This is a genomic window from Motilimonas sp. 1_MG-2023 (assembly GCF_030547455.1).
GTDB lineage: Bacteria > Pseudomonadota > Gammaproteobacteria > Enterobacterales > CBDFNC01 > Motilimonas.
Genome location: NZ_JAUOPX010000006.1, coordinates 115343 through 160818, shown reverse-complemented (window position 1 = coordinate 160818; position 45476 = coordinate 115343). Strand labels below are relative to the sequence as shown.

The following is a 45476-nucleotide window of genomic DNA, read 5'->3' as shown; positions in this document are numbered from 1 at the left end:
GTGGTGGGCGATACTGGGCTTGAACCAGTGACCCCCGCCTTGTAAGGGCGGTGCTCTCCCAACTGAGCTAATCGCCCTTTCCAAATCAACGTTTGCCTCGTTGCGACATCCGCTGTGTTTGTGAGGGCGTATTATAGGGAGCTAACTCTTATCGTCAACACCTTTTTTTTCAATTTTTATCGACTGCGCATTTTTTAAGTCATTTGAATAAAAACAAGGCTAGTTTTGCTAAAAAAAGCGCCAAGTGGTGTTTTAAGCTCAGACAAAAATTGAGCTTGAGCTGCTGGAAGGATAAAATGACACCAATTTTTCTATTCAAAATAAAGGACACAAGTCTGTTATGACTATAAAAACGCGTTTTGCCCCAAGTCCAACTGGCTACTTACACATTGGTGGTGCACGCACCGCACTATATTCTTGGTTATATGCCAAGGCCAACCAAGGTGAATTTGTACTAAGAATAGAAGATACTGACCTTGAACGTTCAACCCAACCGGCTGTTGACGCCATTTTAGAAGGCATGACATGGTTAGGTTTAACATGGGATGAAGGCCCGTATTATCAAACTAAGCGTTTTGATCGCTATAAAGAGTTAATCCAAAAATTAGTTGATGAAGGAAAAGCTTACCGCTGTTACTGCACACCGGAAGAACTAGAAGCCATGCGTGAAGCGCAAATGGCAAAAGGTGAAAACGCTAGGTATAACGGTGAATGGCGTGACCGCACTGATTACCCCGCTGATAAACCCTATGTTATACGGTTTAAAAACCCGCAAACAGGCAGCGTTATTTTTGACGACCAAGTGCGTGGTCCCATTGAGTTTCAAAACACTGAATTAGACGACCTAATCATTTTACGCAGCGATGGCGCACCTACTTACAACTTCTGTGTTGTTGTTGATGACTGGGACATGGGTATTACCCATGTTATTCGCGGTGAAGATCACATCAATAACACCCCTCGCCAAATTAACATATTGAAAGCATTAGGCGCACCCGTTCCTGTGTACGCACATGTATCGATGATCTTAGGCGATGACGGCGCTAAATTATCTAAGCGTCATGGTGCAGTGGGTGTGATGCAGTATCGCGATGACGGCTACCTGCCTGAAGCTATCCTAAACTACTTAGTGCGTTTGGGTTGGTCTCATGGCGATCAAGAAATATTCTCCATGCAAGAAATGCAAGACCTGTTTAAATTAACTGATATTAATAAAGCCGCTTCGGCGTTTAATACCGAAAAGCTAAATTGGTTAAACCAGCATTACATCAAAACCGGCGATCCGGCCCACGTCGCCAGCTTCCTAGAGTGGCACATGCAAGACCAAGGCATTGATGTTGCAAACGGCCCTGCCCTAAGCGATATCGTACCTGCGTTATCAGAGCGCGCTAAAACCTTAAAAGAGCTTGCTGCATCAAGCCGCTATTTCTATGAGGATTTCAGCGAGTTTGAGGCTGGCGCGGCAAAGAAACATTTACGCCCTGTCGCCGCAGAGCCACTGCAAAAAGTACAAGAAAAACTACAAGCCATCGAAGACTGGAATGATGAAAGTGTATTACATCAGGCTATTCAAGATGCCGCAGATGAACTCGAACTTGGCATGGGTAAAGTAGGTATGCCACTGCGCGTTGCTATCACTGGCGCAGGTCAGTCACCTTCATTAGACATTACTTTAAAGCTGATAGGTAAAACCCGCAGTGTCGAAAGAATAAGCAAAGCGCTGGAATTTATAGCAAACAGAGCGGCGAATTAATTTTAGCTGCTTTTTAGTGTTGACAGCACACAGTGAGGTGCATAAAATGCGCCTCACTTAATGCAAATCAGACGGCGTTAAGTAGTTAGTTTGTAACAAGTAAAAGTTAAGGGGCCATAGCTCAGCTGGGAGAGCGCAACGCTGGCAGCGTTGAGGTCTGCGGTTCGATCCCGCATGGCTCCACCACTTTTGCATGATTATAAAACTATTGGGGCCATAGCTCAGCTGGGAGAGCGCAACGCTGGCAGCGTTGAGGTCTGCGGTTCGATCCCGCATGGCTCCACCAATTCATTCCCCTCCTATATTTAAATTTAATCTTCAAAATTTGATTTAATTTCAAGAAAATCCGCCAGATTATCAACCAAAATAGTCACCAGGTTGGGATCAAATTGTTTACCTGATTGCGCCACAATATAACCAATAGCATCGTCAACAGGCCAAGCCGGTTTATAAGGACGCGCGGTGGTTAGGGCGTCAAACACATCGACCAAACAAACAATCCTGCCCTCAATCGGAATAGATTGCCCACTTAACCCTTCACTATAACCTGTACCATCCCACTTTTCATGGTGATGTTTCGCTATTGATTTTGCCATTTGAATCAATACCGAGGGATGATCGATAAGGATTTCATCCACCACATCCACGTGGGTTTTCATGATGGCAAATTCTTCATCGGTTAACTTGCCCGGTTTAAACAAAATTTTATCCGGAATATGTAGCTTACCAATGTCATGCATCGGCGCCGCTTTTTCTATTAAACGTACAACATGCTCAGGTAAACCACATGCTTTTGCTAACAGTCCAGAAAATTTACCCACTCGCATGATATGCTGACCAGTATTTTCATCGTGCAATTCTGCCATATTCGCTAAGTTCATAATCAGACATTCCGTTGCTTCTTCCAGCTCTTTAGTACGTTGTTGGATAATTTTTTCAAGCTGGACGTTAGATCGTTTTTGCTGCTTAAATGCATGTATCAGCTTTAATTGGTTCATCACGCGTAATTTCAGTTCATATTCATCGTAAGGCTTTTTAATAAAATCATTCGCCCCCACTTTTAACGCTTTTATATGACTGGCTTGCGCACTTGAGCCACTGACGACAATCACTGATACCTGCTCAGGAGTGAAACGTTGCCGCACTTGCATAAGAATATCGTAGCCCGTATAAAATGGCATCTCTATATCAAGGATCAACAAAGATGTTGATTCGTCAACATAAGACATAACCTTGCGGGAATCAGTCAAAGCAATTAACTCAAAAGGCGCCATTAACTGATTTAGCATTTCTGTCATGACGAGCACATTAGTGATTGAGTCATCACATATAATGACTTTCTCTTGATACATTACTGGGGCGCTAATCGCCATAGATAACCATTTTAATCGGAATTCAATTATTTAAATAATAGTAAAGAACCCCAATAAATTCACTTAAATCGATACAATCATTCAACTCAAGCAATAAAGTGATAAATCACAAGGTTTGTGAAAAAACAGGAAAAACAAATTGACATAATATGTCGCACACTCTAACGTTTACTCTAAACTTAAACTCAAAAGAAACTCAGATTGTATTAACTGGCTCAACCCGTTTACCGCGCGCACCTGTTACTATGATAACTGAAATTAAGGAGTCAACATGAATGCATTAACCCACCCTATTTACTGGGCTGCTGCTGGTGCGCTGTTAATGGCAGCAGAAGCTATTATTCCTGGCGGCATAGTCGTGTTCATCGGTATCGGTTCATTGGTTGTCGCCGCCAGCCTGCAATTTGGCTTGGTCACCACTTGGGTCGGTGCATTAACATTGTGGTTCATCTCTTCGTTAGTGCTGCTGTTAGCATTTCGTAATGTGGCACAAAATATGGTCGGTGGTGACAGCCATATTGATGACACCGATGAAGATGCTTACCTTTATGGCAAAGAAGCAACCGTTGTCGAAACCATTGGCCCTGCAACTCACGTTGGCCGCGTATCTTGTTTAGACTCCACTTGGCCGGCCATTGCCGATGGCTCAACCCTCCCCCCAGGCACCAAAGTACGGATCATATGCCGAGACAATATTTCACTCGTGGTTGAAAAAATTAACGACGATTTAAGATCCAAATTCAAACTATAGGAGAGTCAACATGCTAGCGTTTTTTACCATCGCGTTAATCGTCCTGCTATTTATCATTTATAAATTGATATTAATAGTAGAAATGCGCGAGATTTGTGTCATTGAGCGATTAGGAAAGTACCGTGCAGTATTACAACCCGGAGTCCACTTCTTAATCCCGTTTTTTGATAGTGTGGCCTATCGCCACGAAACCCGTGAGCAGGTATTAGACATTCCCGCACAAAACTGTATTTCACGGGATAACATCCAAATTCAAGTAGATGGCTTGGTTTACATCAAAGTGATGGACGCAAAGAAAGCGAGCTATGGCATTGAAGATTACCGCCGTGCCAGTGTTAACTTGGCGCAAACGACCATGCGCTCAGAGATTGGTAAATTAACCTTAGGGCAAACTTTTTCTGAACGGGATAGCTTAAACGAAATCATCGTACGTGAAATAGACAAAGCATCAGACTCTTGGGGCATTAAAGTATTACGCTACGAAATAAAAAATATCGTGCCATCAGCCAACGTGGTACACACCCTAGAAAAACAAATGGAAGCAGAGCGCAGTAAACGTGCTGAAATCACCTTAGCTGAGGCGGCCAAAGAGTCCACTATTAATCTATCAGAAGGTGAGCGCCAAGAGGCCATTAACATCTCTGAAGGTGACAAACAAAAACAAATTAACGAAGCAGAAGGTAAAGCGCAAGAAATTGAAATTATCGCTAACGCCCGCGCCCAAGGCGTCACTATGGTTACTCAGGCTTTAGCCAAACCCGGCGGCGATCAAGCAATGAAAATGCGCCTATTAGAAGACTTTATAAAACAAACGGGTGATATCCTTGAAACTGCGGAAATATCAGTTGTCCCCACAGAAGTAGCTAAACTAGAAGGCTTCTTTGAAGGAATGGATAAAGTCACTCACAACATTCAAGGAGTAACCAAGTAATGGAACAATTCTTTGGCTCAGAAATTTCCCTAATGGACATCTTTGTGATGCTGGTTTGGGGCGCGCTGTTTCTCGTTTTGATTGTTAAATTTTTTCAATCAATCCGCTTAGTACCGACACAAAAAGCCTACGTTGTCGAACGCCTTGGTCGCTATAGCAAAACCCTAGATGCAGGCTTTCATGCTCTTGTGCCCTTTATCGATCGCGTAGCCAGTATTCAAGATCTAAAAGAAGAAACCATCGATGTACCACCGCAAGAGTGTTTCTCAAAAGACGAAGTTAATGTTGAAGTAGATGGCGTAATTTATATCTCAGTGATGGATCCGGTGAAAGCCAGCTATGGCGTCACAGATTATCGCTATGCCGCCATGCAACTGGCGCAAACCACCACTCGCTCAGTGATCGGTACATTAGATTTAGACCGCACCTTTGAAGAGCGCGATTTAATTAGCACCAAAGTGGTCGAAGTGTTAGAAAAAGCTGGCGAAGGCTGGGGCATAAAAGTGCACCGCTATGAAATTAAAAACATTACCCCGCCACGCACCGTACGTGACGCAATGGAAATGCAAGTTAACGCAGAGCGTGAGCGCCGCGCTATCATGGCCCGCAGTGAAGGTGATAAACAAAGCCGCATCAATCGTTCACTCGGTCTAAAAACCGAGATGATCAACCGCTCTGAAGGTGAAAAGCAGCGCCGTATCAACGCCGCCGAAGGTAAAGCACAAGAAATCATTTCTATTGCTCGTGCTACTGCATCCTCGATAGAAACCATGGCTGACGTGCTGTCACTGCCAGGCGGTGAAAATGCAATGAAAATGCAGCTAAGTGAGCAATATATGAAGCAAATGCAAGGTTTGGCAGATCCATCACGTAAGATCATCCTGCCAGCCAACCTACTTGACTACGATGCTTGGATGAACACCGTTGGCCTAACGCCGAGTAAAGAATCTGGTAACTAACTTTTACTAAAACCCACAATAGGCTGCTTTAGCCCTTGTGGGCGTCTAGTTTAAATAAGGATAAACACGGTGAAGATTAGCGCGCCTAGATGAGGCGCTCCCTTCTCAGCACGCCTATTAAGCACTTTTTAGATGGTGGTCGCGGAGAATCAACCGCGGCCCCTCACTTCTAAATCAACTATTATAGCAAGTCAAAACGGCCACGTTGCCGCAATCAAAATTAATTTGTAATGTAAAAAGTTTAGTTTAATCATAAATATCCCATTTATTACATTATTAGCTGTTTATTTTGACAACTAAACTTTAAAGAAACTAATATAAATGAAAAATGAACTTACAAGCTATTTTTGACCAAGGCAGAGAGAACAACAATGAAACTATCCATCATCTGTACCCTAGTCGCAGCGGCGTTGTCTACTACGACTTATGCCGCAGGCACTGATCCTAAACCTGCAACCAGCTATACCATAGAACTTAACCAGCAGTTGCTAAAAGAGCTTCCCTTCTCTAATAAGGCCGACTTTGAAAACGCACAAAAAGGCTTCATCGCCGCGCAAAAACAAGTCACCATCAAAAATGATAAAGGTGATGTGGTTTGGGACTTAGAATCCTATAAAAAATACATCGGCTTAGATAAAGCTGCACCAGACTCAGTGAATCCAAGCTTATGGCGTAATGCACAGCTAAACATGCTAAACGGTTTGTTCCAGGTAACAGACGGCATTTACCAAGTACGTGGTTACGACTTATCAAACATCACCTTTGTTAAAGGCAAGACAGGCTGGATAGTATTTGATCCATTAATCTCAAAAGAAACTGCCAAAGCGGCGTTAGATTTTGTTAATGAGCAGTTGGGCGAGCGCCCCGTAGTCGCCGTGATCTACAGCCACAGCCATATTGACCATTTTGGTGGTGTTCGTGGACTTGTTGATGAAGCAGACGTTAAATCAGGCAAAGTAAAAATTATTGCTTCACACGGTTTCACTGAGCATGCAGTGTCAGAAAACGTCATTGCGGGTAACGCCATGGGCCGCCGCGCTATCTATATGTATGGCGCATTGTTGCCACGTAATGAATTCGGCGGTGTCAACGGTGGTTTAGGCCAAACCACCTCTACCGGTGAAGCGACCTTAATAAAACCGACCGATACGATTGAAAAAACCGGTGAAGAGCGCACCATTGATGGTGTAAAAATGGTTTTCCAATACACGCCTGGTACCGAAGCTCCAACGGAAATGAATACTTGGTTCCCTGAGAAAAAAGCCCTTTGGATGGCAGAAAACTCAACCAATACTATGCACAACATCTTAACTCTACGCGGCGCACAAGTACGTGATGCATTGAAATGGGCAAGTTACCTTAATGAAACCATTGAAATGTGGGGCGACCAAGCGACAGTTAAATTTCAAAGCCATCACTGGCCATTATGGGGCAGTGAATCCATTGTTGCTGAGTTTAAAAAGCAACGTGACATGTACAAGTACACCCATGACCAGACTGTGCGCTTGATGAACCAAGGCTACACCGGCGAAGAAATCTCAGAAATGATTAAATTCCCTGATGAGATTGAAAAAAATTGGTCAACTCGTGGTTACTATGGCACCTTGCGTCACAATAGCCGTGCCGTTTACCAACGCTATATGGGCTGGTACAACGGTAACCCATCTGATTTGAACAATTTGCCACCAGCAGAAGTAGCCAAACACTATGTGGAATACATGGGCGGTGAAAAAGCTATCCTAGCTAAAGCAAAAAAAGATTTTGCAGGAGGCCAGTACCGTTGGTTAGCTGAAGTGCTAAAACACGTAGTCTTTGCTAATCCTGAAAATAAAGATGCAAAAATGCTTCTGGCTGATACTTATGAGCAACTAGGATATCAAGCGGAATCAGGCCCATGGCGCTCTGTTTACCTACAAGGCGCATTTGAATTACGTAACGGCGTACCAAGCGCTGGCGGTGCCAATACCGCGTCACCAGACATCATCAAAAACATGCCTCCAAAAATGTTATTTGATTACTTGTCTGTACGTATCAATCCAGAGAAAGCCGCTGGTAAAAACTTCACCATCAACGTGGATTTCACAGATTTTGATGAGCAGTACACTTTATCAGTGGAAAACTCAGTGCTTAACTACACCCAGAAACAGGTTGAAAACCCAGATGTAACGCTAACCATCACAAAAGCAAAACTGGATGAAATTCAATTAGGCTTAACTAATATGGAAGAAGCGATTATCGCCGGAGATGTGAAGTTAGACGGTGAACAACAAGTATTTAAAGACTTTGTTGGCATGCTAGATAACTTTAATTTCTGGTTTAACATCGTTACACCATAACTAACACGTTATACCATCTAGCCTAGTCTTATTGCTATTTAGCTATAGGACTAGGTTTACCAGATAATTTAATCAACACTGATCACGCTATCAGTGTTGGTTCATAAACAAGGAACCTTACAGTGAAAATAAAGCCACTTATGTTGTTGATGGCCCTCACTGCCAGCCCCTTGAGTATGGCTTGCTCGTACGACGGCTTATTCGATAACCCCTTTACCGAGTCTTATCAAGGCTCATTTGCTCTTGCCCTAGCCACACAAGCGGCCATTAAACAGCAAAAACTACCGCTACCTGGACCTATTGATAACAAAGCTGGGCTCAATCGCGTGACATGGTGGCTAAAGCAAGTAAAGCCGGCACTTGCTGCTCAATATGGTCAAAACCTTGATGTACTAATTATCGATAAAAAACTGTGGTCGCAAATCAGAACAAAGGACAATGCACTCCAGATAGAAATACACACTGAGCCCAATACAGCACAGTCACCCACCATTTTATTAACAGAAGCCAGCCTAGGTGCATTAGCGCAAGCGGATTTGACCCTAGAGCAAGCGCAGCAGTTAGGGGTATTGAAAGCCCTTCATATGGAACCGTTATAAGGCAATTTATTTCCCTTTACCAGATAACGCTCGAAAAATCGAATGCGCAATATTATCTTGATGAGTGCGCATCTTTTCTTCCCCTTTGGTACACACTTACCTTTATACTCATGCCCTTTTGCAAGTGAGACTCATCAGATGTCTAAGGTTTTTATTATCGGTCTGCCACGCACCGGCACCACCAGCATCAGTGTGGCGCTATTAGAAATGGGCTTGTCGGTGGCGCACACGGCCTTTACTAAAAAAGCCTTTGAACTGGCAGATGCCGTATCCGACGCGCCTTGTTTCAGTGACTACAAGCAGTTAGATCAACTCTTCCCAAACTCAAAATTTATTTACTTAAGCCGCAAGATGGAGCGATGGTTACCATCTATTTCCATGCTACTCGATAAAATGGCTCCCCATTTAGCGCCGAAAACAGGCAAATTCAGCCCTATTTTAAAGCGCAGCTTTCACCATACCTTCTCGCCAACCTTGCCGCTTAGCGGCGATGAGCTTATGGCTTGCTACCGCCGCCATGAACTGGGCGTACAAGCCTATTTTAAAGGCCGTGATGACTTGCTAACCATTGATGTCAGTGAGCCGGGAAGCTTGCTACAAATCAAGCAGTTCCTAGGAATGCCAAGCGCGGGGGATGTTGATTTTCCCAAGTTAAATGCAGGACGCCAAGTGACGGCTTGGAAAGAATACAAACACCCGAATAAGATTAATTCCCATCAAGCGGGTGTTGAACATAAAAAGTATTTTGATTATGTATTAGCTGACGAACATAAATAAGTCAACCAAGGCAAGCTGCTCAGCGCCCAACTTACCATTGATAGAGGTTAACTTAGCTTTAGTTGTTGACCTAATTTCAACGTCATCGCAATGTTGCGACTGGTATTACTGATGTTAAGCGCACCACTAGCAAGGGCTTGGGCTAATGACATGGCCCTTGGCACAGCAGGAAAAACCGCCACTAAACCATGCTGATGCACCACGCCATAATCCTCACTGACACATCCTGCAATGCCAATCACCGGACAGCCATGTAAATTGGCAACACGAGTCACTCCCATTGGCGTTTTACCCTGAATCGTTTGACTGTCAATGCGACCTTCCCCGGTGATCACCAGATCCGCGCCTTCAACTTGCTGCGCTAGGCCAACCGTTTCCATTACAATATCGATACCAGGACGTAGCTTGGCATTAAAAAACGCCAACACTCCCGCGCCCATGCCACCCGCTGCGCCCGCGCCTTTAATGTCAGCGACATCTTTGCCTAAGGCTTGCTTGATACAATCAGCATAATGCGCCAAGTTGGCATCAAGCGCGGTCACCATGGCTGCATCCGCACCTTTTTGTGGGCCAAATACAGCGCTAGCACCTAACGGCCCGCACAATGGATTATCGACATCACAAGCCACTTCAATGTCTACGCTAGCTAATCGAGGATCTAATGCGCTTACATTAATCTGTTGTATTTCGCCTAAGCCTTGTCCACCGCGTGCCACAGGCTCATCAGCCTCATTTAAAAAACCCATGCCTAGCGCACAAAGCATGCCCATGCCGCCATCATTGGTGGCGCTGCCGCCAAGGCCGATAACAATTTTTTTCACGCCACGGTCAAGGGCGTCTAAGATCAACTCACCAGTGCCAAAGCTACACGTCTGCATCGGATCGCGCTGTTCAATCGGCACTAAGTGCAAGCCCGAAGCCGCCGCCATTTCAATCACCGCCACTTCACCGCCGCCTAATAAACCATATTGCGCGGTAACAATATTGCCTAATGGGGCGTGCACTTGGCAGCTGACGAGCTCACCTAGCGTGGCATCCACCATGGCTTGTACTGTGCCCTCACCACCATCGGCTACCGGCACTTTAATGTAACTGGCATTGGGAAACACTTGCTTGAAGCCTTGCTCAATTGCATTTGCCACCTCAAGAGCAGTCAGGCTTTCTTTAAAAGAGTCTGGGGCAATAACAATTTTCATTCTTTCTCTCCAGTCCTACGCCTTAGCTAAACGACGGGCAAATCTGCCCGTCAGCTAGGGTAAGTTAATTACAGTAAAATCAAGCTCAGGATGTAAACTAACGTCATAGCCGTAACACCTTGGATCAAGGTCGCCATGGTATGAGCCCGATAAGCCAGGGAAACACTCATTTTGCTAAATTGTGATACCACCCAGAAGAAACTATCGTTAGCATGAGATACCGTCATTGCGCCCGCACCAATGGCCATTACCGTTAACACGCGTCCCATTTCAGTGTCTAAACCCAATTCAGGCAGCAATGGTGCAACCAGTGCTGATGTTGTTACCAAAGCAACCGTTGACGAGCCTTGTGCTGATTTCAGCGCTGCCGCGACAATAAATGGCATAAAAATACCTACGCCTAAAGCCGATAACGTCGCGCCTAGATAATCACCAATCGGCGTTGCTTTAAGTACCGCACCAAACGCGCCGCCAGCACCAGTGATCAAAATAATAGGGGCGGCAGCGGTTAAGCCTTGGCCAATACGTTCGCTGAATTCAGCAATTTTATTCTCACCTTTTAACAAGCCAAGAGACAAACCTAACCCCACCAATAAGGCATTAAGCGGCTGCCCTAAAAAGTTGAACAGCTCAAACAAGCTACCATCACCCATAGGAGCGGAAGGGAATTTAGCAATAGAGCCAAAACAGATTAAAATAATCGGCACAAAAATCGGTGCAAATGCCTTCATTGGTGAAGGTAGCGTGCCGTAAGCCGCTTTCATCGCAGCAAAATCTTGCTCGGTTGGCTGCGCCGAAGATCCATCCACCACATCAGGTTGCACCTTGGCAAAACGGTTCGCCCATAGCATACCTGCAATCGCCGCCGCGGCTGCCACAAACACACCGACAAAAATAACTAAACCTAAGTTTGATTCTAAGCCTAAATTACCCGCAGCCGCAATCGGACCAGGAGTTGGCGGCACAAACGTATGCGTAGCGTATAAACCTGTTGCCAATGCCACACTCATGGCAACACTCGATACCGCCATCCGCTTAGCCATCGACTCTTTTAGCGAGTTTAGAATGACAAAACCAGAATCACAGAACACAGGCACCGATACCAAGTAACCAATAATCGACATGGTTAATGTAGGGAAGCGCTTCCCAAGCACCTTGATGATCACATCGGCCATGGTAATTGCCGCACCGCTTTTCTCTAAGATAATACCAATAATGGTGCCTAACACGATCACCAGGCCGATATAACCCAGTATGCCACCAAAACCAGAGCTGATGGTTTTAGCGATATCAGCAGCGGGTAAACCATAGGCAAAAGCCGCCAAAAAGGCCGCTAAAATAAGGGTTAAAAACGGATGGAGTTTAAATTTGGCGGTTGCTAGGACGATAAATCCTATGACAGCAACCAAGATAAAGATCATGAGCATGTTTGCCTCCTGCAATGGCGTGATGGAGTCTTTGCCACTGGCATTGAGCACAGGCATAGACCAAAGTTAACACAAAAAGGCATTCCTTTTTGCACAGCAAATTATCACCAAGTCGGTCTCAAATTGCTTTAGCCAAGCGCACCAATCGAATGTTACAAAATTGCTAATTTATGTGCATTTGCACAATCAACAACAAGCACAAAAACACACCACCAATACAACTGTTTGTATTTAAATAAAATTATTTAATGTGGAGACATTGATCACAATTATTTATGTTTAAGATCACAAACCTGTGTCACTGTGCTGGCAAGATATAATTGCACTAAACCATCTAGGCTTTGTAGATCAAGCCCAGTAATTTGGATAATTTTATCCAATCGATAGCGCAAAGTATTACGATGAACAAATAAGCTGGTGGCACAAGCATTTAAATCACCAAAATGAGTGAAATACGCCTTAAGGGTTTTTTCCAGCTGGCCTGATTTATCTTGCTGGCGCAACATTTGATAGGGCTTGATCAGTTCTTGACCGCGCCAATCTTCCGCTAGCGCTGAAACTAACACTGGCAGTGATAAATCGTGATATAAGTATTGCTGTTGATCGGGTTGCAGTTGCTTGCCAACCGCTAAGGTTTGTAAAGCACTTTGATAAGACAAAGGAATTCGACTAACGCCATTACTGGTATCGAAGAAGTGGCCTAAGCCGACATTAATTTGGATCGTTTGCTCTTGTTCAATGCGCTGTAGCAAAGCGCTAATACGCTGGCGCTCTAACTCAGGCTGCCATTGTTGCTCCGCTAAAAAAGCGGGTTTCAGTACCACTAGCTCAGACATAGAAAGCATTGCCACTAAGTTGTCTCGCGCGGGGTACTCCAATAACTCAATCACGCGACGAATAGTTTGGGTTGAAACTCCTTGCCCTTGGCTTGCATTCAGCTCTATCACCGCGGCCACCCGTGGCATATAAATATCGATCCCTAAACGCTGCGCCCAATCAAGGCACTGTTCATGGCTGAGTTGGCCTTTCACCCATTGCACAATAAACTCTTCTTTATGACGGCGATCCCATTGTAATTTCTCCAGCAAGGCCGCTTGCTCTACGATCATTTCGGCGGTCATCTTTACTAACTTACCGTAATTGCGAATAGCATCTGGCTCGCCAGTGATCCCAACCACCCCTATTACATCACCCGCAAATGACAAAGTCAGATTGATCCCAGGTTTTACGCCGACCAAATTATTGGCCGTTTCTAGATCTATTTCCACGGTGCGGCCGTTAGCAATCGCCAACAAAGCCCCTTCATGTACCGTGTTAATACGTTGAGTATCACCGCTAGCAAGGATCACCCCCTTGGCGTTCATGACATTGATGTTAAAACCAATGATGTCCATGGTGCGATCGACAATTTGCTGCGCTAAGCGGGGATCAAAAATATACATAAGCGGCCTTAGAGTGTTTTGACAAATGGCGTTTATACGCGCCCTAACAAACCTGATCTAATTGTATTAGTCGCCGCCATTGCTGCGCCAATAACTGATCACTCGCACTGGCTACGTTCTCAGGCTGCAGATACCACAACAGCTCTAATAAACGATAGCCTAAGCGATACAACGCCAGCTGCGACATATGACAGCCACAGCGCGCAATGAGTACAGCAGCTTGTGCATCCGATAGCTGTAAATCTTCAGCCAGAGCCGCAATATCAATTAAACGATTACCTATACTGGCATATTCCCAATCAAGTAATGCTAACCCCTGCTCAGAAAATAAAATATTATGCCGATGTAAATCGCCATGACAAAGGGTTAACTCAGTCGACGCAAAAGCTGGTAATAATTCAAGCTTGCCCACCATCGCATGTAAGCTTGCGCTACAAATATTTCCAGGAAAAACCAACACAGATTGATAAAGCTGCTGACAACGTTTAGCTAAGTTTAATTTAGGCAGCGCAGCATAAAGCGCAGGCGGCAAGCTGATGAGATTTAATTGCGCCAAGGCATCGGCAAGATGTTGCAGATAGCCAGCGCGGTTTGCTGACAAAGCAAAGTCCTGTGGGCTAAGGTGTATTCCAGCAAAAAATGCACTGATCAACACCCCGCCGTGACTGTAAATTAACTCAGGATAAAGTCCTCGCTGCGCCAGTTGCCGCAGTAGAGCTGCTTCGTTATCATCACTTAGCCAAGGTGTAACCTGGCTTTTAGGGGGCAAGCGCAGTACCCAATCGATCCCGTCACCCGCGCAGTTAATGCCGATTAAGCGCACACTTTGATGGCTAACACCTTGCGTTAACAGCAAGGCTTGACTGAGTTGAATATCCGCTAACGGCCCACCGACTTGCGACAAGCTATGGATTTGCTTAACACAAGCAAGGGGTAAGGCGTTTAGCGCAAGGCTTCCCTCACTCACAATAAATTAAGCCGCGGCCAAGCTTGCATCGCCTGACTGTAAACGATAGTGACGATACCAACGAATAAAACCAATGACCGCCATCACTTCATAACTGATAAACAACAATGCGGTTAAATACAGCTCACGATCCACATACAAATAAATGGCACACGCATTGATCACTAGCCAGTAAAGCCAGTTTTCCAGTACCTTCTTGGCAACCATATAAGTGGTTAACACACTGGCCCAAGTGGTAAACGAGTCTAAATAAGGCAATTGCGCACCAGTATTCGCCGTTAAGAAATAGCCTGAAGCGAACGTTAAAACTATCACAACGGCAAAAGCCTGCATGTGTTGCTGTAACTGCCAGCGTACAATGGGACGTCCCGACACTTGCTCGCCTCCGGCAGGGTTGCGCCACTGATACCAACCATAGATGGCCATAGCCATATAGTAGGCATTCAATAACGACTCCATTATTAAACTGACGTCCCAAAACAGCCAAGTATAAATCGCGGTGCTGACAAAAGCGGCATACCAACACCAACTACTTTCCTTAATCGCCAGTACTAAATAAGCGATCGCAAGCACCACTGCCACTATTTCAAAACCAGACATCGCCGCCCAAGCCGCTTGAATATTCTGACTAAAAGATTCCGCCACCCATCTCACTCCTGTAAATCAGTAAAGGGTTCGCGAACATCTCGGCCGAGAATTTTCGCCACAAACACCGCAAAACCATATTGTTCAAACGATTTTTTCAATTCAATTTTGACGCAATCCATCACTTCATCATAATCACCAAAAAGCTGAGTGCTGGTGGCCGTGGTGATCACATCAATATTAGAGTAAGCGTTAAAACCTGCGATAACACTTTTAATGGGCGGGATAAAATCTTGATTGAACGGGTACATGCTAATTTCGACAGTGGCTTTCATGCTAAACCTAGGAAGTGAATGAAAAGAGATATGTTAGCAGTATGAGAAATAAAGCCTAATGAAAATAACCTCAAATTCATTTTTTATTTTCGGCAAGGCACAGCAAAATCAACGTGATAATGTTCATCGTGCCTAACCCAAGAGCGGCGTTTAGAAAACTTAACATGTTGCTTAAGGTAGCCGCCGTATTGCGTTTTAAACAAACCTTTTTGCAACTCAGGGGCGAAAATAACCCGCCACAAACCAACGCCATGGGCGCGAGCTTGTTTATGTAGTGCAACAATATGAGCAGCCATCGCGGGATAATCAATACTTAAACCATCGTATTGATTGTTACTATCTAGCTCGATGTTGTAGCCAAATTTATTCCACGGATAAGTGGGTAAATGCACCGACTTACCCGTGTTATCTATCATTGGCGTCATAAAATCAACTGACAGACCATTTTGATGGGTTTTGTGGGGACGAAACTTGCCGCCAGCAGCAAGCCCCGTTTCGGCGTATTTGTACACCTTATCAGGATGACTCTTAGCCAAATCAGCGTACGCAGCAAGCAAAATATCATGCACCTTACTGTGCACATAAGTACGTCCAGCCAAGCGTGCTACGTCGCTATAAGTGACAAAGTTTTTACCACTTCTAGGCAATTCTACCGCGTTTTCTAAGCGTCCTTTGCTGGTAGTGCCATAGCAAATACTCTCGGCAATTACTGGCATACTTAAACAACATAAACTTAAAAAATTAAGCAAGCGGCCCATATTAACCCTCAGGTAAGTATAAGGTCAGCACTTGCCCTACACGAATATGGTTACCCTTTATCTGATTAACCAAACGTATATCGTCAAGCTCGACTTGATGGTTCGAAGCAATGCGCAGTAACGAATCGCCCGCTTGCACTTTATATTGCTTAATAGACACATTTGTAGCAGGTACTTTTATTTCACTGCCCGCGCGTAACCCTTTCTTTAAGCTTGGATTTAAAGCAACAAGCTCCGTTTCGGTGACATCAAACCAACGGTTAAGACGACTAAATGTCATACCAGGCTGGATCGCGACCTTAATGTAACTAGCATTGCTTTGAGTTTGGCTTACCTCTTTGCTACTAGTACGGTTTGGCGAACGTTTGATAGTCGGTTTAATTTTGCGCTTAGCTTTAGCCAGTAACGCCTTTCTCTCCAGTTCAGCACTGGCACGAGTTGCAATATTCAACTGACCACCAGCAATAAACTGTGGCTCAAATCCTGTTGCCGCGCTGATATGCAGTCCATCAACGGCGTTCACTGGATGGGCATTGGGATGAACAATAAAGTTATGCTGGTTTGTGAGAAACTCTTCGCCCACAAAATCAGGATTACGCGTTTCAAACTCTTTTTTATTCATGCCCAAGGCACTGGCTAGAGGCGCAATTTGATAATCCTTGTCGGTGATCAGAACCGACTCTGGCGCAGGCATCTTACCTTGACGCTTTATTTGATTAGCCAGCATGGTGGCAGCGATCCAACGCGGCACATAATGACGGGTTTCTTTAGGTAAATGAGAATAAACCGTAACGTAGTTGTAACGCTTAGAATCTACATGGACAAAACGCTTACTCACGCCATATTCACCTGCGTTATATGACGCAGCAATCAGCAGCGCATCATTACCAAATGCCGCTTCACGCGCTTGAATATATTTAATGGCCGCATCGGTGGCTTTCACCACATCTTTACGTTGCTCTGGCGTGATGCCTAACTCTTTTGCCGTTGCGGGCATTAATTGCCATACCCCATGAGCGCCTTTATTAGAAAGCGCGACCGTTCTAAATGCCGACTCGATCATTGCCAAATAGCTGTATTCAATTGGCAGGCCTGCTTGACGTAAACGGTATTGTAAGTAAGGAATATACCGATTACCGCGAACCAAAGAGCCGGTGACAAAATTAGTCTGATAAAAATAATCGTACTCTGCTTTAACCCACTCATAAAGCTGACGAATTTCGTCATTTTCAAGATCAACTTCAAGTGCTCTTAACACATCAAGGTAATCGAGCTGCTCAGCCGTTGGGCGCTTAAAAGGTGGCTCAACGGGTGCCATTTTCAACACCACCACTTTTTTCGGAGCAGGCTCGGGAGTTGAACTACAGGCACTGATAAATAAAATAAACAAAAGAACGCTAATAAATTTCACTGACTTTCTCCCTGCGCCATCACTCTATTGCAACATTGCGTTGCTGATTCACCCACCAATACATAAACGTTATTTTTTGTGCCAATTGGCCCACGGGTTACTCGTATCACCCTCATCTTGATGTCGAGGCTTAGAAACTGCTTTGCCTCTTGGTGTTGACTTACTGTTAGGTTTAAACGACTTTTGCTTTTTCAAGGCTTGCTGAGCTTCGTAATCACGCTGCGCCTTTTCCTTCATTTCGGCAATCAGTTCAACGGTTAGCTCTTGCGGTGCGCGCGGTAAAATACCATCAGCAAAACCACGTTCACGCGGCTTTAGCTCGAACTGTTGTACGCTGGGTCTTGGCATGCGCTTAAAACGGTACAAGTAAAAATTTTCTACTTTGATTCTGGCCCATTCTGTTTTCTTTAAAAACTTCAGACTGCTTTCAATACTTGGATTGAGCTTAAAGCAATCTAAACGCAGCGCCTCATAAAGGATGCTCCAGCCATAAAAGTCCACCAACTCTGCCAGCAAAATTTCATTTTTAAGGCCATGCAAAGGGTTGTTTTGTTGTTTTTCAATCATGACTGCGCCTAACTACACCGAACAATGGGAAGTATCATACCAATCCCGCGAATAAGAAAAAGAATGATACAGGAAAGTAGCATAAGCAAGAATAAATAAATCTCACAGATCCGGCGATAGCAACAATTGAAATAACATAGAGCGGTGAGATTAAATAACTCAGTAATGGAGAAAAGTAGTTCAATGTAAAACACCAGCAATAAAATAATCCGCCTGACAAAAAACACCCGCTAATATAGCGGGTGTTACATGGCAGATAACGGCACTTTCAAGTCAGTCAAATCCGTTAAAGAATTTCTGCTACCGCTTGCTTTAGCTCTTGATCCCACACGCCCACTTGTACTTGGCCAATGTGCTGTTTTTGCAGTAATAACATGGCTAAACGAGACTGACCAATACCGCCACCAATGGTTTGTGGCAGTTTCGCGTCTAACAAGTCTTTATGCCAATCAAAGGCTAGGCGATCTTGATCACCAGTAATTTCAAGTTGTTTTGCCAACGCTTCAGGGTTAACGCGGATCCCCATAGAAGAAATCTCAAACGAATCTTCTAATACTGGGTTCCATACTAAAATATCGCCATTTAAGCCTGCGTATTTTTCACAGGTTGCCGTTGACCAGTCATCATAGTCAGGGGCACGGACATCGTGAATTTCGCCGTGAGAAAGGACGCCGCCAATACCGATTAAAAATACCGCGCCATGCTCTTTTGTGATCGCGCGTTCACGCTCTTTTGAACTTAGCTCTGGATATTGTTCAACCAGCTGTTGTGCGTGCACAAAAGTAATGGTTTCAGGTAAAAATGGTTTTAGATCATAAAGTGCATCAACCTGCGCCTCCGCTGTTTTAATGGCGCTGTATAACGTTTCAACGGTTGCCTTTAAATAATCTAATGAACGCTCAGTGCTGGCACAAATGACTTTTTCCCAGTCCCATTGATCAACGTACACAGAGTGGATTGGGCTAAGCTTTTCTTCGTCAGGGCGCAACGCCTTCATATGAGTGTAAATACCTTCACCAACTTGGAAGCGGTAATCACCTAGAGTTTTACGCTTCCACTTAGCCAAAGAGTGGACGACTTCGTAATCTTGGTCTTGTTCTGGCAGTGATTTTACTTTTACTGATACCGCTTTTTCATGGCCGCTTAAGTTGTCCTGAATACCGTCACCTACTTTCGCCAAAATAGGCGCTTGCACTTCAACTAGGCCGAGTTTTTCTTCTAATTGCGCCGAAAAGATTTGCTTAACTTTGCTGATTTGGCGCTGGCTTTGAATGTATTGACTGCTCATGAAGATATTCCTTTACTTAACGTGTTTTAATTATCTGGAACGAATCTTCACTTATTCACAACCTTTATTCAATATACCTTAATAAAAATAGCTTTATGATCCAATAATCGTTATTTTTAGTTCCATAATTTGGTGATTCAATAATTTTAGGTGGTATATATGCAAGATAATTATGAGATCGATAATCTCGATAAACAGATACTTCAAGCGCTAACAGCAAACGCACGCATACCTTACGCAGAATTGGCTAAAAACTGTTCAGTAAGTGCTGGAACTATCCATGTTCGGGTGGAGAAAATGAAACAAGCGGGCATTATTGAAGGTACGCGAGTAGCGATAAATGCCAAAAAGCTGGGTTACGATGTGTGCTGTTTTATAGGCGTAAACTTGACCAGTGCCAAAGATTATCCTGACACCATTAAAAGATTAGAAGCCCTAGAAGAAGTGGTTGAAGCCTATTACACCACAGGTAACTACAGTATTTTTGTCAAAGTCATGACCCGCTCGATTGATCATTTACAAGCAACCCTGATTAATAAAATCCAAACCATCAACGCAATCCAGTCAACAGAGACCCTGATCTCGCTGCAAAACCCCATTAACCGAGATGTGTTGCCGTAACACTTAAAGGAAGCTGCCTTGATATTGTCTAGGAGTCACCGCGAGACGCTTTTTAAATTGATGCTGAAAATGACTTTGGTCGTTAAAGCCTAATGCAAAAGCAGTGTCAGCAATACTTTGTCCTTGCTTAAGTTTACGTTTCGCCATTTTAATTTTAGCATCCAACAAGAAAGCATGAGGAGATAAGCCAAATGCAGCTTTAAAGCTACGAATAAGGTGATAACGGCTGATCCCGACTTCTTGCGCTAGCTCAGTAAGGGATGGCGCATTGTCTAGCTGATCAAGAAGTCGCTCTTTAGCGCGATATAACTGAGCACTTACACGCGACTCTGCGCGCATGGTAAACAATGGCATTAAATAACCAATCAACAATGTTTCCATTCTTAAGGGAGAGCTCGATTCACCAAGGGCTGAAAACAAGCGAGTAAAATCTTGGTAAGCTTGCTTATCTCGTCGTAAACATGTTGCAAACGATTGATAGTCTGCACTCGAGGTTAACTCACTTTCTTGTTGTAACTCTGCTAGCCAAGGCGTATCCAGAAACAGCATTCGATATGACCATAAGCCTTGTTTTGGGTTACAGGCGTGGACATCGCCGGGATTAATCAGCACCGTATCCCCGACATGAATACTGTGCTTACGCGATAAATTTTGATAATCCGCGCAGCCAACATCAATCACTCCAAATGAAAACTCATCATGACTATGGGCTTGATAACAAGCCGACGATTGATTGGCTTGGCGCATTTCAAGCATAGGCATTATGCGATTTTGGTAAAAACGCTGTTGAGCTTGTTCCATCACCGTCTCCACAATTAAGTGCTCATGCTAAAGTGTGAGTTGACGACCAAATAGTTAACACACTCAATACCAATAGCGCACTCATTAACCAATTAAAATAGCGTTGACGCATAGGATCAGCAAGAAGTTTTTGTAGGCCTTGACCAAGTAACGCCCAACTACTAATACCCACTGAGCACATAAGTAATGAGATCACCACAAAATAACCCAACAACAGTGCTTTATCAGCTTGCCCCGAAATAAATAAAGAGACGCCAGAGATTGAGACAAGCCACGCTTTAGGATTAAGTAATTGTGCCATCGCCCCTGTCATCATCGTCGGAATTGATGCAGGCTCGTGATGAGCAGTGGTGTCAACAGGAGTGGCAACAGCAATCTGATACGCCAAATATAATAAAAATAGTCCACCAAGGTAGCCCATGCCTTCTAGTACAAAAGGCCAACGCACCAAATACACTTGTACGCCTAGTCCTACTAGCCACACAATCAAGGTATATGCCAACGTTGCACCGGTAATATGGGGCAGCGCTTGCTTAAAACCATGCTGCGCGCCAATGCTAGTAGCAATGATGTTCACAGGACCAGGGGAAATGGCGCCGACTAGGGCAAATAGACTCATCGCGACAATCGCACTTATCATTATTTATCTCCAAAAGATGTTTTCATAACAATAATGCGAAGGTCACGTTAAAGATTGTAAAAAATTGCGCTGGTTTAAGCTAAAGGCGCATCAACTGCCTTAGTCTGCCTTAGCCAAATCGTCAGTTATCACCCGCTCAAACACTATCTCACCGTATTTAAACACCACAAATGCCCCCGTGGCCATTTTGACCCAAGGTTCACCTTCGGTCAGTGGGCGAGTCGCGATCACTGTGACAATATCATTGGGTGTGGTTTCTTGCTGAAAATCTATCACCATGTCTTCATCAATTAGGCGCGCCTTACCAAACGGCGCTCGACGTGTTAGCCAGTGTAGGTTATTGCTGCAATAGGCCAACACATATTCGCCATCACTTAGCAGCATGTTAAACACGCCTTTTGCTCTTAGGGTATCGCCAGATTGCGCAAGAAATTCAAATACTGGCGTGAGATCACTTGGCTTAGTTGGAAAGTGTTGCTTGAGTTGAGCAAGGATCCAGCAAAATGCTTTTTCACTGTCCGTTTCACCTATTGGCAACAAATCACCAGTGGGCAGATCGTGATAATCACTGAGTTGACCATTATGAGCATAAGTCCAGTGGCGCCCCCACAACTCGCGAGTAAAAGGGTGGGTGTTTTCTAAACTTACACCACCACGGTTAGCTTGACGAATATGGCTGATCACCGCTTCACTCTTTATCGGATACGCTTTGACTAACTCGGCTATTTCCGATTCGCAACTGGGCCGCGGATCTTTAAAGCTGCGACAACCTTTACCTTCATAAAAAGTAATGCCCCAACCATCACGATGTGGCCCAGTTTCACCGCCGCGCTTAACTAATCCCGTAAAGCTAAAACATATGTCGGTTGGCACATTCGCGCTCATCCCTAACAACTCACACATAATGACTCATCCTTTACTGAGCAGCCGAGCTCGCCATTTCTTTTTCAATAAGTAAAATTAATATATGGATAATTTTGATGTGTATTTCTTGAATGCGATCGGCATAGCCAAAATGTGGTACGCGAATTTCAATATCGGCTAGTCCCGCCATCTTGCCACCGTCTTTACCCGTTAGGGCAATGGTTTTCATGCCTTTGCTTTTCGCCACTTCAATAGCGTTTAAAATATTGACCGAATTACCACTGGTGCTTAACCCTAACAAAACATCACCAGTACGCCCTACGCCTTGAACATAGCGCGAAAAAACATGGTCAAAACCATAATCGTTACTGACACAAGACATATGACTCGCATCAGCAATAGCGATGCCCGGTAAGGACGGTCGGTCATCACGGAAGCGACCGGTTAACTCTTCGGCGAAGTGCATCGCGTCACAGTGCGAGCCGCCATTACCACAAGAGAGAACTTTGCCATCGGCCTTAAAACTGGCTGCGATCATCTTGGCTGCCGCTTCAATCTTACTAAGGTTTTCAGGCTGACTAATAAAGTTATCTAAAACAGTCGCCGCTTCTGTTAATTCTGCTTGGATTATTTGCTGATACATGGCCTGCGCTCAACATACTATAAAAGCGGCATTGTGCCATATCTATGACTTTATTCCTATATATCCAATCAACTTGAAGATGCATGTTTCAAGCATCTCCAGGTTGATTGGGTATATACTCAAAACACTTCATCTATACTAACAAAGAGGAGATAGATGCTAAGTTTTGCAATTGTTTTAACATCAATTTTTACCCTACTGTGCTTGATTATTGGCAAAGCATCTTTAGCCAGTGCCACCTTGATTTTGGGTTTATTCTTTCTGTTTACTCTCTATTTGCAGTGGCTCCCCATTTCCGTATTTATTATTTACTTGGTATTAGCGTTATTACTCAATCATCCCCCTCTACGACAACGTTATCTCTCTCGCCCTTTACAGGCCTTATTTGTCCGCCGTAAAAAGCACTGGTTACCTCCCCAACTCCCCCATAGTGAAGGTTGGCTAGAGCGAAAAATAATAACGGGGTTAATCCAATGGCACCATTTACATGCCCAGCCGGCGCCGCGCATCAACGCACAAGAGCAAGCTTTCCTTGATGGACCAACTCATCAATTATGCCAATTGATTAACAGTGAACCGTGCCAAGGTGGCATCAATGAAGCCTGCTGGCGCTATCTTAATCAACGCGGCTTTTTTGCTTTAAGCCAACCTTACCATTTAGGGGGGCATGCTTTTTCTTGCTATGGCATCAATAAAATCATCCAAAAAGTCGCCAGCGTAAACAGTGAGATAGCTGAAACCGTTGCGCTACATAACAGCTTAGGTAGCGCGTCATTTCTGCAACATTGTGCACCGCGCGAGGCTCAAAGTATTTGGCTTCGAGCAATTTGCAAGGGCCGAAAACAAGCGCTATTTAGTGTTGAACCAGCCACACTCGTGCAACAGATGACCCCACTTCAGGGTGAATTAACCATTGATAAACACCCTATCCCTAGCCCTGTTATGCCCGATTTATTAATTTTACCTGTGCGTTTAACAGCAAAGGGAGAAGAGCATTATCTATTAATTGAAACCGAGCACTGCAAACAACTTTCTTTTACCTGTCAAAATCAGTTGGGTAGTTTTTCTATCGCCGCTTACCCTTTCGCTTTATCTGACTTGATCTGCCCTGAGACCGTAAAACCTTGGTATTGCCGAGCGCAAGCGTGGTTAAAACTCAATTTAAGCGCCTTACAAGCCGCGCAAATGAAACAAGCATTAATTAGCACTCATTCAACAACTGATGCGCCCCTTGCAACACCAGACACCACAAAGCAACCCAGATCTGATCGATTAGTTGGGCTATTGCTGCGTGTCGCCTCCTTCGATGCTTGTATCGCCATGACCTGCTCCGCCACTGACAACGGCGAAAACCCTATATTGATTGCAGACTTACTCACTAATGAAGTTGACCATACGCGATCTCGTTATGTGCTGCCATTATCAAGCCAGTACTTTGAGTACCTTTATGCCTGTCACCCCTATTTATTGGATGAATATAAAAACTGTCAGGGACCGCAACAACTTGAACGATTTGACCTGCAAGTGATTAGCCACCTCGGCTTTACCCTTAACCAATTACTGATCGTATTTACCCATAAGTTTTTTGCCCGCTATCCCTACCGAGCCTGTGACCAATTTTATTTTAAGTTAATTAAACGCTACAGCCATATTTTGGCCGTGTTGGGCGAAGATTTACTGTTTTCTAGTCCACTCCCCGTGAGTCGGGATAAGCAGCAAGGCCGGCTATTACGCCTACTTTCACTGATCTATGCCATGACCGCTTTGCTGCGCAGTCATCAACACACTACCATCAAGTATTCGGCACTGGATAAAGTCATCAATGAAATAGAAGCATTACTGCAAAATATTTCGGGAAATATGAAAGGCTCACTGATTGGTCGACTCTTTTGTTGGCTTTTTTTACCAAACAATCCTTTGTATGTACCAGAATCAGATCAAAATTATCAATTAATTAGCCAGGAAATTGCCCAGCAAAAAATCAATTTTCAGCATTTGTGCGGCGATATCAATCAGGCTCAGCCAACCTCGCCAAGCTCTGATTAGTCATTAATAGTAGCTGAAATAGGCACTATTAATTAACCGCTATGATGACGCTCGCTGCATCGCCCGCACGCGCAGTTTCGACCAACCAATGACCAGTAACTGTCCACCAGCCATCGCCGCCAAAAACAATAATATTTCTTGTTGTCCCGTGACTAAAGCCGTTAAAGCCGGCCCTGGGCAAATGCCCGCCAGTCCCCAACCCAAACCAAATAAACTAGCGCCAATAATAAGGGGCTTGTCGATAGCCGTTGTGGTTGGCACTTTCAGTACCTCGCCACTAATGGCTGTTTGACGCGGCTTAATAAACAAATGATAACAAGGGCTAAACACCAACAACGCACCGCCCATCACCAAGGCTAAACTCGGATCCCAATTACCAGTGATATTTAAAAAGCCCATCACTTTGGCTGGGTCTACCATTTGTGAAATCACCATACCCATACCAAATAAAATGCCTGCCAACAAAGCGATAATACGATTCATTAAAACCACCCCAGTTGTTCGCGCAGTAACACCACTAACATCGCCACGCTCATAAACACCCCAGTCGCCACCACCGAGCGCACAGAAAACCGCCCCATGCCACAAATGCCGTGACCACTGGTGCAACCATTGCCTAACTTAGTGCCGATGCCCACTAACAACCCGGCCACAATGTACAATAAGGTCGAGCCTTGCGGCATATCCGCAATACTAAACCCCATCGTCAATAAGATGACCGCGCCCAAAATCATGCCAACCAAAAATAACACGCGCCAACTGGTATCCCCTTTATGGGGCGTAAAAAGACCTGATAATATGCCACTGATCCCAGCGATACGACCACGGAACAACAATAAAATAACCGCCGATAGCCCTAATAAGGCGCCACCTGCGAGTGCACTCCAAGGCGTAAAATTTTCCACTTTATTTTCCTATTTTATCAATGGTTGCTCTAAGCCTTCGGCTCATCACAAAATGATTCTTTAAGCACGCCTAATAGTGCTTCAATACGATGGTCAGCAAGGGAGTAAAACACCTGCTGTGACTCTTTGCGTACCTTCACTATATTTTGTTTACGCAGCACACTAAGGTGCTGTGAAAACGCCGACTGACTAAGCCGAGAATGTTGCGATAACTCGCTCACATTCATTTCACCTTGGGTTAATAAACACAGCACCATTAACCGATCTGGGTGCGCCACGGTTTTTAAAAAGTCAGCAACGACAGCCGACTGCTGCTGCATTGTTTCAATATCTATCATAGCTACCTCTTTAAGCTGTTCGGGGCATTTTAAGTGAAGCATATAAGATTAGTCAAAACTATTTTAGATCAAACTTAATTAGTAAAAACTAAAATACAATTTGATTTATTAGATTATACTAATATAGTATTTCCCTAACGCTTATAGGGTCACCAAGGAGCATCAAATGAAATTAGAAAATGCGGTACGCGTGTTTGCAGGGTTCATGGTTTTATTGTCTATTGCGCTCACCTATTGGGTATCTCCTCACTTTGTATGGCTCACGGCTTTTATTGGCTTTAACTTAATTCAAAGCGCATTTACTGGGATTTGCCCAGCAGCAAGTGTGCTTAAAAAATTAGGCTTTCAGCCTTAAATTATATTCAACAAACTAACTTTATTAACATTTTTGAGTGAGGTTACATGACAAAGATTTTAATTATCGGAGGCGTTGCTGGTGGCGCCTCTGCTGCTGCCAGAGCACGCCGTTTAAGTGAAGATGCAGAAATTATCATGTTCGAAAGAGGCCACTACGTTTCTTTTGCTAACTGCGGCTTGCCATACCATATTGGCGGTGACATAAAAGATAAAAGCAAGTTACTGCTACAAACGCCTGAGAGTTTTCTTGCTCGTTTTAATGTTGACGTACGCGTGATGAACGAAGTCACTCACATCAATCGTCAAGATAAAACAGTCACAGTGAAAAACTTACTTGATGGTAGCGAGTATCGAGAAGCATACGACTTTTTACTGCTTAGCCCTGGCGCGGGCCCCATTGTTCCGCCTATCCCAGGTTTAGACAATCCCCTTACTCACTCGCTGCGTAATATTCCTGATATGGAGCGCATTCTAAACACCATCGAGATGAATAAGCCTGAGCATGCAACGGTTGTTGGTGGAGGCTTTATTGGATTAGAAATGATGGAAGCATTCCATCAACTTGGCATTAAAACAACGCTGGTCGAAATGGCCGATCAGGTTATGACCCCTGTCGATCGCGAGATGGCCGGTTTTGCTCATGCCGAAATTCGTGAAAAAGGGGTCGATCTTAAACTAGGGGTTGCTTTAGAGTCAGTTGAATACTTGCCTAGTGAACACATTGCAGATGTAAACTCGGGAGAGGATGCTGCCCATCAACATATTAAAGGCGAACTAAAACTGTCTCTTAACAGCGGAGAAACACTCACTACCGATATACTGATTATGGCGATTGGCGTACGACCTGAGATTAAGTTAGCGCAACAAGCAGGCCTGCAGATCGGTGAACTAGGTGGCATTTACACCAATGAAATGATGCAAACGAGCGACCCTGCTATATATGCTGTTGGCGATGCGGTTGAGGCCAAAGATTTTGTTACGAACGCACCGAGCTTAGTGCCATTAGCAGGGCCAGCTAACCGCCAAGGTCGCATGGCGGCAGACAATATGTTTGGTCGCAATGAAGCTTACCAAGGTACGCAAGGCACCGCTATTTGTAAAATTTTTGACATTGCGGTCGCTTCTACAGGTAAAAACGAGAAACAACTTAAGCGTGATGGTATCGAGTATGAAAAAGTATATGTTCATACTGCCAGCCATGCCAGCTACTACCCCGGCGCTGAAATTGTCTCGTTTAAAATGCTGTTTGACCCCAACACGGGCAAAATTTTAGGCGCTCAAGCTGTCGGTAAAGACGGCATCGATAAGCGCATCGACGTAATGGCGGTGGCACAACGGGCAGGAATGACCGTTGAACAGTTACAGCATCTCGAACTTACTTATGCGCCTCCGTACGGCAGCGCTAAAGACGTGATTAATCAGGCTGCATTTGTGGCGAGTAACCTAATGAAAGGGGATGCGAAAGCCATACATTACCATGAAATAAGTCACCTAACGGATGAGCAAATACTGTTAGATGTGCGTAACCCCGGTGAGCTTGAAGCGATGGGTAGCTTAGCCGGCGCAATCAACATTCCCGTTGATCAGTTGCGCCAACGTATTAATGAGCTGCCAAAAGACAAAGAGATCATCATCTATTGCCAAGTAGGTTTGCGCGGTAATGTCGCTTATCGTCAACTGGTTAATAATGGATACAAAGCGCGTAACTTGCTTGGCGGTTTACGCACTTACCAGTTCGCACAAGCTTAATGGGATAATCGCTCCGTTGATTTGGCGTACCTTGATGCGCCAAATCAAAAAAAACATGAGTTTAGCTCTGTACGACTAGAATATTTAAGTAGGTAAATGAGTAAACCAACACGCGATTTTCTACTCTGCATGTGACTAGGTTTCGCCAGACCCCCATTTAATATGGAGTCATAATATGAATAATATTCAAGCTTTTATGCCACAGCAAACTCAGCAATTTATTACCGGGTTATTAACCACACTGATACTCTCGCTAATCACACTTTTTAGCCAAGTCAGCCAAGCTGACGAGTTTGAAAAAATCCGCGTTCAAGCAAGCCTTCACACAGAAACTTTAACCCTTAATGCCACCATCGAAGCCGTCAAACAAGGCACCGTATCCGCACAAACTTCTGGTCGCATTACTCAACTTAATTATGACGTAAGCGATTTCGTGCCTGCAGGTAGCACACTATTAGAGATCACCGACACCAATCAAGCGGCAGATATTCTTGCAGCGCAAGCCGATGTGGCGGCCAGTGAGGCGAATAACACCGATGCAAATTTAAACTTACAACGTCTTAAAGCCCTCTATCCACAAGGGGCGATTTCCAAAGGTCAACTCGATCAAGCCAAAGCCAATGCTCAAGCCGCCCTTAGCCGCTTACAAGCTGCGAAAGCGCACTTAAGCCAAGCGCAACAAGCCCATAGCTACACTCAAGTTAATGCACCTTTTACCGGGGTAGTAACAGAACGTCATGTTGAGATTGGCGAAACCGTGATGATGGGCACGCCGTTGTACTCAGGTTTCTCTCTCGACAAATTAAGAGCACTAGCGTCAATTCCACAATCCTATTTAAGCTACATCACCCCCGATACCCAATACGATATTTTGCTTAATAACGCGCAAGTTATTTCAAGCCGCGATGCGGTGCTGTTTAGTTATGCTGACAGCGCCAGCCATGGCTTTAAATTACGCATTAACTTTAACAACCTTTTTAACAGCACCTTAGATAAACCCGCCGCCCAATTGCGCCCCGGCATGTGGGTAAAAATACGCTTTGCGATTGGTGAGACGGAGCAAATTTGGCTACCGCGCAGCGCTGTCACCAAGCATTATCAACTTAACGCCGTTTACCTCAATACAGCACAAGGTTGGCAGTTAACCCAGGTACGCCTCGGCCAAACGCAAGGCGATCAAGTGCAAATTATCTCGGGTTTGCGCAACCAAGACGAGGTCGCCCTAAATGCACAAACTGTCATGTCGGCGCAACTAAAACAAAATTTAGCATCCAGTCAGTAATCGTCACGGCGCATTCAAATAAGGAAAAAATATGGGCATTTCAGGACGTATCGCGAGTGCATTTCAAGGATCTTCTATTACGCCACTGCTGGCCCTAGTCGGTTTGTTATTAGGTTTGTTTGCAGTGATCGTCACGCCAAAAGAGGAAGAGCCGCAAATTGATGTCACCTTCGTTGATGTGTTTATTCCATTTACCGGAGCATCGGTGCAAGAGGTCGAAAATCTACTGACCTATCCTGTTGAGCAAATTGTTTCCGAGCTACACGGCATCGATACCTTGTATTCTTTCTCCCAGCCCGGAGGCGCCATGCTAATTGTGGTATTTGATGTCGGCGTGCCACGTAATGAAGCCATTGTCGGGTTGTATAATCAGCTTTATGCCAATCTTGATAAACTGCCACAACAAGCCGGTGTCGGTCAGCCGTTAATAAAACCCAAAGCCATTGATGACGTCCCCATTGTCAGTTTAACCCTGTGGTCGGAGCAAACCAATGCCGATATGGCTCAGCTCAGTCAGGTGGCCACCAGCTTAGAAACCGAGCTTAAACGCATTCCCGGCACCCGCACCATTGAACTGCTCGGCCAGCAAGCTAATGTGCTTAGCGTGCGCTTAGACAGCCAAAAAATGAACGCCTATGGCGTGTCTTTTAATCAAATAAGCCAGTTACTATCACAAAGTAACCTTCGCAGTGGTCTTGCGCCGCTGCAACAAGATGACCAAATCATTCAAGTGCAAACAGGGCAGTTTTTCACCCGGTTAGATGAGATTGAACAGTTAATTGTCGCCATGCACCAAGGCGCGCCGGTGTATTTAAAAGACGTGGCCAGCGTCAGCTTAGGTGCTGAACTACCGATACAAAGTGTTTGGCACACCAATGAGCGCGGCACTTTTGCCGGCATTACGTTAGCCATCGCCAAACAACCGGGTAAAAATGCCGTGGCTGTCGCCGAGCAAATCACCGAGCGTATTCACCAATTAGAAAACGTACTGTTACCTAAAGATGTGCATTACAGCATCACGCGTAACTACGGCATTACCGCTGGCGACAAGTCTAATACCTTAATCGCCAAGCTGATTTTTGCTACTGCTGCGGTGATTATTTTAGTGGTGATCACCATGGGCTGGCGTGAAGCTATTGTCGTTGGTATTGCGATTACCGTTACCTTGGCCATGACCTTATTTGCCTCATGGGCGTGGGGCTTTACCCTTAACCGCGTCTCTCTATTTGCCTTGATTTTCTCCATCGGCATCTTAGTTGATGACGCTATCGTGGTGGTCGAAAATATTCATCGCCATATGGCCATGGGCAAAAAGTCCATGAGTGAACTTATCCCCGTGGCGGTAGATGAAGTGGGCGGACCGACTATTTTAGCCACCTTTACCGTGATCGCAGCTTTGCTGCCAATGGCATTTGTGTCCGGTTTAATGGGGCCTTACATGAGCCCTATTCCCATCAATGCCAGCTTAGGCATGCTCATTTCATTAATGGTCGCTTTTATTCTCTCACCTTGGCTGAGCCGCCATCTATTGCGCCGCCATAGCCATAGCACTTCACCCACAACAGCCAATAATAATGAAGAGAATCACAACGATAACAGCAAAATTTTGCGTATTTTTACCTACTTTATGACGCCCTTTTTACGCCCTAATACCGGCAAGCGTGCCCGAGCAGGTTTATGGCTGGTGGTTGCCTTGCTGATCTTAGGCTCAGTCGCCTTGCCCGTCAGTGAAAACGTGGTGTTAAAAATGCTGCCGTTTGACAATAAATCTGAATTTCAGGTGATGATCGATTTACCCGAAGGCAGCACCTTAGAAACCAGTCAACGCTTGGGCTTTGCCCTTGCGCAATACTTAACCACAGTGCCCGAGGTTGAACATGTACAACTCTACGCTGGCACCAGTGCACCGATTAACTTCAACGGCTTAGTACGCCATTACTTTTTGCGTCAAAGCCCTGCCTTATCTGACATTCAAGTAAATTTAGTGGATAAAAAACACCGCGATCGCAGCAGTCACGACATCGCCCTATCAGTGCGCGAAGAACTGCAAAATATAGGCAAAGCCTATCAAGCTAATATTAAAGTAGTTGAAGTACCACCCGGCCCGCCAGTGTGGTCACCGATAGTGGCAGAAGTGTATGGCCCAAACCAAGTGAGCAGAGAAACCGCTGCCAACACCTTATTGGATATATTCAAACAAACGCCAGACATTGTTGACATGGACATTGACTTGCCAGCCATGCAACCGCAATGGCAAATACACATAGACACCAATAAAGCAACGCAACTTGGCATTACCCAATCAGCTATCATCGACGCCGTTTATACGGGACTAGCTGGCAAAGACGTGGCGGTGTTTCATGATCCGCAACAAAAGCGCCCGTTGCCCATTCGCCTGCAACTGCAAGAAACCGATAAGCTGGCATTACGAGAATTACTTAACCTATCTTTAACTAATCCTCAGGGACAAAAAGTGCCACTGGTGGAATTAGTTAGTATCGAAAAAGGCCATATTGAAACCGCCATCATGCATAAAAATATGCAGCCGATGATCATGGTTATCGCCGATATGGCCGGCCCATTAGACAGCCCTTTATACGGCATGTTTGAAATGGCGTTAAACATGGACGAATTAGGCCTAGATGTCACACAGCACTACGTTGAACAGCCCGATGGTCTTGCAGGCATTGGCATTTTATGGGACGGCGAATGGAAAATTACCTATGAAACTTTTCGCGACATGGGCATCGCGTATGCGGTGGGTATGATTTTGATTTACTTGCTGGTAGTGGGTCAATTTAAGTCTTACTTAGTACCGCTAGTGATCATGGCGCCTATTCCGCTGACCATTATCGGCGTATTGCCTGGCCATGCGCTATTGGGCGCGCAATTTACCGCCACATCGATGATTGGCATGATCGCCCTAGCGGGGATCATCGTGCGTAACTCTATTTTGCTGGTGGACTTTATTCATCAAGAAATTGCGCAAGGCGTGCCTCTTGAGCAAGCGGTGATCCACTCCGGTGCGGTGCGGGCAAAACCGATTTTACTCACCGCGTTAGCCGCGATGATCGGCGCGCTGTTTATCTTGGACGATCCGATTTTTAATGGCTTAGCCATCAGTTTAATCTTCGGGATTTTTATCTCGACGTTGCTAACGTTAGTGGTGATCCCTATTTTGTATTACAGTGTGTTTGCCAACAAAATCCCTAAGTAACCCCTGAATTCAGCTTAAGCAGGTTACATCAGCCTCAAACAAGCTCGGGAGTATGATTTATCTGCGCTAACATAAATAAGTGACAGACAAACACCACAGCGGTAATTTTACCGCGCATTTGCTGATAATCAGGTGTCATTTCAGGCCAGCTAGCTAACCGCTTTTGTAAAGCTAATAACCAAACAAAGCTTAACGCTAAGCAAATCAATACCACTGACTCAGCAACAAATACACTTAATGGCAATGGCAAGGTCACCAAAACCACCAGCCAAGCTTGAGTATGAGATTGGCTAATGGTTTTAGTCTCACCCTTTACGCTGGTCTTGGTAGCGGGTTGCCATAAGCTGCCCGCAACAAAAGATAAAATGCTAATACTGTAAATGATAAAACTTTGTAGCAGCCAATCGGCCTCGGTTAAAAAATAACCTCCGGTTAAAAGCAGGAAAGGCAGTAACCCGAGATAACCCAGTTTTACGTGATGAAATGTAGACATGACTTACCTAACCTTGACAAATTATCTGATTAAAACGTAATGACTCACTGGGACGATCACTGCTGATTGGTAAACAACACTTCTGGCGTGTCAAACAACAGTTTCGCCAACTCAGCGATAGCCTGATTACGCTGTACTAAGTCGAGCTTACTCTCGGTTAAATAAATACTGACGATAGTTGGCGTTTGCTCACCTTGCCACAGCAACGCGGTAATACCACGCGAACCATGGCCACCGGCACCAGAGCGATCTGCGATATGCCAACCTTGTGGTAATACCGAGCGGATCAGTGGCTCTGAAACAGTATTATCCATCATCCACTGTTTAAGTTGCTGGCGGGATCCTTGGTTAAGCGCAGAACTAAAAAAGATCTGGTTTAAGCTATGTACCATTGCCACTGGCGTGGTGGTATCACGCACATCACTTGGCGTTGCTTCATTTAGGTCTGGTTCAATGCGAGTCAACTGAGTGGTGGTGTCGCCGAGTAAGCGAATAAAACGCGTCACCGCTTTTGGTCCACCAATATGGGCTAACACTAAGTTGGCGGCAGTATTATCACTGGTGAGCATGGTTGCTTCACAGGCATCAAATACCGAAATACGGCGGCCAATCTTAGTTTCAGTCACCGGTGACCAAGGCACTAACATTTCCCCATTGATTAAAGTGCTGGCGTTGGGATCTAACCCCCCACCATCAATGTCGCCCAGCATTCTTGCGCAAATTAAGGTTTTAGCAGTGCTCATCATCGGAAAACGCTCATCACCACGATATTGCCATATACGTCCGGTGTCGGGCTGAAAGGTAGCAATGCCAACGCGAGCCGATAGCCTCGCTTCAATGGCGGCGACAGCTTTGGTTAACTCATCGGTTGAAGATCCAGCCTGACTCAATGGGCTAGATAAGATGAATACACTCAGCAGTAATAAAAACGTACATTGCTTTTTCATTTTTGTTCTCACTTACTTGTTTTTAAGGCGTTACGACTCTTGTTCGACAATCATACCAATACCGAATATTATTGAGCCAAGTTTTTTATTTAGGCTTGCATTATGAATTCCGTGATAGATACGATCCTTTCACACCGCTCTATTCGCTCCTTTACCGAACAAGCCATCAGCAAAGAGCAATTAGACACCATCATTCGCGCTGGCCTCGCCGCATCATCTTCCAGTATGTTACAAGTCGTTTCAGTCATTCGTGTCACCGAACCATCGATGCGAGCACAATTAGCGCAATTTGCCGGGCAACAACAATATGTTGAATCGGCTGCCGAGTTCTTAGTGTTCTGCATTGATTATCAGCGTCACGCCACCATTAATCCTGACATTCAAGCAGGCTTTACTGAGTTAATTCTGATTGGCGCGGTCGATGCAGGGATCATGGCGCAAAACTGCTTGTTGGCAGCTGAATCCATGGGCTTGGGCGGCGTATATATTGGCGGGTTGAGAAATCAAGCATCCGACGTCGATAAGCTACTTCAATTACCGCCCTACACTGCAGTGTTATTTGGCATGTGCCTAGGCCACCCCAATCAACACCCAGAGTTAAAGCCACGCTTACCAGTGGATGTGGTGGTGCATGAAAATACCTACCAAGGAGTTAACCTAACCCGCATTGCGCAATATGATCAACACATGCAAGATTACTACAGCCATCGCGCGGCGAATCAAAAGCAAACCACTTGGTCGCAGCAAACGTCCTCCAAACTGGCAGGCGAATCGCGGCCTCATATTTTGTCATACTTGAACAGTAAAGGGCTCACGACAAAATAAGTACCCCGAATTCTAGATCATAAAATAGTATGTTTTTCCGGCAAAAAGCGCTGAATATATCCTTATACGCTTTGCGTTTTCATCCCTGAAAACGAAATTTTGCTGTAAAAACAACTTTATCCTCTCGTAATAAGCTTGAGCAACAAACTGAGGCTAGTGAGACAACTCTGAAATGACAGAATCGACATAACTACAACTTGGGAAAGGCAAAGCAAAACATCTTAGGCATTTTTGAGCTTTTAACTCATGGTAAAGCTCGACATCAACAATGCTTATAACAGCTCGATCACGATCTGAATTTTCGTTATTAAATCCTAAATCAATGACTAACTTAATAATATCAAATGCAGTAATACCTTTTGCATACATCAGATACTCACGGGCTTTAAGCTTCACAATTATTGGCGTTTTTCCACTTGATACAGCTCCATAAAGGACTATCGGCGCTTTATTCGACGATTTTAATGCTGCTTTAATTTTACTTACGGCAACACGGTATTCTTTCTCTGTAGCAAACATAGACGGCTCCAATAGTGAATAATATTTCAATGTCTGGTAACAACTAATCTACAAGTCCCAATTCCTTGTAGTAAGATCCCTTTTTCAGAGATACAAAAAACCAAGATTACAGGGGTGTACCAGCAACGATTTTACGAAAGGGGTTGATTGGTAATAAAAATCCCACTTATCTCGTAACATTTTTATTAAATTTGTCGCGTTATCAACACCGGTTATCGGTTAGTTTGATTTCAAACCCAACTTCACTCCCTCGCGCGAACCACTGCTGACAAATAAATAAATCGCCCACGGCAACCACTTGCTTACCAGCAAAGATTATCGGAATACTAGCGCGTAGCCATGGTGGCACTTGATACTCTTGCAGTAGCTTTTTATAACTGCGCGAGCCGTGGCGTCCTGCAGGGGTAAGCTTAGTGCTACCTGCGAGTTGATAACCAACGGTAAGCTCAGTGTTCGGCATTGTTATCCGCGCGCCTTGGTTGGTTGAGCTTAGGGTTAAGGTTTTACCACAAGGCAAGGTGTTCACCTGATCTAACAACAGCGGCACGGTGCTGGTTTGGTCAAACTCCGCGCCCTGCCCTGGCGTGAGGTAGAGATGGCCTAAGAAGCGGCGGATTTGGTAGTGTTTAAAACAGAGCATCGGCTGCGCATCGGCGCGTGCCAATGCGACGTTGTGCCATATTTCTTTTAGCCGCACTTCTGAGGGTGCGTATTGATTTTGCTTGGCAATCCATAACCGCAGCAGGGCTAACTGGCGCTGCTCACTATAAGTGGTCACGCCAGCAATGTTAAAGGCCAAGTCCGCCCTCAGGCATTGATTCAAGTCATCCGTCAACAGTTCATCGAGTAAGGCTTGCTGCTCTCCGCACAAACGCGCGCTACGGCTAATGGCGCTCACAGCGCTCGGCCAACGTTCAACTAATGCAGGTATCACATTTAGCCGTAAAAAGTTACGATCAAATTGGCTATTGCTATTGCTGTCGTCTTCAATCCAAGTCCAATTCATTTGCTCAGCCAACGCCGCCAGTGCATCACGGGGCACATTAAGCAAAGGGCGCAAATGGGTGCCGTGTTGAAACGCTTTTATCATCGGCATACCACTCAAGCCCTTTACGCCGCTGCCACGTTTGGCAGCCAGTAAAAAGCTTTCGACTTGGTCATTTTGATGCTGCGCGGTGAGTAATTGACCACCAATGGGCAAATGCTTTGCAAAGGTTTGATAGCGCGCTTTACGCGCCAGTGCTTCAATGCTTTCGCCTTGCACATCACCGAGGTTGACGCGCTCTGAGACAAAGTCAATATGTAGATGTTGGCAAAGCTGCTGGCAAAAAGTAAGCCAATCGTCGGCGTATTGACTCAAGCCATGATGAACATAAATCGCCTTAAGCTCAAAATGCTCAACCTCACGCAACTGATGTAATAAATGCAATAAAGCAACCGAGTCTAAGCCACCACTTAAGCCCAATACTCGCTGGTTATTTGGGAAAGCAGCGCATTGCTGCACCACTTGCCGATACACCGAATGGCTTAACACTGATAAGCCCTGAGTCATTAGTGAAACACCAACTTAGTATTTTTTGGCCCCAATAATAAGTCCAACTGATCCATCAACTCATCCGCTGGTGTTACCCGCCACTGGGTGCCTAAGGTCAAATCAGCAGTGGCCGACTCACTTTCATAGCTGATAGTCACTGGGCAAATACCGCCGCTGAAGGGCGCAAGGGTATCGGTAAATCTCGGGAAAAAGTCTTTATTGATTTGTGACTGCTTAAGCTGCAAGTGTAAGCCTTTGGCATGCTTTTCTCGCGCTTCTGATAAGTCCAAAACCTCGCGCGCGGTAAGCTTTAAACCACCAGAGAAATCATCATGACTGACTTGACCGCTCACTACCAAAATTTTGTCTTTGGCGATCAGCGACTCATATTGGTCAAAGGCGTCCGAAAACAACATCACTTCCAGTCGCGCACTTTTATCATCAAGGGTTAGCAAACCCATTTTCTTGCCTTTTTTGGTCATCATCACTCTCGTCGCGATCACTAGGCCTGCGGCAGTGGTATTTTTATGGCGATCGGTCGGTACCATATCTTTTAGTCGACCAGAGGTATAATAACGCAGTTCACCTAAGTATTGATTGATCGGGTGCCCTGTTAAATAAAGGCCAAGCGTATCTTTTTCACCTTCTAACCACACCTTATCTGGCCACAAAGGCACACTCGCAAAGGCATGCTCAATTTCGTCTTGCTCGGTAGTCAGTACACCAAACAAGTCCGTTTGACCATGGGCTTCAGCTGCTGCGTGTTGTGCTGCCGCTTGCATCGCATCAGGCAAGGTTGCCATCAGCGCCGCGCGGTGTGGGCCGAGTTGATCCATCGCCCCAGATAAAATCAGTTTTTCTAACACACGGCGGTTCACTTTTTTAAGGTCAACGCGGGCACAAAAATCAAATAAATCACGAAATGGACCGCCGCTATCACGCGCGGCAATAATGGCTTCAATCGGGCCTTCGCCTACCCCTTTAACCGCGCCAATGCCGTAGATGATAGTGGTGCCAGTTTCATCAACGTTAAACTTGTATAAGCCTTTATTCACATCTGGTGGCGCAAGGGGCATGCCCATGCGCTCACACTCATCCACTAAGGTGACTATCTTGTCGGTGTTATCCATATCGGCCGACATTACCGCCGCCATAAAATAGGCCGGATAATGGGTTTTCATCCACAGGGTTTGATAAGAAACCAGTGCATAAGCCGCCGAGTGCGACTTGTTAAAACCGTAGCCAGCGAACTTCTCTACCAAATCGAATATCTTCATGGCGAGTTCGCCATCGATACCATTTTTGACCGCGCCCGCTTCAAAGCCAGCGCGTTGTTTGGCCATTTCTTCGGGTTTCTTTTTACCCATAGCGCGACGTAACATATCAGCACCACCGAGGGTATAACCCGCTAACACCTGAGCAATTTGCATCACTTGCTCTTGGTATAAGATGATGCCGTAGGTTGGCTCTAGAATAGGTTTGAGTGATTCATGTTGCCAAGTAGAATCAGGGTAAGAAACCTCTTCACGGCCGTGTTTACGTTCGATAAAGTTATCAACCATGCCTGATTGCAAAGGACCGGGACGAAACAGTGCCACTAGCGCGATCATGTCTTCAAAACAGTCCGGCTGCAGGCGCTTAATTAGGTCTTTCATGCCGCGCGATTCCAGCTGAAACACCGCGGTGGTTTCAGAGTTTTGCAACAACCTAAAACACGCAGGGCAATCCACCGGAATACGGGCGATATCAATCGGGTCTTCACCGCGCTGCGCTTTATGGGCATTGGCCATATCGAGCGCCCATTGCACGATGGTTAAGGTGCGCAGACCCAAAAAGTCGAATTTTACTAGGCCTGCGTATTCCACATCGTTTTTATCAAACTGAGTAACGGGGAATTTACCTTCTGCATCACAATACAACGGCGCAAAATCGGTAATGGTGGTCGGTGAAATCACCACGCCACCCGCGTGCTTACCCGCATTACGAGTACAACCTTCAAGGATCCGACACATGTCAATCAAGTCACGCACTTCTTCATCGGCGTCATAGGTTTCTTGTAGCTTAGGCTCAACATCAAATGCCTTGGCCAAAGTCATACCGGGATCAGGTGGAATTAATTTTGAAATCCGGTCAACAAAACCATAAGGATGACCGAGCACTCGCCCTACATCGCGAATTACGGCCTTGGCCGCCATGGTACCAAAGGTGATAATTTGCGATACCGCATCACGGCCATACAACTCAGCTACGTGATCGATTACTTCATCACGTCGGTCCATACAAAAGTCGATATCGAAATCCGGCATCGAAACACGCTCAGGGTTGAGAAAGCGTTCGAACAGCAAGTCAAATTCAAGTGGGTCAAGATCGGTGATTTTTTGTGCGTAGGCCACCAACGATCCTGCACCTGAACCCCGACCCGGCCCTACTGGAATGTTGTTATCCTTACTCCACTGGATAAACTCCATGACGATCAAGAAATAACCGGGGAACCCCATTTGGTTAATCACGTCGAGCTCTATTTGCAAACGCTCGTCATAAGGTTTGCGCTTTTCGGCAAAGTCGGGACTGTTTTTATCAAACAGGAAATCCAGCCGCTCTTCTAAGCCCTCCCACGAAACCTTACAAAAGTATTCTTCAATCGGCAGACCGCCGGTGGGGAAATCAGGTAGAAAGTACTCGCCTAGTCGCACAGTCACATTACAGCGTTTAGCGATTTCTACCGAATTTTGCAGCGCTTCAGGAATATCGTAAAACAGCTCACACATTTCGTCTTCGGTTTTCAGATATTGCTCAGGGCTGTAAAGTTTCGGGCGGTTTTTATCCATCAGGGTATAACCATCATGGATTGCCACACGAATTTCATGGGCGTCAAATTTGTCTTTATCTAAAATGACAACTTCATTGGTGGCCACGACGGGTAAATCGACTTGCTGCGCCAACTCCAGCGCCATGTGCAGGTATGCTTCTTCATCGGGGCGTTCGGTGCGCAATAATTCAAGAAAATAGCGATCAGGGAAATGAGTTTTATAAAAATCAACACAACGCTGGGTCAAGCTTTTATTACCTTTAAGTAACACTTTGCCAACGTCACCCATGCGGCCGCCAGATAAAATAATCACGCCTTCGTTATGCTCAACCAGCCATTGCTTGTCGATGATCGGCCGACCTTGCACATGGCCGCGCAAATAAGCTTTTGAAATAAGCAGAGTGACATTTTTATAACCGGCGTTGTTCATTGCCAGCGCTGTCATGCGAAACTGCTCATCGCCTAGCTCATCACTTTGCACCCAAAACTCGGCACCAATAATCGGCTTGATCCCTGCATCATGGGCGGCGCCGTAGAATTTTACCAAACCACACATGTTAGTTTGATCGGTAATGGCTATGGCCGGCATTTGGTATTCTTGTGCGCGACTGACAATGGGCTTAACTTTGGCTAAGCCATCAACCATCGAGTAATCACTGTGCACCCTGAGGTGGACAAACTTGGGATCGGCCATGGTTTAATCCTGCTGGTTAATAATGTTCTGGACTGGCTTAAATGATTTTCGATGAAACGGTGTAATGCCATGCTCCGCTAAAGCGGCAAAATGCGCTTTAGTAGGATAACCTTTGTGATTAGCAAAGCCAAACTGAGGATATTGCAAATCCAGCTCAGCCATTTCCGCATCGCGAGTCACCTTGGCAATAATGGATGCGGCACTGATTTCTGCCACTCGTGCGTCGCCTTTAACAACGGCTTCGGCGGGCATATCGAGCTGAGGACAGCGGTTACCGTCAATAAACACATATTCAGGTGTAATACTTAACCCCGCCACTGCACGTTGCATTGCTAACATAGTGGCGTGAAGAATGTTGATGTCGTCGATTTCAGCGGGTGTCGCACGACCAATAGAAACCGCAAGCGCCTTTTGTTTGATTTCATCAAATAGCGCCAAACGTTTTTTTTCCGTGAGCTTTTTTGAGTCGGCTAATCCAACAATGGGATGGTTGGGATCTAAAATAACTGCGGCCGTAACAACATCGCCCACTAATGGACCACGCCCTACTTCGTCAACGCCCGCAATAATTTTATTTTCTGGATAGACTACTGGATCCATGATACTTCCCCTGCCAATTGATGAGCCGGAGATTATACGCTAGTTAGACTTGCTCGCTAAGACCTCAATCACAGCATCTGCCGCTTTTTCATCAGCATTGCAGCGGATTTGCTGGTGCAACTCGGTGAAGCGTTCAATTAGTGCGCTGTTATCTTTACCAATCAACTTATCTAATTCGCTGACAATATTTTCAACGGTGCAATCGTATTGCAATAGCTCAGCCACTAATGGCCCGTCATGTAATAAATTTGGCAAAGATGCGTATTTACTTTTTACCAATGCTTTGGCAATACGATAAGTGATCCAATTAACGCGATACGCCACCACCATAGGACACTTAGCCAGCATGGCTTCAAGGGACGCGGTACCTGATGCCAACAGCACGTAGTCTGCCGCTTGTAATACGCTGCTCGCCTTACCATCGACAATGGTAATCGGTAAGTCCGGCGCCAGTTGTTGATGAAATTGCTCAAACTGGGCACGGCGTTTGGCATTGACCATAGGCACAACAAATTGCAATGCAGGATGCCGCTGTTTTAACGCAACGGCCGCTTGCAGAAAAAATGGACTGAGCAATTCAATTTCAGCGTGACGACTGCCGGGTAGCATGGCTAAATAAGGCTGGCTGAGATCTAGCCCCAATTCGGCTTTATTTTTTTGTTGCTCAGGGATTAGCGGTAAACGCTCGGCTAGGGTGTGACCGACAAACTTACAAGGCACATTAAATTTGTCGTAAAAAGCTTTTTCGAACGGTAAAAAAGCTAAGACAAGATTGGTTGCCTTAGCAATTTTATGAATGCGCCATTGCTTCCAAGCCCACACCGACGGGCTAACATAATGTATGGTTTTAATGCCTTGCTGCTTTAATTTTAACTCTACGGTTAAATTAAAGTCAGGCGCGTCAACACCAATAAAAATGTCGGGAGGATTGGCAATAAAATGCTCAGTAATGGCTTTACGTACATGCAAAATACGTTTTAGTTTGCCAAGCACTTCCACAAACCCCATGACGGATAACTCTTCCATGCTAAACAATGCATTACAGCCCTGCTCAACCATTTCAGGGCCGGCAATGCCTTCAACAATTAAATCAGGGTAGCGTAAACGAAGGGATTTGATTAGGCCTGCGGCAAGTATATCGCCGGAGACTTCTCCAGCGATAATGCCAACACGTAACGGTTGGCTCATATTAACGAACGATGCCTCGGGTATTAGAGCTGATAAAATCAAGCATCGGCTTCACTTCAGGTGACTCTTTCACCATGTCCTCTAATAATGCTTTTGCTTCTTCAAGGGTATTGCCATTGCGGCAAATAATTTTAAATGCACGTTTGATAGACATGATTTGCGCGCTGCTAAAACCACGACGCTTTAAGCCAACTGAGTTAATACCATGGGCTTCGGCATAGTTACCACTGGCCATGACATAAGGAGGCACGTCTTTGTTAACAGCAGAGCAGCCGCCAATCATGGCATGTTCACCAATTTTACTAAACTGGTGAATAGCCGACATGCCACCAAAAACCACGTTATTGCCAAGTTCAACGTGACCCGCTAGGGTGGCGTTATTAGCTAAAATACAATGATCGCCAATAATACAGTCGTGAGCAACGTGGGCATTGACCATGAATAAACAATGGCTGCCAATTTTAGTAAGGCTTTGATCTTGAGTCGTGCCACGATGAATAGTACTGCTTTCACGGAAAGTATTGTTATCTCCTATTTCAAGATAGGTTTCCTCGCCTGCGTACTTTAAATCCTGACAATCTTCGCCGATGCTGCCAAATTGGAAAAACTTGTTGTTTTTACCTATTTTTGTATGGCCTTTGATGACAACATGAGGACCAACCCAAGTATTTTCACCAATTTCAACATTCGCGCCAATAATGGAATAAGGGCCAACTTCAACGCCAGATGCAAGCACCGCCGTTTCATCAATAATAGCGGTTGGGTGAATTTTTACCGTTGGTTGCGTCATTTAAATCTCTCGTCTCGCACACATTATGTCGGCGCTACAAACCACTTCACCATCCACTTTGGCTACGCAGCTAAATTTCCCCATACCTCGACGCTCCTTGAGGTAATCAACAAATAACTCTAAACGATCACCCGGCACGACAGGCTTTCTAAAACGAGCGTTATCAATCGATGCTAAAAAGTAAAGCTCGTTATCTTTAGGCTTGCCGTGTGTAGCAAACGCCAGAATACCCGTTGCTTGAGCCATCGCTTCTAAGATCATTACACCTGGAAAAACCGGTGTATTGGGAAAATGGCCAGTAAATTGAGGCTCGTTAAAAGAGACATTTTTTATGCCGTGTAACGTTTCACCTTTTTTGTAATCTAAGACACGATCAACCAATAAAAATGGGTATCTGTGTGGCAGAAAATCCATTATCTCTTTGATTTGAAGCTGGTTTAATTCGTTGCTCAAAAGTTATTCCTTAGCGCTACTTTCAGCTGCTGCCAGCTGTTTTTCTAGTTTATTAATTCGTTTATGCATATCATCGATACGCAGTGTTCTAGCTGCTGTTTTACGCCATTCTTTATTTGATTGCAGTGGTATGCCTGAAGAGTACACGCCAGGTTTATCAATGGGTCGCATCACCATGCCCATGCCGGTAATGATCACATTGTCACAAATTTCCATGTGACCATTCACCACCGACGCCCCGCCAACCATACAATTTTTGCCGATTTTTAGGCTCCCCGCAAAGGTAGCTGCGCCTGCAATCGCGGTATTCTCACCAATCTCACAATTATGTGCAATTTGACAAAGATTATCGATTACGACGCCATCGGCAATAATGGTGTTATCAAGCGCACCACGATCAACACAAGTGTTTGCGCCAATGCGGACACGATCACCAATAATAACGGTACCTAGCTGCGGTATTTTAACCCAGCGACCTTTATCCGGAGCATTACCAAAACCATCTGAGCCGATAACAGCGCCACTTTGAATAACACACTCGGCCCCAATTTCAACACGATGGTAAATAGAAACATTAGCCCAAATTCGGCCATTAGGGCCAATTTTTGCTTCTTTACCGATAAATGTGCCCGGACCAATTTCGGTATTATCACCTATAACAGCCCCTGCTTCGATCACGACATTAGCACCAACGCAAACACCATTACCAAGCTGAGCAGTTGAATCGATGACCGCACTCGGCGCGATGCCAGAAGCGGGTGCTGGAGTGGTATCAAGTACCTGAGCTGCTAACGCAAAACCAAGGTAAGGATTGGCCATTACCAAGGCATTACCAGTGTAAACCTCTAAAGCTTGCTCAGGGAGAATGACCGCTCCAGCCTTGCTGGCATTAAGGGCATCTAGATACTTAGCATCAGAAAAAAAAGCTATTTCATTAGGGCCAGCATGACCAAGAGAGGCAACTTTATTGATAACTAAAGTGCCATTACCATGACACTTTGCGCCAATTTTATCAGCTAGCTCAGCTAAAGTAATTTGCGACACGCTTAGTTACTCTTACCAATTTCAGCAATCACTTTCTTTGAAATATCTAAGCTTGGCTTAGCAAAAATAGCCGCTTCACCGTTAAGCACGAGATCGTAACCTTCACGTTTCGCTACAGCATCAATTGCTTTCACTACTTTTTCACGCATTTTGTTTTGCTCTTCGCCTTGACGACGACGATTATCTTCCTCGAAAGCTTTAAGTTTTAACTGATATTCAGAAACTAAGCTTTGGATTTCACGTGACAACTTGGTTTTATCGTCATTAGACATCAATTCAGCATCGCGCTTTTCTTTCTCTTGCTTTGCTTTAATTTTGTTTTCTAACGATTTCATTTCGTTGATACGTGGTTGAAATTCTTTTTTAAGTTTTTCAATAAGTTGGTCTTTTTGTGGTAACTGCTGGAAAATTTCTGCAGGAAAGACCACAGCGATTTTTTCAGCCGCTAATGCCGCGCTAGAAAATGACCCAGCCACTAAGGCTAAACTTAAACTTACCGCTTTAATTAACTGTTTCAATGGAAAACTCCTCTCACAAAAAATTAGAATGTTTGCCCGATATTAAAGGAGAATACTTCGGTCCTGTCACCTGCATACTCTTTTAATGGTTGAGCTAGGGTAAAAACAAGTGGTCCCATCGGAGACAACCACTGAACTTGAACA

44 protein-coding genes and 3 tRNA genes (1 of these 47 cut by a window edge) are annotated in these 45476 nt (G+C 45.1%); 16 read left to right on the top strand and 31 right to left on the bottom strand.

Translation table 11 applies throughout. The annotated features are described in order from the left end of the window. Nucleotide 1: 1 nt before the first annotated feature. Nucleotides 2-77: transfer RNA gene (locus Q4519_RS05200), tRNA-Val, on the bottom strand. A 263-nt stretch (nucleotides 78-340) separates the two neighbouring features. On the opposite strand from Q4519_RS05200, the gene gltX reads away from it, so the two are divergent. From gltX to Q4519_RS05185, 3 genes are all read left to right on the top strand, one after another. After that, nucleotides 341-1753 (top strand): glutamate--tRNA ligase, encoded by a 1413-nt coding sequence (gene gltX / locus Q4519_RS05195; protein WP_303510256.1) that lies wholly within the window; start codon nucleotides 341-343, stop codon nucleotides 1751-1753. A 110-nt stretch (nucleotides 1754-1863) separates the two neighbouring features. Beyond that, a tRNA-Ala gene (locus Q4519_RS05190) sits at nucleotides 1864-1939 on the top strand. 24 nt (nucleotides 1940-1963) lie between these two features. After that, nucleotides 1964-2039, top strand: a tRNA-Ala gene (locus Q4519_RS05185). A gap of 25 nt (nucleotides 2040-2064) precedes the next feature. On the opposite strand, the gene Q4519_RS05180 is transcribed toward Q4519_RS05185, so the two are convergent. Further along, complete coding sequence (locus tag Q4519_RS05180; RefSeq protein WP_232800492.1) at nucleotides 2065-3126, bottom strand: HD-GYP domain-containing protein; 1062 nt, start codon at nucleotides 3124-3126, stop codon at nucleotides 2065-2067. A 271-nt stretch (nucleotides 3127-3397) separates the two neighbouring features. On the opposite strand from Q4519_RS05180, the gene Q4519_RS05175 reads away from it, so the two are divergent. The 6 genes from Q4519_RS05175 (at nucleotide 3398) to Q4519_RS05150 (ending at nucleotide 9479) form a co-directional block, all read left to right on the top strand. Next, on the top strand, nucleotides 3398-3877 hold the full coding sequence (locus Q4519_RS05175; protein WP_232800491.1) for an NfeD family protein: 480 nt from the start codon (nucleotides 3398-3400) through the stop codon (nucleotides 3875-3877). A gap of 10 nt (nucleotides 3878-3887) precedes the next feature. Further along, nucleotides 3888-4808: a slipin family protein gene (locus Q4519_RS05170; protein ID WP_232800490.1), complete on the top strand. Its 921-nt coding sequence runs from the start codon at nucleotides 3888-3890 to the stop codon at nucleotides 4806-4808. After that, nucleotides 4808-5767: an SPFH domain-containing protein gene (locus Q4519_RS05165; protein WP_303510251.1), complete on the top strand. Its 960-nt coding sequence runs from the start codon at nucleotides 4808-4810 to the stop codon at nucleotides 5765-5767. The genes Q4519_RS05170 and Q4519_RS05165 overlap by 1 nt, the downstream gene beginning before the upstream one ends. Nucleotides 5768-6138: 371 nt before the next feature. Then, nucleotides 6139-8103 carry an alkyl/aryl-sulfatase gene (locus Q4519_RS05160; RefSeq protein WP_303510248.1) on the top strand — a complete coding sequence of 655 codons (1965 nt, stop codon included), beginning with the start codon at nucleotides 6139-6141 and terminating at the stop codon, nucleotides 8101-8103. Nucleotides 8104-8225: 122 nt separating this feature from the next. Further along, nucleotides 8226-8702, top strand: coding sequence for a hypothetical protein (locus tag Q4519_RS05155; RefSeq protein ID WP_303510246.1), 477 nt, complete (start codon nucleotides 8226-8228; stop codon nucleotides 8700-8702). A gap of 138 nt (nucleotides 8703-8840) precedes the next feature. Further along, nucleotides 8841-9479 carry a sulfotransferase family protein gene (locus Q4519_RS05150; protein WP_303510242.1) on the top strand — a complete coding sequence of 213 codons (639 nt, stop codon included), beginning with the start codon at nucleotides 8841-8843 and terminating at the stop codon, nucleotides 9477-9479. Nucleotides 9480-9526: 47 nt separating this feature from the next. On the opposite strand, the gene Q4519_RS05145 is transcribed toward Q4519_RS05150, so the two are convergent. The 10 genes from Q4519_RS05145 to asnA all read right to left on the bottom strand — a co-directional run bounded on the left by Q4519_RS05145 (nucleotide 9527) and on the right by asnA (nucleotide 19455). Further along, nucleotides 9527-10675, bottom strand: a complete 1149-nt coding sequence (locus Q4519_RS05145) for a glycerate kinase (RefSeq protein WP_303510239.1) — start codon at nucleotides 10673-10675, stop codon at nucleotides 9527-9529. A 68-nt stretch (nucleotides 10676-10743) separates the two neighbouring features. Beyond that, complete coding sequence (locus Q4519_RS05140; protein ID WP_232800485.1) at nucleotides 10744-12102, bottom strand: GntP family permease; 1359 nt, start codon at nucleotides 12100-12102, stop codon at nucleotides 10744-10746. A 269-nt stretch (nucleotides 12103-12371) separates the two neighbouring features. Further along, entirely contained in the window at nucleotides 12372-13544 is a 1173-nt protein-coding gene (locus Q4519_RS05135; protein ID WP_303510235.1) for a sugar diacid recognition domain-containing protein, read from the bottom strand. A gap of 43 nt (nucleotides 13545-13587) precedes the next feature. Beyond that, nucleotides 13588-14511: a phosphotransferase gene (locus Q4519_RS05130; protein WP_303510233.1), complete on the bottom strand. Its 924-nt coding sequence runs from the start codon at nucleotides 14509-14511 to the stop codon at nucleotides 13588-13590. Nucleotides 14512-14517: 6 nt separating this feature from the next. Continuing rightward, a complete protein-coding gene (pnuC, locus tag Q4519_RS05125; RefSeq protein ID WP_303510231.1) occupies nucleotides 14518-15156 on the bottom strand; it encodes a nicotinamide riboside transporter PnuC in 639 nt (212 codons plus the stop codon). A gap of 5 nt (nucleotides 15157-15161) precedes the next feature. Further along, a complete protein-coding gene (locus Q4519_RS05120; RefSeq protein WP_232800481.1) occupies nucleotides 15162-15431 on the bottom strand; it encodes a YkoF family thiamine/hydroxymethylpyrimidine-binding protein in 270 nt (89 codons plus the stop codon). A gap of 83 nt (nucleotides 15432-15514) precedes the next feature. After that, nucleotides 15515-16147, bottom strand: coding sequence for a penicillin-insensitive murein endopeptidase (locus Q4519_RS05115; protein WP_303510224.1), 633 nt, complete (start codon nucleotides 16145-16147; stop codon nucleotides 15515-15517). Between the two features lie 43 nt (nucleotides 16148-16190). After that, a complete protein-coding gene (locus Q4519_RS05110; protein WP_303510221.1) occupies nucleotides 16191-17600 on the bottom strand; it encodes a lytic transglycosylase domain-containing protein in 1410 nt (469 codons plus the stop codon). 69 nt (nucleotides 17601-17669) lie between these two features. Then, on the bottom strand, nucleotides 17670-18167 hold the full coding sequence (locus tag Q4519_RS05105) for a VF530 family DNA-binding protein (RefSeq protein ID WP_232800478.1): 498 nt from the start codon (nucleotides 18165-18167) through the stop codon (nucleotides 17670-17672). Between the two features lie 286 nt (nucleotides 18168-18453). Beyond that, complete coding sequence (gene asnA, locus Q4519_RS05100; RefSeq protein ID WP_232800477.1) at nucleotides 18454-19455, bottom strand: aspartate--ammonia ligase; 1002 nt, start codon at nucleotides 19453-19455, stop codon at nucleotides 18454-18456. A 159-nt stretch (nucleotides 19456-19614) separates the two neighbouring features. Between asnA and asnC the strand changes: the two genes are divergently transcribed. Then, nucleotides 19615-20076, top strand: coding sequence for a transcriptional regulator AsnC (gene asnC / locus Q4519_RS05095; RefSeq protein ID WP_303510217.1), 462 nt, complete (start codon nucleotides 19615-19617; stop codon nucleotides 20074-20076). A gap of 3 nt (nucleotides 20077-20079) precedes the next feature. Here the strand turns inward: asnC and Q4519_RS05090 are convergent, their stop codons facing one another. The 4 genes from Q4519_RS05090 to lpcA all read right to left on the bottom strand — a co-directional run bounded on the left by Q4519_RS05090 (nucleotide 20080) and on the right by lpcA (nucleotide 23024). Next, nucleotides 20080-20877 (bottom strand): AraC family transcriptional regulator, encoded by a 798-nt coding sequence (locus Q4519_RS05090; protein ID WP_303510215.1) that lies wholly within the window; start codon nucleotides 20875-20877, stop codon nucleotides 20080-20082. A gap of 22 nt (nucleotides 20878-20899) precedes the next feature. Beyond that, nucleotides 20900-21517, bottom strand: a complete 618-nt coding sequence (locus Q4519_RS05085) for a LysE family translocator (RefSeq protein ID WP_303510213.1) — start codon at nucleotides 21515-21517, stop codon at nucleotides 20900-20902. A 99-nt stretch (nucleotides 21518-21616) separates the two neighbouring features. Beyond that, nucleotides 21617-22420: a class II glutamine amidotransferase gene (locus Q4519_RS05080; protein ID WP_232800473.1), complete on the bottom strand. Its 804-nt coding sequence runs from the start codon at nucleotides 22418-22420 to the stop codon at nucleotides 21617-21619. Nucleotides 22421-22433: 13 nt separating this feature from the next. Continuing rightward, nucleotides 22434-23024, bottom strand: coding sequence for a D-sedoheptulose 7-phosphate isomerase (gene lpcA / locus Q4519_RS05075; RefSeq protein WP_232800472.1), 591 nt, complete (start codon nucleotides 23022-23024; stop codon nucleotides 22434-22436). A gap of 156 nt (nucleotides 23025-23180) precedes the next feature. Between lpcA and Q4519_RS05070 the strand changes: the two genes are divergently transcribed. Next, complete coding sequence (locus Q4519_RS05070; RefSeq protein WP_303510206.1) at nucleotides 23181-25070, top strand: acyl-CoA dehydrogenase domain-containing protein; 1890 nt, start codon at nucleotides 23181-23183, stop codon at nucleotides 25068-25070. 39 nt (nucleotides 25071-25109) lie between these two features. Here Q4519_RS05070 and Q4519_RS05065 read toward each other — a convergent pair whose 3' ends face one another. Genes Q4519_RS05065 through Q4519_RS05055 form a run of 3 tightly spaced genes read right to left on the bottom strand, consistent with a single transcriptional unit; the run spans nucleotide 25110 to nucleotide 26313 of the window. Continuing rightward, nucleotides 25110-25553, bottom strand: coding sequence for a YeeE/YedE family protein (locus Q4519_RS05065; RefSeq protein ID WP_303510204.1), 444 nt, complete (start codon nucleotides 25551-25553; stop codon nucleotides 25110-25112). Continuing rightward, nucleotides 25553-25975: a YeeE/YedE family protein gene (locus Q4519_RS05060; protein ID WP_303510201.1), complete on the bottom strand. Its 423-nt coding sequence runs from the start codon at nucleotides 25973-25975 to the stop codon at nucleotides 25553-25555. Before Q4519_RS05060 ends, Q4519_RS05065 begins: the two co-directional genes overlap by 1 nt. Before the next feature lie 29 nt (nucleotides 25976-26004). Next, on the bottom strand, nucleotides 26005-26313 hold the full coding sequence (locus Q4519_RS05055; RefSeq protein ID WP_232800468.1) for a metalloregulator ArsR/SmtB family transcription factor: 309 nt from the start codon (nucleotides 26311-26313) through the stop codon (nucleotides 26005-26007). Between the two features lie 166 nt (nucleotides 26314-26479). Here Q4519_RS05055 and Q4519_RS05050 point away from each other — a divergent pair, with 166 nt between their 5' ends. From Q4519_RS05050 to Q4519_RS05035, 4 genes are all read left to right on the top strand, one after another. Further along, nucleotides 26480-26668, top strand: coding sequence for a DUF2892 domain-containing protein (locus Q4519_RS05050; RefSeq protein WP_232800467.1), 189 nt, complete (start codon nucleotides 26480-26482; stop codon nucleotides 26666-26668). Nucleotides 26669-26715: 47 nt separating this feature from the next. Next, complete coding sequence (locus Q4519_RS05045) at nucleotides 26716-28419, top strand: FAD-dependent oxidoreductase (RefSeq protein ID WP_303510196.1); 1704 nt, start codon at nucleotides 26716-26718, stop codon at nucleotides 28417-28419. 175 nt (nucleotides 28420-28594) lie between these two features. Further along, nucleotides 28595-29701, top strand: coding sequence for an efflux RND transporter periplasmic adaptor subunit (locus Q4519_RS05040; RefSeq protein ID WP_303510193.1), 1107 nt, complete (start codon nucleotides 28595-28597; stop codon nucleotides 29699-29701). A 31-nt stretch (nucleotides 29702-29732) separates the two neighbouring features. Further along, on the top strand, nucleotides 29733-32918 hold the full coding sequence (locus tag Q4519_RS05035; protein WP_303510190.1) for an efflux RND transporter permease subunit: 3186 nt from the start codon (nucleotides 29733-29735) through the stop codon (nucleotides 32916-32918). A 34-nt stretch (nucleotides 32919-32952) separates the two neighbouring features. Here the strand turns inward: Q4519_RS05035 and Q4519_RS05030 are convergent, their stop codons facing one another. After that, a complete protein-coding gene (locus Q4519_RS05030) occupies nucleotides 32953-33411 on the bottom strand; it encodes a DUF3429 domain-containing protein (protein WP_303510187.1) in 459 nt (152 codons plus the stop codon). Nucleotides 33412-33467: 56 nt separating this feature from the next. Next, entirely contained in the window at nucleotides 33468-34358 is an 891-nt protein-coding gene (bla, locus tag Q4519_RS05025; RefSeq protein WP_303510184.1) for a class A beta-lactamase, read from the bottom strand. Between the two features lie 102 nt (nucleotides 34359-34460). On the opposite strand from bla, the gene nfsA reads away from it, so the two are divergent. Further along, nucleotides 34461-35183: an oxygen-insensitive NADPH nitroreductase gene (gene nfsA / locus Q4519_RS05020; protein ID WP_303510181.1), complete on the top strand. Its 723-nt coding sequence runs from the start codon at nucleotides 34461-34463 to the stop codon at nucleotides 35181-35183. A 153-nt stretch (nucleotides 35184-35336) separates the two neighbouring features. On the opposite strand, the gene Q4519_RS05015 is transcribed toward nfsA, so the two are convergent. The 10 genes from Q4519_RS05015 to bamA form a co-directional block, all read right to left on the bottom strand. Beyond that, on the bottom strand, nucleotides 35337-35702 hold the full coding sequence (locus Q4519_RS05015; protein WP_303510179.1) for a hypothetical protein: 366 nt from the start codon (nucleotides 35700-35702) through the stop codon (nucleotides 35337-35339). Between the two features lie 202 nt (nucleotides 35703-35904). Further along, nucleotides 35905-37254 carry a tRNA lysidine(34) synthetase TilS gene (tilS, locus tag Q4519_RS05010; RefSeq protein WP_303510177.1) on the bottom strand — a complete coding sequence of 450 codons (1350 nt, stop codon included), beginning with the start codon at nucleotides 37252-37254 and terminating at the stop codon, nucleotides 35905-35907. Then, nucleotides 37254-40739, bottom strand: a complete 3486-nt coding sequence (gene dnaE / locus Q4519_RS05005; protein ID WP_303510174.1) for a DNA polymerase III subunit alpha — start codon at nucleotides 40737-40739, stop codon at nucleotides 37254-37256. The genes tilS and dnaE overlap by 1 nt, the downstream gene beginning before the upstream one ends. Before the next feature lie 3 nt (nucleotides 40740-40742). Beyond that, nucleotides 40743-41339, bottom strand: a complete 597-nt coding sequence (rnhB, locus tag Q4519_RS05000; protein ID WP_303510172.1) for a ribonuclease HII — start codon at nucleotides 41337-41339, stop codon at nucleotides 40743-40745. Nucleotides 41340-41378: 39 nt separating this feature from the next. Then, a complete protein-coding gene (lpxB, locus tag Q4519_RS04995) occupies nucleotides 41379-42527 on the bottom strand; it encodes a lipid-A-disaccharide synthase (protein WP_232800443.1) in 1149 nt (382 codons plus the stop codon). Nucleotide 42528: 1 nt separating this feature from the next. After that, nucleotides 42529-43317, bottom strand: coding sequence for an acyl-ACP--UDP-N-acetylglucosamine O-acyltransferase (lpxA, locus tag Q4519_RS04990; protein ID WP_303510170.1), 789 nt, complete (start codon nucleotides 43315-43317; stop codon nucleotides 42529-42531). Continuing rightward, on the bottom strand, nucleotides 43318-43770 hold the full coding sequence (fabZ, locus tag Q4519_RS04985) for a 3-hydroxyacyl-ACP dehydratase FabZ (protein WP_232800441.1): 453 nt from the start codon (nucleotides 43768-43770) through the stop codon (nucleotides 43318-43320). Nucleotides 43771-43773: 3 nt separating this feature from the next. After that, the gene (gene lpxD, locus Q4519_RS04980; protein WP_303510166.1) at nucleotides 43774-44814 is read right to left on the bottom strand and encodes a UDP-3-O-(3-hydroxymyristoyl)glucosamine N-acyltransferase; all 1041 of its coding nucleotides are present in this window, start codon (nucleotides 44812-44814) and stop codon (nucleotides 43774-43776) included. Nucleotides 44815-44816: 2 nt separating this feature from the next. Next, on the bottom strand, nucleotides 44817-45332 hold the full coding sequence (locus Q4519_RS04975) for an OmpH family outer membrane protein (RefSeq protein ID WP_303510163.1): 516 nt from the start codon (nucleotides 45330-45332) through the stop codon (nucleotides 44817-44819). Between the two features lie 23 nt (nucleotides 45333-45355). Next, nucleotides 45356-45476, bottom strand: the final stretch of a protein-coding gene (bamA, locus tag Q4519_RS04970; protein ID WP_303510161.1) for an outer membrane protein assembly factor BamA. The gene runs 2309 nt beyond the window's last position; only the last 121 of its 2430 coding nucleotides appear in the window; its start codon lies off the right edge, out of view; its stop codon occupies nucleotides 45356-45358.

Coding starts and splice junctions, on each gene's coding strand:
- gltX (WP_303510256.1), top strand. CDS start 341: ATGACTATAAAAACGCGTTTTGCCCCAAGTCCAACTGGCTACTTACAC.
- Q4519_RS05180 (WP_232800492.1), bottom strand. CDS start 3,126: ATGGCGATTAGCGCCCCAGTAATGTATCAAGAGAAAGTCATTATATGT.
- Q4519_RS05175 (WP_232800491.1), top strand. CDS start 3,398: ATGAATGCATTAACCCACCCTATTTACTGGGCTGCTGCTGGTGCGCTG.
- Q4519_RS05170 (WP_232800490.1), top strand. CDS start 3,888: ATGCTAGCGTTTTTTACCATCGCGTTAATCGTCCTGCTATTTATCATT.
- Q4519_RS05165 (WP_303510251.1), top strand. CDS start 4,808: ATGGAACAATTCTTTGGCTCAGAAATTTCCCTAATGGACATCTTTGTG.
- Q4519_RS05160 (WP_303510248.1), top strand. CDS start 6,139: ATGAAACTATCCATCATCTGTACCCTAGTCGCAGCGGCGTTGTCTACT.
- Q4519_RS05150 (WP_303510242.1), top strand. CDS start 8,841: ATGTCTAAGGTTTTTATTATCGGTCTGCCACGCACCGGCACCACCAGC.
- Q4519_RS05145 (WP_303510239.1), bottom strand. CDS start 10,675: ATGAAAATTGTTATTGCCCCAGACTCTTTTAAAGAAAGCCTGACTGCT.
- Q4519_RS05140 (WP_232800485.1), bottom strand. CDS start 12,102: ATGCTCATGATCTTTATCTTGGTTGCTGTCATAGGATTTATCGTCCTA.
- Q4519_RS05135 (WP_303510235.1), bottom strand. CDS start 13,544: ATGTATATTTTTGATCCCCGCTTAGCGCAGCAAATTGTCGATCGCACC.
- Q4519_RS05120 (WP_232800481.1), bottom strand. CDS start 15,431: ATGAAAGCCACTGTCGAAATTAGCATGTACCCGTTCAATCAAGATTTT.
- Q4519_RS05115 (WP_303510224.1), bottom strand. CDS start 16,147: ATGCCAGTAATTGCCGAGAGTATTTGCTATGGCACTACCAGCAAAGGA.
- Q4519_RS05105 (WP_232800478.1), bottom strand. CDS start 18,167: ATGATTGAAAAACAACAAAACAACCCTTTGCATGGCCTTAAAAATGAA.
- asnA (WP_232800477.1), bottom strand. CDS start 19,455: ATGAGCAGTCAATACATTCAAAGCCAGCGCCAAATCAGCAAAGTTAAG.
- asnC (WP_303510217.1), top strand. CDS start 19,615: ATGCAAGATAATTATGAGATCGATAATCTCGATAAACAGATACTTCAA.
- Q4519_RS05090 (WP_303510215.1), bottom strand. CDS start 20,877: ATGGAACAAGCTCAACAGCGTTTTTACCAAAATCGCATAATGCCTATG.
- Q4519_RS05085 (WP_303510213.1), bottom strand. CDS start 21,517: ATGATAAGTGCGATTGTCGCGATGAGTCTATTTGCCCTAGTCGGCGCC.
- Q4519_RS05080 (WP_232800473.1), bottom strand. CDS start 22,420: ATGTGTGAGTTGTTAGGGATGAGCGCGAATGTGCCAACCGACATATGT.
- lpcA (WP_232800472.1), bottom strand. CDS start 23,024: ATGTATCAGCAAATAATCCAAGCAGAATTAACAGAAGCGGCGACTGTT.
- Q4519_RS05070 (WP_303510206.1), top strand. CDS start 23,181: ATGCTAAGTTTTGCAATTGTTTTAACATCAATTTTTACCCTACTGTGC.
- Q4519_RS05065 (WP_303510204.1), bottom strand. CDS start 25,553: ATGAATCGTATTATCGCTTTGTTGGCAGGCATTTTATTTGGTATGGGT.
- Q4519_RS05055 (WP_232800468.1), bottom strand. CDS start 26,313: ATGATAGATATTGAAACAATGCAGCAGCAGTCGGCTGTCGTTGCTGAC.
- Q4519_RS05050 (WP_232800467.1), top strand. CDS start 26,480: ATGAAATTAGAAAATGCGGTACGCGTGTTTGCAGGGTTCATGGTTTTA.
- Q4519_RS05045 (WP_303510196.1), top strand. CDS start 26,716: ATGACAAAGATTTTAATTATCGGAGGCGTTGCTGGTGGCGCCTCTGCT.
- Q4519_RS05040 (WP_303510193.1), top strand. CDS start 28,595: ATGAATAATATTCAAGCTTTTATGCCACAGCAAACTCAGCAATTTATT.
- Q4519_RS05035 (WP_303510190.1), top strand. CDS start 29,733: ATGGGCATTTCAGGACGTATCGCGAGTGCATTTCAAGGATCTTCTATT.
- Q4519_RS05030 (WP_303510187.1), bottom strand. CDS start 33,411: ATGTCTACATTTCATCACGTAAAACTGGGTTATCTCGGGTTACTGCCT.
- bla (WP_303510184.1), bottom strand. CDS start 34,358: ATGAAAAAGCAATGTACGTTTTTATTACTGCTGAGTGTATTCATCTTA.
- nfsA (WP_303510181.1), top strand. CDS start 34,461: ATGAATTCCGTGATAGATACGATCCTTTCACACCGCTCTATTCGCTCC.
- Q4519_RS05015 (WP_303510179.1), bottom strand. CDS start 35,702: ATGTTTGCTACAGAGAAAGAATACCGTGTTGCCGTAAGTAAAATTAAA.
- tilS (WP_303510177.1), bottom strand. CDS start 37,254: ATGACTCAGGGCTTATCAGTGTTAAGCCATTCGGTGTATCGGCAAGTG.
- dnaE (WP_303510174.1), bottom strand. CDS start 40,739: ATGGCCGATCCCAAGTTTGTCCACCTCAGGGTGCACAGTGATTACTCG.
- rnhB (WP_303510172.1), bottom strand. CDS start 41,339: ATGGATCCAGTAGTCTATCCAGAAAATAAAATTATTGCGGGCGTTGAC.
- lpxB (WP_232800443.1), bottom strand. CDS start 42,527: ATGAGCCAACCGTTACGTGTTGGCATTATCGCTGGAGAAGTCTCCGGC.
- lpxA (WP_303510170.1), bottom strand. CDS start 43,317: ATGACGCAACCAACGGTAAAAATTCACCCAACCGCTATTATTGATGAA.